Annotated in this window: 55 protein-coding genes (2 of these 55 cut by a window edge); 27 read left to right on the top strand and 28 right to left on the bottom strand. The window is 69.6% G+C overall.

Annotated features, from left to right (window positions below; translation table 11 throughout):
• The 3 genes from metE to aceA all read right to left on the bottom strand — a co-directional run.
• Window positions 1-17, bottom strand: partial view of a 5-methyltetrahydropteroyltriglutamate--homocysteine S-methyltransferase gene (metE, locus tag JOE46_RS22655; protein ID WP_097210199.1) — the 5' portion only. Its footprint begins 2,278 nt before the window's first position; 17 of the gene's 2,295 nt are visible here — the first part of the coding sequence; it begins with the start codon at window positions 15-17; its stop codon lies beyond the left edge, outside the window.
• A gap of 105 nt (window positions 18-122) precedes the next feature.
• Complete coding sequence (locus JOE46_RS22650; protein WP_077040593.1) at window positions 123-1,019, bottom strand: 3-hydroxybutyryl-CoA dehydrogenase; 897 nt, start codon at window positions 1,017-1,019, stop codon at window positions 123-125.
• A 99-nt stretch (window positions 1,020-1,118) separates the two neighbouring features.
• Complete coding sequence (gene aceA / locus JOE46_RS22645; RefSeq protein ID WP_097210198.1) at window positions 1,119-2,408, bottom strand: isocitrate lyase; 1,290 nt, start codon at window positions 2,406-2,408, stop codon at window positions 1,119-1,121.
• Window positions 2,409-2,849: 441 nt separating this feature from the next.
• Between aceA and JOE46_RS22640 the strand changes: the two genes are divergently transcribed.
• Window positions 2,850-3,764: an MBL fold metallo-hydrolase gene (locus JOE46_RS22640; protein WP_209928554.1), complete on the top strand. Its 915-nt coding sequence runs from the start codon at window positions 2,850-2,852 to the stop codon at window positions 3,762-3,764.
• Window positions 3,765-3,785: 21 nt separating this feature from the next.
• Here JOE46_RS22640 and JOE46_RS22635 read toward each other — a convergent pair whose 3' ends face one another.
• The 4 genes from JOE46_RS22635 to JOE46_RS22620 all read right to left on the bottom strand — a co-directional run bounded on the left by JOE46_RS22635 (window position 3,786) and on the right by JOE46_RS22620 (window position 8,077).
• Complete coding sequence (locus JOE46_RS22635) at window positions 3,786-4,502, bottom strand: enoyl-CoA hydratase/isomerase family protein (RefSeq protein WP_209928553.1); 717 nt, start codon at window positions 4,500-4,502, stop codon at window positions 3,786-3,788.
• 39 nt (window positions 4,503-4,541) lie between these two features.
• Window positions 4,542-5,726, bottom strand: a complete 1,185-nt coding sequence (locus JOE46_RS22630) for an MFS transporter (protein ID WP_209928551.1) — start codon at window positions 5,724-5,726, stop codon at window positions 4,542-4,544.
• Complete coding sequence (locus JOE46_RS22625; protein WP_097210194.1) at window positions 5,727-6,959, bottom strand: cytochrome P450; 1,233 nt, start codon at window positions 6,957-6,959, stop codon at window positions 5,727-5,729. It abuts the gene before it with no gap.
• A 440-nt stretch (window positions 6,960-7,399) separates the two neighbouring features.
• Complete coding sequence (locus JOE46_RS22620) at window positions 7,400-8,077, bottom strand: hypothetical protein (protein ID WP_245221147.1); 678 nt, start codon at window positions 8,075-8,077, stop codon at window positions 7,400-7,402.
• Window positions 8,078-8,191: 114 nt separating this feature from the next.
• Between JOE46_RS22620 and ramB the strand changes: the two genes are divergently transcribed.
• The 10 genes from ramB (at window position 8,192) to JOE46_RS22570 (ending at window position 18,833) form a co-directional block, all read left to right on the top strand.
• Complete coding sequence (gene ramB, locus JOE46_RS22615; RefSeq protein ID WP_097210193.1) at window positions 8,192-9,604, top strand: acetate metabolism transcriptional regulator RamB; 1,413 nt, start codon at window positions 8,192-8,194, stop codon at window positions 9,602-9,604.
• 331 nt (window positions 9,605-9,935) lie between these two features.
• Window positions 9,936-11,210: an urea ABC transporter substrate-binding protein gene (gene urtA / locus JOE46_RS22610; RefSeq protein WP_209928550.1), complete on the top strand. Its 1,275-nt coding sequence runs from the start codon at window positions 9,936-9,938 to the stop codon at window positions 11,208-11,210.
• Window positions 11,211-11,258: 48 nt separating this feature from the next.
• Complete coding sequence (gene urtB, locus JOE46_RS22605) at window positions 11,259-12,143, top strand: urea ABC transporter permease subunit UrtB (protein WP_097210191.1); 885 nt, start codon at window positions 11,259-11,261, stop codon at window positions 12,141-12,143.
• Window positions 12,140-13,240, top strand: coding sequence for an urea ABC transporter permease subunit UrtC (gene urtC, locus JOE46_RS22600; RefSeq protein WP_209928549.1), 1,101 nt, complete (start codon window positions 12,140-12,142; stop codon window positions 13,238-13,240). Before urtB ends, urtC begins: the two co-directional genes overlap by 4 nt.
• Window positions 13,237-14,058, top strand: coding sequence for an urea ABC transporter ATP-binding protein UrtD (gene urtD, locus JOE46_RS22595; RefSeq protein ID WP_209928548.1), 822 nt, complete (start codon window positions 13,237-13,239; stop codon window positions 14,056-14,058). The genes urtC and urtD overlap by 4 nt, the downstream gene beginning before the upstream one ends.
• The gene (gene urtE, locus JOE46_RS22590; RefSeq protein ID WP_097210188.1) at window positions 14,051-14,758 is read left to right on the top strand and encodes an urea ABC transporter ATP-binding subunit UrtE; all 708 of its coding nucleotides are present in this window, start codon (window positions 14,051-14,053) and stop codon (window positions 14,756-14,758) included. Before urtD ends, urtE begins: the two co-directional genes overlap by 8 nt.
• Window positions 14,759-14,760: 2 nt before the next feature.
• A complete protein-coding gene (locus JOE46_RS22585) occupies window positions 14,761-15,471 on the top strand; it encodes a GntR family transcriptional regulator (RefSeq protein WP_097210187.1) in 711 nt (236 codons plus the stop codon).
• A 161-nt stretch (window positions 15,472-15,632) separates the two neighbouring features.
• Window positions 15,633-16,514, top strand: coding sequence for an SDR family NAD(P)-dependent oxidoreductase (locus tag JOE46_RS22580; RefSeq protein ID WP_097210342.1), 882 nt, complete (start codon window positions 15,633-15,635; stop codon window positions 16,512-16,514).
• On the top strand, window positions 16,511-17,050 hold the full coding sequence (locus tag JOE46_RS22575) for a carboxymuconolactone decarboxylase family protein (protein WP_097210186.1): 540 nt from the start codon (window positions 16,511-16,513) through the stop codon (window positions 17,048-17,050). Before JOE46_RS22580 ends, JOE46_RS22575 begins: the two co-directional genes overlap by 4 nt.
• Window positions 17,051-17,216: 166 nt before the next feature.
• Entirely contained in the window at window positions 17,217-18,833 is a 1,617-nt protein-coding gene (locus JOE46_RS22570) for an MFS transporter (protein WP_209928546.1), read from the top strand.
• A 43-nt stretch (window positions 18,834-18,876) separates the two neighbouring features.
• Here JOE46_RS22570 and JOE46_RS22565 read toward each other — a convergent pair whose 3' ends face one another.
• A complete protein-coding gene (locus JOE46_RS22565; protein WP_209928544.1) occupies window positions 18,877-19,743 on the bottom strand; it encodes an SDR family oxidoreductase in 867 nt (288 codons plus the stop codon).
• Window positions 19,744-19,878: 135 nt separating this feature from the next.
• On the opposite strand from JOE46_RS22565, the gene JOE46_RS22560 reads away from it, so the two are divergent.
• Complete coding sequence (locus tag JOE46_RS22560; protein WP_077040576.1) at window positions 19,879-20,277, top strand: helix-turn-helix domain-containing protein; 399 nt, start codon at window positions 19,879-19,881, stop codon at window positions 20,275-20,277.
• A 71-nt stretch (window positions 20,278-20,348) separates the two neighbouring features.
• Here the strand turns inward: JOE46_RS22560 and lpdA are convergent, their stop codons facing one another.
• A complete protein-coding gene (lpdA, locus tag JOE46_RS22555; protein WP_077040575.1) occupies window positions 20,349-21,755 on the bottom strand; it encodes a dihydrolipoyl dehydrogenase in 1,407 nt (468 codons plus the stop codon).
• Between the two features lie 252 nt (window positions 21,756-22,007).
• On the opposite strand from lpdA, the gene JOE46_RS22550 reads away from it, so the two are divergent.
• Window positions 22,008-23,036, top strand: a complete 1,029-nt coding sequence (locus tag JOE46_RS22550; protein WP_209928542.1) for an alpha/beta hydrolase family protein — start codon at window positions 22,008-22,010, stop codon at window positions 23,034-23,036.
• A gap of 82 nt (window positions 23,037-23,118) precedes the next feature.
• Here JOE46_RS22550 and JOE46_RS22545 read toward each other — a convergent pair whose 3' ends face one another.
• Both JOE46_RS22545 and JOE46_RS22540 read right to left on the bottom strand, forming a co-directional pair.
• A complete protein-coding gene (locus JOE46_RS22545; protein WP_097210183.1) occupies window positions 23,119-24,750 on the bottom strand; it encodes an acyl-CoA dehydrogenase family protein in 1,632 nt (543 codons plus the stop codon).
• Window positions 24,747-25,493, bottom strand: a complete 747-nt coding sequence (locus JOE46_RS22540) for a PaaX family transcriptional regulator C-terminal domain-containing protein (protein WP_209928540.1) — start codon at window positions 25,491-25,493, stop codon at window positions 24,747-24,749. The genes JOE46_RS22545 and JOE46_RS22540 overlap by 4 nt, the downstream gene beginning before the upstream one ends.
• A gap of 136 nt (window positions 25,494-25,629) precedes the next feature.
• Between JOE46_RS22540 and JOE46_RS22535 the strand changes: the two genes are divergently transcribed.
• A complete protein-coding gene (locus JOE46_RS22535; protein ID WP_209928538.1) occupies window positions 25,630-27,660 on the top strand; it encodes a prolyl oligopeptidase family protein in 2,031 nt (676 codons plus the stop codon).
• Here the strand turns inward: JOE46_RS22535 and JOE46_RS22530 are convergent.
• From JOE46_RS22530 to ppk2, 3 genes are all read right to left on the bottom strand, one after another.
• On the bottom strand, window positions 27,629-30,034 hold the full coding sequence (locus JOE46_RS22530; RefSeq protein ID WP_209928536.1) for a serine/threonine-protein kinase: 2,406 nt from the start codon (window positions 30,032-30,034) through the stop codon (window positions 27,629-27,631). The genes JOE46_RS22535 and JOE46_RS22530 overlap by 32 nt on opposite strands.
• 131 nt (window positions 30,035-30,165) lie before the next feature.
• Window positions 30,166-30,999, bottom strand: a complete 834-nt coding sequence (locus JOE46_RS22525; RefSeq protein ID WP_097210340.1) for an alpha/beta fold hydrolase — start codon at window positions 30,997-30,999, stop codon at window positions 30,166-30,168.
• 167 nt (window positions 31,000-31,166) lie between these two features.
• Window positions 31,167-32,057: a polyphosphate kinase 2 gene (gene ppk2, locus JOE46_RS22520; RefSeq protein ID WP_097210179.1), complete on the bottom strand. Its 891-nt coding sequence runs from the start codon at window positions 32,055-32,057 to the stop codon at window positions 31,167-31,169.
• Between the two features lie 182 nt (window positions 32,058-32,239).
• Here ppk2 and JOE46_RS22515 point away from each other — a divergent pair, with 182 nt between their 5' ends.
• Window positions 32,240-32,677: a phage holin family protein gene (locus tag JOE46_RS22515; protein WP_097210178.1), complete on the top strand. Its 438-nt coding sequence runs from the start codon at window positions 32,240-32,242 to the stop codon at window positions 32,675-32,677.
• Between the two features lie 103 nt (window positions 32,678-32,780).
• Here the strand turns inward: JOE46_RS22515 and JOE46_RS22510 are convergent, their stop codons facing one another.
• From JOE46_RS22510 to JOE46_RS22470, 9 genes are all read right to left on the bottom strand, one after another.
• Complete coding sequence (locus tag JOE46_RS22510) at window positions 32,781-33,800, bottom strand: alpha/beta hydrolase family protein (RefSeq protein ID WP_097210177.1); 1,020 nt, start codon at window positions 33,798-33,800, stop codon at window positions 32,781-32,783.
• A 540-nt stretch (window positions 33,801-34,340) separates the two neighbouring features.
• A complete protein-coding gene (gene groL, locus JOE46_RS22505) occupies window positions 34,341-35,966 on the bottom strand; it encodes a chaperonin GroEL (protein ID WP_077040567.1) in 1,626 nt (541 codons plus the stop codon).
• 222 nt (window positions 35,967-36,188) lie between these two features.
• Window positions 36,189-36,689 (bottom strand): DUF6764 family protein, encoded by a 501-nt coding sequence (locus JOE46_RS22500; RefSeq protein WP_097210339.1) that lies wholly within the window; start codon window positions 36,687-36,689, stop codon window positions 36,189-36,191.
• Window positions 36,690-36,850: 161 nt separating this feature from the next.
• On the bottom strand, window positions 36,851-37,627 hold the full coding sequence (locus tag JOE46_RS22495; RefSeq protein WP_097210176.1) for an HAD-IIA family hydrolase: 777 nt from the start codon (window positions 37,625-37,627) through the stop codon (window positions 36,851-36,853).
• A gap of 3 nt (window positions 37,628-37,630) precedes the next feature.
• Window positions 37,631-38,407: a methyltransferase domain-containing protein gene (locus JOE46_RS22490; protein ID WP_097210175.1), complete on the bottom strand. Its 777-nt coding sequence runs from the start codon at window positions 38,405-38,407 to the stop codon at window positions 37,631-37,633.
• A 52-nt stretch (window positions 38,408-38,459) separates the two neighbouring features.
• Window positions 38,460-38,807: a UBP-type zinc finger domain-containing protein gene (locus JOE46_RS22485; RefSeq protein ID WP_097210174.1), complete on the bottom strand. Its 348-nt coding sequence runs from the start codon at window positions 38,805-38,807 to the stop codon at window positions 38,460-38,462.
• Window positions 38,808-38,863: 56 nt separating this feature from the next.
• Window positions 38,864-39,865 carry a DUF1648 domain-containing protein gene (locus JOE46_RS22480; protein WP_097210173.1) on the bottom strand — a complete coding sequence of 334 codons (1,002 nt, stop codon included), beginning with the start codon at window positions 39,863-39,865 and terminating at the stop codon, window positions 38,864-38,866.
• On the bottom strand, window positions 39,862-40,212 hold the full coding sequence (locus JOE46_RS22475) for a GntR family transcriptional regulator (protein WP_097210172.1): 351 nt from the start codon (window positions 40,210-40,212) through the stop codon (window positions 39,862-39,864). Before JOE46_RS22475 ends, JOE46_RS22480 begins: the two co-directional genes overlap by 4 nt.
• 118 nt (window positions 40,213-40,330) lie before the next feature.
• A complete protein-coding gene (locus tag JOE46_RS22470; protein ID WP_209929276.1) occupies window positions 40,331-40,489 on the bottom strand; it encodes a hypothetical protein in 159 nt (52 codons plus the stop codon).
• Between the two features lie 204 nt (window positions 40,490-40,693).
• Here JOE46_RS22470 and JOE46_RS22465 point away from each other — a divergent pair, with 204 nt between their 5' ends.
• Window positions 40,694-41,845, top strand: coding sequence for a sorbosone dehydrogenase family protein (locus JOE46_RS22465; RefSeq protein WP_374102908.1), 1,152 nt, complete (start codon window positions 40,694-40,696; stop codon window positions 41,843-41,845).
• A gap of 102 nt (window positions 41,846-41,947) precedes the next feature.
• Window positions 41,948-42,415 carry an SRPBCC family protein gene (locus JOE46_RS22460; protein WP_209928533.1) on the top strand — a complete coding sequence of 156 codons (468 nt, stop codon included), beginning with the start codon at window positions 41,948-41,950 and terminating at the stop codon, window positions 42,413-42,415.
• Between the two features lie 3 nt (window positions 42,416-42,418).
• Here the strand turns inward: JOE46_RS22460 and JOE46_RS22455 are convergent, their stop codons facing one another.
• Window positions 42,419-43,201 (bottom strand): ankyrin repeat domain-containing protein, encoded by a 783-nt coding sequence (locus JOE46_RS22455; protein ID WP_245221145.1) that lies wholly within the window; start codon window positions 43,199-43,201, stop codon window positions 42,419-42,421.
• A gap of 2 nt (window positions 43,202-43,203) precedes the next feature.
• The gene (locus JOE46_RS22450) at window positions 43,204-43,794 is read right to left on the bottom strand and encodes a heme-binding protein (RefSeq protein ID WP_209928531.1); all 591 of its coding nucleotides are present in this window, start codon (window positions 43,792-43,794) and stop codon (window positions 43,204-43,206) included.
• Window positions 43,795-44,013: 219 nt separating this feature from the next.
• Here JOE46_RS22450 and JOE46_RS22445 point away from each other — a divergent pair, with 219 nt between their 5' ends.
• The 8 genes from JOE46_RS22445 to JOE46_RS22410 all read left to right on the top strand — a co-directional run bounded on the left by JOE46_RS22445 (window position 44,014) and on the right by JOE46_RS22410 (window position 51,990).
• The gene (locus JOE46_RS22445) at window positions 44,014-45,204 is read left to right on the top strand and encodes a sensor histidine kinase (RefSeq protein WP_097210169.1); all 1,191 of its coding nucleotides are present in this window, start codon (window positions 44,014-44,016) and stop codon (window positions 45,202-45,204) included.
• Entirely contained in the window at window positions 45,201-45,827 is a 627-nt protein-coding gene (locus JOE46_RS22440) for a response regulator transcription factor (RefSeq protein ID WP_209928530.1), read from the top strand. The genes JOE46_RS22445 and JOE46_RS22440 overlap by 4 nt, the downstream gene beginning before the upstream one ends.
• 58 nt (window positions 45,828-45,885) lie before the next feature.
• Window positions 45,886-46,347: a hypothetical protein gene (locus tag JOE46_RS22435; RefSeq protein WP_209928528.1), complete on the top strand. Its 462-nt coding sequence runs from the start codon at window positions 45,886-45,888 to the stop codon at window positions 46,345-46,347.
• A 154-nt stretch (window positions 46,348-46,501) separates the two neighbouring features.
• Entirely contained in the window at window positions 46,502-47,215 is a 714-nt protein-coding gene (locus tag JOE46_RS22430; RefSeq protein ID WP_097210168.1) for a phosphatidylserine decarboxylase, read from the top strand.
• A gap of 59 nt (window positions 47,216-47,274) precedes the next feature.
• Entirely contained in the window at window positions 47,275-48,087 is an 813-nt protein-coding gene (locus tag JOE46_RS22425) for a phosphatidylcholine/phosphatidylserine synthase (RefSeq protein ID WP_097210335.1), read from the top strand.
• 165 nt (window positions 48,088-48,252) lie between these two features.
• Window positions 48,253-50,457 carry an AAA family ATPase gene (locus JOE46_RS22420; RefSeq protein ID WP_209928527.1) on the top strand — a complete coding sequence of 735 codons (2,205 nt, stop codon included), beginning with the start codon at window positions 48,253-48,255 and terminating at the stop codon, window positions 50,455-50,457.
• A 40-nt stretch (window positions 50,458-50,497) separates the two neighbouring features.
• Window positions 50,498-51,535: a DUF3089 domain-containing protein gene (locus JOE46_RS22415; RefSeq protein ID WP_209928526.1), complete on the top strand. Its 1,038-nt coding sequence runs from the start codon at window positions 50,498-50,500 to the stop codon at window positions 51,533-51,535.
• 83 nt (window positions 51,536-51,618) lie between these two features.
• Complete coding sequence (locus tag JOE46_RS22410; RefSeq protein WP_374102907.1) at window positions 51,619-51,990, top strand: DUF1801 domain-containing protein; 372 nt, start codon at window positions 51,619-51,621, stop codon at window positions 51,988-51,990.
• 91 nt (window positions 51,991-52,081) lie between these two features.
• Here JOE46_RS22410 and JOE46_RS22405 read toward each other — a convergent pair whose 3' ends face one another.
• Complete coding sequence (locus JOE46_RS22405) at window positions 52,082-52,834, bottom strand: isocitrate lyase/phosphoenolpyruvate mutase family protein (RefSeq protein ID WP_097210165.1); 753 nt, start codon at window positions 52,832-52,834, stop codon at window positions 52,082-52,084.
• A gap of 102 nt (window positions 52,835-52,936) precedes the next feature.
• On the opposite strand from JOE46_RS22405, the gene JOE46_RS22400 reads away from it, so the two are divergent.
• A complete protein-coding gene (locus tag JOE46_RS22400) occupies window positions 52,937-54,346 on the top strand; it encodes a hypothetical protein (protein ID WP_209928525.1) in 1,410 nt (469 codons plus the stop codon).
• A complete protein-coding gene (locus tag JOE46_RS22395; RefSeq protein ID WP_209928523.1) occupies window positions 54,343-55,644 on the top strand; it encodes a hypothetical protein in 1,302 nt (433 codons plus the stop codon). Before JOE46_RS22400 ends, JOE46_RS22395 begins: the two co-directional genes overlap by 4 nt.
• 107 nt (window positions 55,645-55,751) lie before the next feature.
• Here JOE46_RS22395 and JOE46_RS22390 read toward each other — a convergent pair whose 3' ends face one another.
• Entirely contained in the window at window positions 55,752-56,120 is a 369-nt protein-coding gene (locus JOE46_RS22390; protein WP_097210162.1) for a hypothetical protein, read from the bottom strand.
• Window positions 56,121-56,152: 32 nt separating this feature from the next.
• Window positions 56,153-56,268, bottom strand: partial view of a CorA family divalent cation transporter gene (locus JOE46_RS22385; protein WP_097210161.1) — the end only. It continues 244 nt past the right edge of the window; the window shows 116 of its 360 coding nt (coding positions 245-360); its start codon lies off the right edge, out of view; the stop codon is at window positions 56,153-56,155.

Raw genomic sequence — 56,268 nt, 5'->3', positions numbered from 1 at the left:
GCGGCGCTGTTGGACATCGTGTCGACCTCTCCCTCGATGCGCTTCGCGCCCGTGCGCGATCGGTACCCCGGCAGGGGTGAAAATCGCGCACGGGCGCCGAAGGTGCGTACTGGTGAAGCTGGCTAGCTTGCTTTCTTCGTGCTCCGACCGTTCTCGCCGTACTCATAGAAGCCCGCGCCGGACTTCTTGCCGACGAGACCGGCCTCGACCATGCGCAGCAGCAGCGGCGGCGCCGAGTACAGCGGCTCCTTGAACTCCTCGTACATCGAGTCCGCGATCGACTTGACGGTGTCGAGGCCGACCAGGTCCGTCAGGGCCAGCGGGCCCATCGGGTGGTTGCAGCCGAGCACCATCGCGCGGTCCACGTCGTCCTTGGTCGCGAAACCGGACTCGACCATCCGGATCGCCGACAGCAGGTACGGCACGAGCAGCGCGTTGACGACGAAGCCGGAGCGGTCGGCCGAACGGACGACCTGCTTGCCGAGGACCTCGCTGGCGAACTGCTCGGCCCGCTCGGAGACCGCGGCGCTGGTCTTGAGGGTGGTGACCAGCTCGACGAGCGGGAGCACGGGCACCGGGTTGAAGAAGTGCATGCCGATCACGCGCTCGGGCGCCTTGGTCGCGATGCCCAGCTTCATGATCGGGATGGAGGAGGTGTTGGACGCCAGCACCGCGTTCGGGTCGGTGACGACCTGGTCGAGCTCGGCGAAGATCGCGCTCTTGACCTTCTCGTCCTCGAGGACGGCCTCCACGACGAGCTGCCGGTCGGCGAAGTCGCCGAGATCGGAGGTGAAGCGCAGCCGCCAGGCGGCCTGCTCCCGCTCGCGCTCGGTGATCTTGCCGCTGCTCACACCGCGGTCCAGCGACCGCAGGATGCGGGCGCGGCCGGCAGCCGCGAGCTCGCGGGTCTGCTCGAACACCAGAACATCGACATGTGCGCGGGCGCACACCTCGGCGATTCCGGCGCCCATGATGCCTGCGCCGATCACGCCGACGCGCTGAATCTTTTCGCTGGTCACGTCAGCTCCTCATCGTCTAGTGGAGTCGTCCGCACCGCGGGGCCCGGGCTGTGGGCCCCGCGGTGGGTGGGACGGGTGGTGCAGGTGAAGCGGGGGTTCCTAGTGGAACTGGCCCTCTTCGGTGGAGCCCTTCAGCGCCGCGGTGGACGTGTTGGGGTCGACCGTGGTGGCGATCTTGTCGAAGTAGCCGGCGCCGACCTCACGCTGGTGCTTGATGGCGGTGAAGCCACGCTCCTCGGCGGCCTTGAACTCGCGCTCCTGCAGGTCGACGAAGGCGGTCATGCCCTCACGGGCGTAGCCGTGGGCCAGGTCGAACATGCCGTAGTTGAGCGAGTGGAAGCCGGCCAGGGTGATGAACTGGAACTTGAAGCCCATCGCGCCGAGCTCCTTCTGGAACTTCGCGATGGTCGCGTCGTCCAGGTGCTGCTTCCAGTTGAAGGACGGGGAGCAGTTGTAGGCCAGCAGCTGGTCCGGGAACTCGCTGCGGACGGCCTCGGAGAACTTCTTGGCGACCTCGAGGTCCGGCACGCCGGTCTCCATCCAGATGAGGTCGGAGTACGGCGCGTAGGCCTTGGCGCGAGCGATGCAGGGCTCGATGCCGTTCTTGATGCCGTAGAAGCCCTCGGCCGTGCGGGTGCCGTCGAGGAACGGGCGGTCACGCTCGTCCACGTCGGAGGTGAGCAGGGTGGCGGCCTCGGCGTCGGTACGCGCGATGACGACGGTGGGGACGTCCGCGACGTCGGCCGCGAGACGCGCCGAGGTCAGGGTGCGGATGTGCTGCTGGGTCGGGATGAGCACCTTGCCACCGAGGTGGCCGCACTTCTTCTCCGACGCGAGCTGGTCCTCCCAGTGCGAGCCGGCGACGCCGGACGCGATCATGGCCTTCTGCAGCTCGTAGACGTTCAGCGCGCCACCGAAGCCGGCCTCGCCGTCCGCGACGATCGGGGCGAGCCAGTTCTCGACGGAGGTGTCGCCCTCGACCTTGGCGATCTCGTCGGCGCGCAGCAGCGCGTTGTTGATGCGACGGACGACCTGCGGCACCGAGTTGGCCGGGTAGAGGCTCTGGTCCGGGTAGGTGTGACCCGAGAGGTTCGCGTCACCGGCGACCTGCCAGCCGGAGAGGTAGATGGCCTTGAGGCCGGCGCGCACCTGCTGCACTGCCTGGTTGCCGGTGAGGGCACCGAGGGAGTTGATGTAGTCCTCGTTGTTCACGAGGTCCCACAGGATCTCCGAGCCACGGCGGGCCAGGGTGGCCTCCTCGACGACGGAGCCCTGGAGCTTGACGACCTGCTCGGCCGTGTAGTTACGGGTGAGTCCCTTCCAGCGGGGATTGGTGTCCCAATCCTGCTGGATCTCAGCTGCGGTCTTCGGGGTGCCGGTGGTCGACATCGAGGCTCCACTCTCTTGTATCTGCTGGTCCGGTACGGATGTACTGCTTCACATCCTTGCCAGGCCCTTCGTATGTACTTAACGAGAGTGGCATACACAAAAACTGCCGTCTACCTGTTGCTAATGCCAATCTTGGCTAGGTTTTCAACCCGGGTTGCTAACTTTGCAAAGTTCATACCGGCCAAGCGAGCGCTTGGCTACCGGCAAGTAGGTTGGCGATCTACCGGCAAGTAGGTTCCGACCTGCGGATTGTTCGAGGCACGCGAACTGCCGCGGTCGCGCCGACATCCCGGCTCCGCGGAGGACCGCGCCGACGCCCGATCACGGTGGACCCGATCCGGCTGTGAGGGCAATCACGTCGCCCGAAGGTCGCCGAACGACTCGTTCCACCGTCGCGACGAGGTCCGCGACGGTGGCCACGCCTCCGGCTAACGTGCCGGCATGAGACTGCGGCTCGGACGCCCCGACATCAACCGGTACGCCGATCGATTCGATCTCACCCCGGCGACCGATGGGCTCGCGGTCACGTTTCTCGGCGTCGCGAGCCTGCTCCTCGACGACGGCTCGTCGGCGATCATGACCGACGGGTTCTTCACCAGGCCGGGCCTACCGAGGGTGTTACTGGGCAGGATCGCCCCCGACCCGGACCGGATCGACGCCGCACTCTCCATGGCGGCCGTCACCCGACTCGACGCGGTCATCCCGGTGCACACCCATTTCGACCACGCGCTGGACTCCGCGGCCGTCGCGGAGCGAACCGGCGGGCTGCTCGTCGGCGGCGAGTCCACCGCCTCGATCGGTCGTGGGCACGGGCTGCGGCCGGATCGCATCGCGGTCGTCGCCGACGGGGCCTGCCTGCGGCTCGGGGGCTTCGAGGTCGCCATGGTCGCGTCACATCACTGCCCGCCCGATCGCTTTCCCGGTGAGATCACCGAGCCGGTCGTTCCGCCGACCCGGGTGTCGGCGTACCGGTGTGGCGAGGCCTGGTCGATCGTCGTCGGCCACCCGGCCTCGGGGAGGTCGCTGCTCGTGCAGGGCAGCGCGGGGTACGTGCGTGGCGCGCTGGCAGGCAGGCGGGCCGAGGTGGCCTACCTCGGGGTGGGTCAGCTCGGCATCCAGCCGGAGGAGTACATCGAGGAGTACTGGCGGGAGACCGTCCGCGAGGTCGGCGCCAGGCGCGCAGTGCTGATCCACTGGGACGACTTCTCCCGGCCGCTGTCCGAACCGTTGCGCGCGCTCCCCTACGCGGGCGACGACCTCGACCGCACGATGACGGTGCTCACCAGGCTTGCCGACGCGGACGGCGTGGCGCTGAGCTTCCCGACCGTCTTCGCCCGCGAGAACCCCTGGGCCTGACCGCCGGCCACCGCTCGGTGGTCACCCTTGCGCCGTCACCGCCGCTTCCTGCGTCTCCAGGCTGGCCGACGGGGTGCGGAGGGCGGCCACGGCGCCCGCGTACAGCGAGCCCTTGATCTCGCCGAGCGTGCGCCCGCGGGTGTGCACCAGTCCCTGAGCACGGCCGACCGCCTTGGCGAGCACGTCGTCCCCGGCCGCGAGCTCGTCGACGAGTCCGTGGGCCAGCGCGTCGGTCCCGCCGTATCGGCGACCGCTCGTCAGCGCGGCGTGCACCGCCCGCGCAGGCAGCCGTGCGGTCAGCAATTCGAGGACCCCCGGCGTGTAGCTGATGCCGACCGTGATGCCCGGCAGACAGAAGAACCCGCGGTCACCGCGCATCACCTGATGGTCGTGCGCGGTGGCCAGGATCGCTCCACCGCCGAACGTGTGGCCCGGCATCGCGGCGACGGTCGCCATCGGAAAGGTCAACACCCGCGCGAAGAGCGCGTGCACACGATCCATGTACGAGTTGAGCTGCCCCAGGTTCTGCGCGACCCAGACGGTGTCGAGGCCGGTGGAATAGAACTTCCCGACCCCGGTGGTCACCAGGGCGGCCGGGCCCTGACTCGCCTCGACCTCGTCCAGCAGCGCCTCGGTCTCGTCGAGCCATCGCGGATTGAACGCGTTCTCCTCGTCCCGTTCACCCTCGGTTCCGAGGTAGAGGACGAACACGTCTCCCGAGCGCTCCATGTAAGGCATGGCGAGACGATAGCCCCCGATCGCGGACACCGCCTGACGTCAGACCGTGCTCCGTACCAGCAGAGCCTGCGCGGGCGCCGAAACCCGCATGACACCGACGGCCGTGATGGCCGCACTCGCCGCGGCCGCGAGCCCCGCGGTCACCGCCGGGCCGAGCGGCGCCTGCAGCGCGCCTGCGACCATGAAACCGATCGGCATGCATACATTGGCGAGGGTCGCACCCAGTCCGGCGACGCGTCCGAGCATCGCTTCGGGCACCTGGGTCGCCACGAGGACATCCGCCCAGACGCTGCCCAATCGAATCGCGGCGCCGACGAGGAGCGCCACCCCTGCCATGACCGCAAACGGCGGAAAGAGGCTCAGCGCCACCAGGCCGATGCAGATCGCCCCCTGCGCCAGCAACGCCGACTGCGCTGCGCGAGAGGGAATCCGCCGTCCCAGCAGCCTCGTTGCGACGATGCCGCCGAGCGCGAACAGGGCCATGAGATAACCCTGGGCGCCCGCGAACCATCGATCGCCCGACCCCGCGTTCACGATCAGGAGCCAGGCCGGGACCGGGAGCGCTGTTTGTGCCGCCGACACCAGGATCACGGTCCGCAGCCACTGGCTGTCCCTGATGAATCGGAAACCCGCGCGCGTGTCCTGGACCAGCCCCGCGGGGGCGTCGGTTCGCGTCGGACTCGGAGCGAGCGCACCTGCGGCAGTGGCACCCACCGCAACGGCCGCGACAAGAAGAAATGCCGACACGGTGGGTCCGGTGGCCGAGATGAGCAGAGCCGCGGCCGCGGGCGACACCACCTGCACGGTGAGGCTCAGCGAATGCCAGGTCGCCAGCTGACCGGCCCGATCGTCGCGTGGAACCGAAAGATAGACCGCGGTTGCCGCGGCAGGCTGCGACAGCCCGCTACACACGCCCAGCGCGATCATCACGAGCAGAATGTGCAGCCCGCCTGCGAGCGCGGGAAGTACGGCAATCAGCGCGCAACGACCGGCATAGGTCGAAAGAATGATCGCCCGTTTGTCGAGCCTGTCCGCCAACGTGCCTGCAATGATCCCCGCTCCTAGGATTCCGACGCATCGAGCGCCGAACGCCAACGCAAGGAGCGCCGCATCTCCCCCGGCCGAAACGACCAGCGCCGCCGTTGTCACCACGATGGCGGAATCTGCGACGGGGCCGGCGAGAAGGAAAGCGAACCCCAGCCTGGACCGGAGTTGTCCGCGCATTCACGTGCCTTCCGGGAGGTAAAACCTCATCGAGAATCCTTCGGGGGTGAGGGTTCTGCGCTCGTTCACCTTCAGTTCGGCGCCCGACAGCTGAATTCGCATCGTGGAATTTCGGACGATCTCACCCAACACGGTCGACATCTCCCGCTCCGCGAACTTCGCGCCAACACACCATCGCGGCCCACCGCCGAATGGTATGAACTCGCCGCGCTCCGGCGCGGCGTCGATCCACCGCTCGGGCCTGAAGTCGCCACCGGTCGACGCGAAGGTGGGCGATACCCGGTGGGTGACCCAGCTGGACACCATCACCACGCTTCCCGCCTTCATTTCCCAGTCCCCGAAAGGGATGTCCTCGGCCGCGTCACGGCCCAACATCCACGAGGGCGGCCACAGGCGGAGCGTCTCCGACACCACGCGCGTGAGCGCGCCTGCGCCGCCCTCACCCCGCAGCTGCTCCTGGAGGGCGCTCCGCGCCCCGAGCTCGACCATCCCCCACAGGATGGCCGACGCCGGCACGCCGTGCGCAGCAAGGAGTGTCGAAATAATCATCTGCACAACATCTTTGAGCGGGAGGTCTGCCTGTCTCAGGTCATCACACAATCCGTCCGATCCGGGCGCCAGCGCCAGTTTCGCCACCGCCGATTCGAGAGTGCGCAACGCCCTGCGGACCCGCAGATCGGACGGCCGCCAGCGCAACCATCGGGGGAGGACGAAGGGACTCGCCGTGATCGGGAAGAGCGCGTCGAGAAGTTCTTGTGCGAGAGCAGGAATCTCGTCAGCGTTTCGAGTTCCAAAGCAGTACCGGGTGATAGACGTGGACGTGAGGATCTGCAAGGTGTCGATCAGCTCTCGATCGCCGACCGCCCTGCCCAACCAACTCCCGACGATCGCGTTTGTGTCATGTGCGAGTTCGACCTGGTGGTCCTCGAGACGCTGGCGCGATGCCAACGCCGCGGAGGCCGCCTTGCGTGACTTCATCCACCGCTGCACCGATTCGGATCCGAGGTCGCCCGACACCTTGCTTCTGAGAAAATTCTGGGTCGACAAGAACTTGCGATTCGACCCGACGAGTACGTCGTGTACCTCACGATGACCCGACACGAGGAAAGTTCCCGGCCAGAGTTCGACTATCGGACCGAGCGCCGCGGCGTCGAGCAGAAAGGCCAGCCGCCCGCGATCGTACGTCTCCGCCAGCCCGGCTCGCGATGTACCGAGGATTGGTGGCCGTGCCATTTACATCTCCTAATGAAAGTGCGGGCGGTCAAATCGAATTCGACCGCCCGCACTGTTGACCATTGTCAGGACCATTCGTACATGCCCGGCGCTTTTCGCGGCACAAAGCCGACGAGAGCGGCGACGGTGAACTTGATTCGACGCATTTCCTTACCTCCTTTCCGTTCTCGAAGTGACATGAACAAGATTGAGCCATCGGCGCGGGGACCAGAAGACACCCAAGGTGTCGGATCTACCCACCCATCACCGGGCTAGTTCGGGCGCCTCGAGGGGTCGTTCGGTGAACTACGCGAGAATGGTCGGCGCTTCACCGCGAGTTCTGAAGGTAGAGAACGGAATCCGCGCACGGCAACGAGCCCGCGCGGCATCGGCGTCCGGGCGGGAGGGTCAGGGAAAGCGGGCGTGGGTGCGACCGAGTGGTCGCCGAGCGGAGGGGCGGACTACGGCGCCCTGTGCCCGAAGGTCAACGCCACGTCCCACGGCGCGACGCCCCAGGACTCGATGGCGGTCACCGCGAAGATCCCCGCGGCCTCGATGGTGTCCTCGGAGGTGGGCGAGGACACCGACGTTCCCGGCCTGCCGTCGTCAGGCACCTCCGGCCAGACCCCGGTGTCCCGCGGCACCGGCGCCGTCTCGATCACCGCCACCCGCTCCCCCTCGTCGTCGACGATCCCGAAGAAGCAGTACGGCTCGGGCGGCGCATCCCAGCCGCCGAGTTCCACCACCCAGTACTCGCCGCGCTCGACGGCGGACGCCGCGGCGGCGGCCAGGAACTGATCGAGGTCGGTCCAGGGGTTGCTCTCGGGGCGGACGGGGTCGCCCAGCCGGAACGCCCGGGTCTGAGCGTCCTCCTCGGATCCTGGGGACCCGTCCTGCACCAGCAGGGTGCCCGCCGCGGCGTCGAGGAGCACCGTCTCACGGAAGCGGTCGTCCGGCACGGAGGTACGAGCGATGAGCCCGCGCCCCAGCAGGTCACTGAGCCCGTCCGGGTCGTCGACGCTCCACAGCCTGGTCCCCTCCTCGGTCCACGTGCGCAGCAGCCCGCCCGAGACGGGGCTGAGCATCGCGGTGGCCAGGCCCGCCCCGACCTCGAGGCCTGCGGGCTGATCGTTCGTCATCGGCCCAGTGTCCCAGCGCGCCGCGTCGCCTCCTGCCCGGCGTGCCCCCTCGCGCGGAGCTAATCCTGCGAACCCATTGTTGCCAACCCCCGACACCCCTCGTAACCTGGAGAAATGGCGAAGACCTATGTCGGCGCGCGACTGCGTCAGCTACGCACCGAGCGGGCCATGAGCCAGGCCGCCCTGGCCCAGACGCTGGAGATCTCGGCGAGCTACCTCAACCAGATCGAGCACGACGTGCGGCCGCTCACCGTGCCCGTGCTGCTGCGGATCACCGAGGTCTTCGGGGTGGACACCACCTTCTTCTCCTCGCAGGACGACACCCGGCTGATCGCCGAGCTGCGGGAGGTCGCGCTCGACCAGGAGATGGGTATCGACTCGGATGCACAGGAGATCGCGGAGATGGTGTCCGCGCACCCGAGCCTGGCCAAGGCCATCGTGAACATGCACCGTCGCTACCGCAACACCACCGCGCAGCTGGCCGCGGCAACCGAGGACCGGTACAGCGACGGCAGCGGTAGCGGGTCGATCACGATGCCGCACGAGGAGGTGCGGGACTACTTCTATCAACGGCAGAACTACCTGCACGAGCTGGACACCGCCGCAGAGGAGCTCACCTCCCGGATGCGTTTCCACCGCGGCGACGTCGCAGGTGAGATCGCCAGGCGGCTCGAGAACGTCCACGACGTGCAGATCGTGCAGCGCATCGACCTCGGCGAGGGTGTGCTGCACCGCTACGACCCCGAGTCCCGCGTGCTGGAGATCTCCCCGCACCTGTCCGGCGGGCAGAAGGTGTTCAAGTTCGCCGCCGAGCTGGCCTACCTCGAGTGCGGGGATCTGCTGAACAAGATGGTCGACGAGGGGAACTTCACCTCGGAGTCGTCCCGATCGCTCGCCATCCTCGGGCTGGCCAACTACTTCGCCGCGGCAACCGTGCTGCCGTACACCCAGTTCCACGACATCGCCGAGGAATTCCGCTACGACATCGAGCGGTTGTCCGCCTTCTTCTCCCAGAGCTACGAGACCATCTGCCACCGGCTCTCCACCCTGCAGCGCCCGAAGCTCCGCGGCGTGCCGTTCTCCTTCGTCCGGGTCGACCGGGCGGGCAACATGTCGAAGCGGCAGTCCGCCACCGGCTTCCATTTCTCCTCCAGCGGCGGCACCTGCCCCCTGTGGAACGTGTACGAGACGTTCGGGTACCCCGGCAAGATCATGACCCAGATCGCGCAGATGCCGGACGGCCGCAGCTACCTGTGGGTGGCGCGGACCGTCGAGCGCAGAGCGGCCCGATACGGCCAGCCGGGCAAGACCTTTGCCATCGGCCTCGGCTGCGAGCTCCGGCACGCGCACCGCACCGTCTACGCGGATGGCCTCGACCTGGACAACCAGGCGGCTGCCACCCCGATCGGCGCCGGCTGCCGGGTGTGCGAGCGAATGAACTGCCCGCAGCGCGCCTTCCCCCCGCTCGGCAAGGAACTCGACATCAACGAGCACCGCAGCTCGGTGTCGCCGTACCTCATCCGCTGACTCCCGGCCAGCCCACCATCTCGACTGCCTCCCCTCACCGCCGCCGCCCGCCGAGTGTGCAGTTATCGACGCCGCACTCGGCCGATGCCCCGGAAACTGCACACTCGGTGACGGCCCGAGCCGGCGAAACCGCTGCTCGGGCAGACCTGTTCACCTGCCGGTAATCCGGGACACAAACAAGTCACGCAGTGACATTCAGGCGCAACAACGCGCCCATATCGTCTGCGCTCACACGAATACAGCCCTGTATACGCATCGCGGATACAGGGCGTGTTCGGTGTGCGGCGCGCGCTGTCCGGCGGCCGCCTCCCCGACGAAGGAAAGGCAGTACATGTCCGTTTCTCGTAGGACCACGATCTCCAAGCGCGCCCTCGTTGCCCCGGCGGCCCTGGCCGCGGTCGGCCTGGTGCTCAGCGCGTGCGGCAGCAAGGCGGGCGACGAGACCGCCGCGTCCGGCACCACCGAATCCTGTGTGAACACCTCCGGCGACACCATCAAGGTGGGCTCGCTGAACTCGCTGTCCGGCACCATGGCGATCTCGGAGGTCACCGTCCGTGACTCCATCGCACTCGCCGTCGAGGAGATCAACAACTCCGGTGGCGTGCTGGGCAAGAAGATCGAGATCGTCGCCGAGGACGGCGCCTCCGAGCCGACGGTCTTCGCGGAGAAGGCCGAGAAGCTGATCAGCAGTGACTGTGTCGCAGCGGTTTTCGGCGGCTGGACCTCCTCGAGCCGTAAGGCCATGCTGCCCGTGTTCGAGGACAAGAACTCGCTCCTCTACTACCCCGTCCAGTACGAGGGCCTCGAGGACTCCAAGAACATCTTCTACACCGGCGCCACCACCAACCAGCAGATCATCCCGGCCCTGGACTACCTGAAGGAAAAGGGCGTGAAGTCGCTCTACCTGGTCGGTAGCGACTACGTGTTCCCGCAGACCGCGAACCGCGAGATCAAGGCCTACGCCGCCGCCAACGGCATCGAGATCAAGGGCGAGGACTACACGCCGCTCGGCTCCACCGACTTCTCCACCATCGTCAACAAGGTCCGGTCCGCGGACGCCGACGCCGTGTTCAACACGCTCAACGGCGACTCCAACGTCGCCTTTTTCCGCGAGTACACCAACGCCGGCCTCAAGGCCGCCGACATGCCCGTGGTCTCGGTCTCCATCGCCGAGGAGGAGGTGGCCGGCATCGGCGCGCAGAACATCGCGGGCCAGCTCACCGCGTGGAACTACTACCAGACCATCGACAGCCCGGAGAACAAGAAGTTCGTCGACGCCTACAAGGCCAAGTACGGCGCCACCAAGCCCACCTCGGATCCGATGGAGGCGGCCTACACCTCCGTCTACCTGTGGAAGAACACGGTGGAGAAGGCCAACTCCTTCGCCGTCGAGGACATCCAGAACGCCGCTGACGGAGTCACTTTCAACGCTCCCGAGGGACTCGTGACGATCGACGGCGACAACCACCACATCACCAAGACCGCCCGCATCGGAGAGATCCGGCCCGACGGCCTCATCTACACCGTCTGGGACTCGGGCAGCCCGATCGCCCCCGACCCGTACCTGACCAGCTACTCCTGGGCCGAGAGCCTGGCCAGCAAGTAGCCGACCCGAGCAGCCGACGACAGAGAGTAGAGAGGACGGGCATTCGACATGGATGTCGTGATCGGACAGTTGTTCACCGGCCTGAGTATCGGGTCGATCCTGCTGCTGGCAGCGCTGGGACTGTCACTGACCTTTGGCCAGATGGGCGTCATCAACATGGCCCACGGTGAATTCATCATGGCCGGGTCGTACACCGCCTACGTTGTGCAACAGGTGTTCTCGACGGCAGGGTCGTCCCTGCTGATCTCTCTGCTCGTCGGTTTCTTCGTCGGAGGGGCCATGGGGGTGCTGCTCGAGGTGACCCTCGTGCAGCGGATGTACCACCGCCCGCTCGACACCCTGCTGGTGACGTTCGGCGTTGGCTTGATCCTGCAGCAGCTCGCCCGCGACATCTTCGGGGCACCCGCCGTCAACGTGGTCGCCCCGGAGTGGCTCTCCGGCGGTGTCGACATCCTCGGCGCCGTCGTCCCGAAGACCCGCATCTTCATCCTGGTGCTCGCCGTCGTCTGCGTCGCGGTGCTCTCCGTCGCACTCAAGACCACCCCGATGGGGCGCCGGATCCGGGCCGTCGTACAGAACCGCGACCTCGCCGAGACGAGCGGAATCTCCAGCCGCAGAACCGACATCACCACCTTCTTCATCGGCTCGGGCCTGGCGGGCGTCGCGGGTGTGGCGTTGACCCTGATCGGCTCGACCAGCTCCACGGTCGGCCAGTACTACCTCATCGACGCGTTCCTGGTCGTGGTGGTCGGCGGCCTCGGACAGATCAAGGGCGCGGTGATCGCGGCGTTCGCCCTCGGCATCCTCAACTCCTACATCGAGTACTCGACGACCGCCTCGATCGCGAAGGTCATCCTGTTCGTGATCATCGTCGTCTTCCTCCAGGTGCGCCCGCAGGGCCTGTTCGCCGTGAAGACAAGGAGTCTCGTATGACCGGCATGCTCACCCGCTGGCGGCCGCTCGCCGGATTCGGTCTCGCCGCTCTGGTGCTGTTCGGCCTCGCTCCGGCTGTGCTCAGCGACTTCCGGCTGAACCTGCTCGGCAAGTTCCTCTGCTTCGCCATCGTCGCCGTCGGGATCGGATTGGCCTGGGGCCGAGGCGGAATGCTCACCCTCGGCCAGGGCGTCTTCTTCGGACTCGGCGCCTACATGATGGCCATGCACCTCAAGATCGCGGACGCCGAGCTCAAGGGCAACGACGTGCCCGACTTCATGCAGATCGCCGGCATCAGCGAGCTGCCCGGCTACTGGACGCCGTTCACCTCGCCGTTCGTCACCATCCTCGCGATCCTCGTGGTGCCCGCACTGGTCGCCTTCGTGCTCGGCCTCGGCGTGTTCAAGCGCCGGGTCAAGGGCGCCTACTTCGCCATCCTGTCGCAGGCGCTCGCAGCCGCCTTCGCGATCCTGCTGGTCGGCCAGCAAACCATCGGAGGCAGCAACGGGCTCAACAGGTTCCGTACCTTCTTCGGCTTCAACCTCAACGACCCCACGAACAAGCGGATGTTGTTCTTCATCGCCGCCGGTGTGCTGCTCCTGGTCGTCGCGCTGACCCGGCAGCTGATGTACAGCCGCTACGGCGAACTGCTGGTCGCGGTCCGGGACCAGGAGGAGCGGGTCCGGTTCCTCGGCTACGACCCGGCGAACATCAAGGTCGTCGCGTACGTGGTCGCGGCCTTCTTCGCCGGCATCGCCGGGGCCCTGTTCGTCCCCATCGTCGGCATCATCTCCCCCGCCGACGTCGGTATCGTCCCCTCGATCGCGTTCCTCATCGGCGTCGCGATCGGCGGCCGCGCCACCCTGCTCGGTCCGGTGCTCGGCGCCATCGGCGTCGCATGGGCGCAGTCCACCCTGTCCGAGAACTTCCCCTCCGGCTGGATCTACGCCCAGGGCTTGCTGTTCATCGTGGTGGTCGGCTTCTTCCCCGCGGGCGTCGCCGGACTGATCGAGCTGATCCGGCGCCGAAAGCCGCGCGCCGACGCCCCCCGTGACGAGACCCCCGATGCCCTTCCCGAACTCGAGGTGGCCCGATGACCAACGCGACAGCTCCCGTGTTCGGCGGCAACGCCGGAATGTCCAGCCAGTACCTCGAGGTCCGGGACCTGCGGGTGACGTTCGACGGGTTCACCGCCGTCGACGGGGTGGACCTGACCCTGATGCAGGGCGACCTGCGCTTCCTCATCGGCCCCAACGGCGCGGGCAAGACCACCCTGGTCGACGCGATCACCGGCCTGGTGCCCGCGACCGGCTCGGTCGCCAAGTCGGGCGTGGAACTGATCGGCAAGAAGGTGCACAAGATCGCCCGGCTCGGCGTCGGCCGAACCTTCCAGACCGCAAGCGTTTTCGAGCAGCTCAGCGTCCTGCAGAACCTTGACATCGCAGCGGGCGCGGGTCGCTCCGCGCTGACCCTGCTCCGTCGCCGCGGCTCCGTCAGCCCGCAGATCGAGGAGGCGCTCGAGATCACCGGCCTCGGCCACCTGCGCGACAAGCCTGCGGGCATCCTCGCGCACGGGCAGAAGCAGTGGCTCGAGATCGGCATGCTGCTGGTGCAGAACGCCGACGTGCTGCTGCTCGACGAACCCGTCGCGGGTATGAGTCACGACGAACGCGAGGAGACCGGAAACCTGCTGCGGCGCATCGGCGGTGAGCGAACGGTTGTCGTCGTCGAGCACGACATGGACTTCATGCGCGCGTTCGCCACCTCCGTCACCGCGCTGCACGCGGGCAAGGTCCTCGCCGAGGGCACGGTGGAGGAGGTCCAGGCCGACCCGAAGGTGCAGCAGGTCTACCTCGGCACCGCCTCCGCCGCCGAGCCCGAGCCCACCGCCACGAAGGAGACCGAGAATGCTTGAGCTGAGGGACGTTCGCGCCGGCTACGGGCGCACCGAGGTCATCCACGGCGTGACCGTCGAGGTGCCGGCCGACGGGGTGGCCGCGGTGATGGGACACAACGGGGCAGGCAAGACCACCCTGCTCCGGTCCGCGGTCGGGCTGCTGAAGATCAACTCGGGCCAGGTGCTGTTCGACGGCGAGGACGTCAGCAAGCTGCGCCCCAGCGCAAGGGTGGCCCGAGGCCTGGCCTATGTCCCGCAGGGACAGCAGTCCTTCGGGCAGCTCACCACCGCGGAGAACCTGCAGGTCGTGGCCGACGGTCGCAAGCGGGGACGGGCGCTGATCGACGAATCACTCGACCTGTTTCCCGCCCTCAAGGGCCTGCTCACGCGGCGGGCCGGGCTGCTCTCCGGCGGCCAGCGCCAGCAGCTCGCGATCGCCCGCGCCCTGATCACCGAGCCCCGGATGCTCATCCTGGACGAACCGACCGAGGGCATCCAGCCGTCCGTGGTCGCCGAGATCGAGAGCACCATCGTCGAGCTCACCGGCCGTGGCGGTCTCGGTGTGCTGCTGGTGGAACAGCACATCGGCTTCGCCCTGCAGGCGGCGCAGAGCTACTACGTGCTCGAATCCGGACGGATCACCTCGACCGGCGAGGGCGGCCGCGGCGTCCGTTCGCCAGGCGCGGAGTCCGCAGTCCGCGCGGCGATGGCCATCTGACCATGGCCGCGAGATCGCGGGCGCGTCAGGAACATTCACACCTGGGAGAGCAGGTGTACCGGGCGCTCCGCGATGACCTGGTCTGTGGGCGGTTCAGCCCGCTCGACCGCCTGGGCGAGGAGCGCCTCGCCGAGCTGTACGGCGTCTCCCGCACCCCCGTGCGGGAGGCGCTGGCCAGGTTGCTGTCGGAGGAGCTCGTCGCCCGCGAGGACGGCGGGCTGTTCCCGTACCGGCCGAGGTTCGAGGACCTGCACGGGCTGTACGAGCTCCGGATGACCGTCGAGCTGAGGGGCATCGACCGGGTCATCGAGGACCGCAGGCTCGAACACGCGCAGGACATCCTGCGCGCCGAGCTCGAGCGCTGGATCCGGATGCGGGCGGAACCACCGGCGTCGGGCCCGGACTTCATCGCGAGCGACGAGGCCTTCCACACCGCGCTGCTGCGGGCCTCGGGCAATCCGGCACTGAGCGAGGCGCTCGACTCGGTGCACAGCAAACTGCGCCCGGTGCGCCGGCTGGACCCATGGACCCCCGAACGCGTCCGCGCCACCATCGACTCGCACCTGAAGATCGTGCGCGGCCTGCTCGCCGGGGACCTGGGGCCCGCGGCCGGGGAGCTGCACCTGCACCTGATCCGGTCCAGGGACCTGGTCGTCGAGCGCACCGGCCAGGCGGTGGCCAGCTCCGCGATGGCCCGCGCGATCCGCGAGTAGCCGCCCGCGAGCGTGCACCTACGGTCGCCCGCTCCCGGGCGATGCCCCGACACCTGCACACTCGGCGGGACCGGCCGGACCGCGAATGTCCGCCGCTCGCGGGGACGTCCGGTGTAGCGTTTTACTACCGTTGAGTAAGGACACAGAGGGTGTGGAACGCGATGGCAAGAAGTCTCGAGGAGGGGCTGGCTGGGCGCCGCGTCCTGATCACCGGCGCGGCAAGGAGCATCGGGGCCGCCCTCGCCAAGCGGCTGCACGCCCACGGCGCGAAGGTCGGCCTGCTGGGACTCGAGCGTGAACTGCTCGAGCAGGTGGCGACGGCATGCGGGAACGCGCCGTGGCGCTACTGCGACGTGCGCGACCACACCCAGGTCGACGCGGCCGTCGCCGGGATCGTCGACGAACTGGGCGGGCTCGACGTGGTGATCGCCAACGCCGGTGTGGGGGCGCAGCTGCCGATGCTCGGCGGCGACCCGGCCGTCATGCAGCGCATCGTCGACGTCAACCTGATGGGCACCTACTACACCCTGCGCGCGGCGGGCGAGCACATCGGACACCGCGACGGGTACGCGCTGATCATCACCTCCGGGGCCGTCGGGGCACAGCTCCCCCTGCTCGGGGCGTACAGCGCGACGGCGGCCGCGGCGGAGGCGCTCGGCAACACTCTGCGGGTGGAGATGCGCCACCTCGGTACCCGCGTCGGCGTCGGATATCTGGGTGAGATCGACACCGACATGATCTCGATCGGCTTCGACACGGCCGCCGCGGACAAGATCAAGTGGTCGGGCATGTTCACCGCGATGTCTCCGCTCGAGGTCGCGATCACCGCCTTCGAGAAGGGAATTGCCCGGCGCCGCAAGCGGATCTACGCGCCGGGCTGGGTCGGCGGGCTGCTGCACTGCCGGATGGCGGCGCAGCGGATCGTCGAGCTCCGGCCGCAGCCGCACATGGCGCAGGCGCTGGCCATCGCGCGGACCGAGCACACCAGGTACACCACCGCGCAACCCGAGCTGCCGCTCCGTCTCTCGGACAGCGCCCGGTGAGCGCGCGGATCACCCCGGGCCGGCTGCGCCAGCTCGGGCCGATCAACTGGGTGGTGTGGCGGGTGCTGTCGACGGTCTCGGGCACCCCTGACGCGCAGCTGTTCAGCACGCTCGGCCGCACCAAGGGCACCTTCCGGGGCTGGCTGCACTTCGGCGCGGGACTGATGCCGGGCGGCCGGATCTCCCGGCACGAGACCGAGCTGATCATCTTGCGCGTCGCGCACCTGCGCGGCTGCGACTACGAGATGGACCACCACATCCGGCTGGGCACGCGGGCCGGGGTGACCCCCGAGCTGCTCGACCGGGTGCTGGCCGGGCCGGAGGCACCCGGCTGGAGCAATCGGCAGCGGGCGATGCTGGCGGCGGTCGACACGCTGGTCGCCACGAAGGACCTCGACGACGCGCACTGGTCGGCGCTGGCCGCGCATCTCGACGAGCGCCGGATGATCGAGTTCCTCCTGCTGGTCGGCCAGTACGACATGCTCGCCACCACGATCGGCACGCTGCGCCTGGACCGGGACACCTTCCGCCGGTAGTCCCGCAGTGTTCACACCCGCGTGCCCAGGGCAAGCCCGGACGGCCCCGATGTGACGATGACAACCCGACCAGCCGTTTTCATTGACCGTCGATTGCGGCCGTCGGTAGCGTCCGGCCTCTTGGGCCGAGACGCGAGTCCGTGCCTCCTGACGGCGGGAATTCAGCATGTCCACTGGCACACGGGACCTCGACGACGACGTCGCGGGATCCGCGATCACCGACAACCCGAACCACGAACGGCGCTGGCTGGTGCTGTGCATCGTCGCGCTCGCGCAGCTCACCGTGGTCCTCGACGGCACCATCGTCTCGATCGCGCTGCCCGACGCCCAGGTCGAGCTGGGCATCAGCGACTCCGACCGCCAGTGGGTGGTCACGGCGTACGCGCTCGCGTTCGGCGCGCTGCTGCTGCTCGGCGGCCGCGTCGCCGACTACTGGGGGCGCAAGCGCTCGTTCATGGTCGGCATGGCCGGCTTCGCGATCGCGTCCGCGATCGGCGGCTTCGCCCAGAACGGAATGCAGCTGTTCACCGCCCGCGCCCTGCAGGGCGTGTTCGCGGCGCTGCTCGCCCCTGCCGCGCTGGCCATCCTCACCACCACCTTCATCGGCGAGAAGGAACGTGCCAAGGCCTTCGCCGTGTTCGGCGCGATCTCCGGCGGCGGCGCCGCCATCGGCCTGCTGCTCGGCGGCTTCCTCACCCAGTACGTCGACTGGCGCTGGTGCCTGCTGGTGAACATCCCCGTCGCGATCTTCGCGATCGCCGTCACCGCGCCGATCGTCCGGGAGACCAAGGCGCACGGCGATACCAGCTACGACATCCCCGGCACCGTGCTCATCGCGATCGGCCTCGGCTCCCTGGTCTACGGCTTCACCCAGGCGGAGAAGCACGGCTGGGCCTCCACGCAGACCGTCGGGTTCATCGGGCTCGGGTTGGCCGCGCTTGCGGCCTTCGTGCTGGTCGAGAAGCGCTCGAAGAACCCGTTGTTGCCGCTGTCGGTGCCGTGGCACCGCGACCGCGGCGCCGCGTTCATCGGCTCGATGCTGGTGGGTTCCGCGCTGCTCGGCGGCACCCTGTACCTGACCTTCTACCTCCAGATCGTGCTCGGCTTCAGCCCGGTGGCCGCCGGCTTCGGCTCGCTGCCGATGGCGATCTTCATCGTGATGGCCGCGGGCATCTCGGCCAACCTGAGCACCAAGATCGGGCCGAAGCCGCTGATGATCGCGGGTCCGCTGATCGCGGCGATCGGGCTGACGCTGCTGACGCAGATCGGGGTGGAGACCTCGTACTGGACTCACGTCTTCCCCGGGCTGGCGACCTTCGGGTTCGGCCTGGGCCTGCTGATGGTGCCGATGCAGAACCTGTCGCTGATCGGCGTCAAGGATCACGACGCCGGGGCGGCGAGCGCGCTGGCCAACGCCACCATCCAGATCGGCGGGGCGCTCGGCACCGCGCTGTTCACCACGATCTACGTCTCCGCGAAGTCCGCGTGGAGCGCCGCCAATGCCGCCCCGACCGCGCCCGCGGGCGTACCCGCGAGCGCGATCCCGGCGGACCTGGCCACGGCCGTGCCGCCGACCGCGGAGGAACTGGCGGTGCTGCCGGCCTCGGTGCAGGAGTTCATCGGCTCGCTCAAGGAATACGCGTTCACCGCGGAGGTCTCCGGCTACGCGCAGGTCTTCGGCTGGGCAGCTGCGCTGATCGCGGTGATCACGCCGCTGGTGGTCGTGCTGGTCCGCGCGAAGAAGGGCGATCTGCCCGACGAGGCGCCTGTCGGGATGCACTAGGCGGCTGCGCCGCCTGTGCGCGGTTGACGAGTGCAGGGACTCGTCAACCGCGCACGGGCGCGGAGCGCCTCAGCACCTCGGCGACCGGGGTGGACGAGCGGCCGATCAGCGTCTGCAGGTCGCCGCTGGTGGTGTCCAACGCCCCGGCCTTGATGCCTGCGTCCGAGTTCGCGAGCATCCCCGCGTAGACCGCGGGCAGGCCTGCGCTCTCGAGGACGGCACCGAACTGGTCCTCCGAGAGATCCTGGTAGACAACGGTCTTGCCGGCCGCGTCGGAGATCTTCGCGGCCAGCTCGGCGAGGGTCAGGCGCTCGTCGCCGCCGAGCTCGTACACCTTGCCTGCCTGGCCGTCCGCGAGCAGCACGACGGCCGCGGCCTCGGCATAGTCGGCCCTGGCGGCGGCCGCGACCCGGCCGTCGCCCGCGGCTCCGGCCAGCACCCCGCGCTCGATCGTGCCCGCGAGGTCGGTGGTGTAGTTCTCCCAGTACCAGCCGTTGCGGAGCAGGGCGTGCTCGATACCCGAGGCGGCGAGGACCTCCTCGGTGGCCTTATGCTCCTGCGCCAGGGTCAGCGCGCTGTTCGCGGCGTCGAGCACGGAGGTGTAGGCGACGAACGCCACGCCCGCGGTCTTGGCCGCCTCGATGACGTTGGTGTGCTGCGGTAGCCGCTGACCGACCTCGCTGCTCGAGATCAGCAGCAGCTTGTCGACACCGGCAAGCGCGCTCTCGAGAGCCGCCCGGTCCGTGTAGTCGGCCGCACGCACCTGCACGCCCTTCGCGGCGAGGTCGGCGGCCTTGCCCGGGTCGCGGACCACGGCGACCAGGTCGCCCGCGTCGGCTCCGCGCGCCAGCAGGGATTCGACGACGAGGCGGCCGAGGTGTCCGGTGGCGCCGGTGATGGCGATGGTCATGTGCACTCCTGGGTGTCGCGAGTCAGTTGAGTTGACGCTTCAAACAAACCGTCCGCGTCCATCATGCACTTATTTTCAGTAAGTGCAACCGATAGTGTTAGCGCTGCGGTATCGGTGGGTAGTAATCTGGCGTCCATGACCGCCCCCGACCTGCCGCGCCCTGCCGACGCGGACCCGAGCCTGGAATCCGACGTGTTCGCCCGTGGCTGCACCTCGCGCCCGGTTCTCCAGGACATCACCGGACGGTGGGGAACGCTCGCCCTGGCGGCCCTGGCCGAGGGCCCGTTCCGCTTCAGCGCGTTGCGGCGACGCGTGGACGGGGTCAGCGAGCGGATGCTCTCCCAGACGCTGCAGGCGCTCGAGCGGGACGGCCTGGTGCTCCGCGAGGTCCTCGGGACCATTCCCCCGAAGGTCGAGTACAGCCTCACCGACCTCGGCGCCGAGGTCGCGGCGCAGCTGACCAGCCTGATCCACCTGGTCGAAACCCGGATGCCGACGATCACCGAGGCGCAGGCGCACTACGACGCCCGCTGACCCGCTCCGGCCGAAACGACAGAGGGGGCGTCCGGCACACGGCCGGACGCCCCCTCTGGGTCGGAGCTGGGTCAGAAGTTGATCATGTGTCCCGCGAGGCCGTGGATGGCCTCCTGCAGGGCCTCGCTCAGCGTCGGGTGCGTGTGCACGTTGCGCGCGAGCTCGTTGACCGTCAGGTCCCACTTCTGGGCGAGGGTCAGCTCGGGCAGCAGCTCGGACACGTCTGGGCCGATCAGGTGGCCGCCGAGCAGCTCGCCGTACTTGGTGTCGGCGATGAGCTTGACAAAGCCGTTCGGGTCGGCCAGGCCGTGGGCCTTGCCGTTGGCGGTGAACGGGAAGGTCGCGACCTTGATGTCGTACCCCTCCGCCTTGGCCTGCTCCTCGGTGAGACCGAAGCTGGCCACCTGCGGCTGGCAGAACGTGGCGCGCGGCATCATCCGGTAGTCGCCCAGCTCGAGGGTCTCGGCGTTGCCGATCGTCTCGGCCGCGACCACACCCTGCGCCTCGGCGACGTGGGCGAGCTGCAGCTTCGCGGTGACGTCACCGATGGCGTAGATGCCGGGCACGTTGGTGCGCATCCGCTCGTCGATGGCGATGGCGCCGCGGTCGGTGAGCGCGACACCGGTGCTCTCGAGGCCGTAGCCGGTGACGTTCGGCGCGAAGCCGATCGCCTGCAGCACCTTGTCCACGACGACGGTCTCGACCTCGTCGCTGCCGTTCTTGGCCATGGTGACGGTGACGCCCGCCGCGCCGTTGTCGGTGACCGACTGCACGCCGGTCGAGGTCTTGATCTCGATGCCGTACTTCTTGTAGCGCTTCGCGATCTCCTTGGAGACGTCCGCGTCCTCCATCGGCAGTGCGCGGTCGAGAAACTCGACGATCGTCACCTTCACGCCGTAGTTGTGCAGGACGTAGGCGAACTCCATGCCGATCGCGCCCGCGCCGACGATGAGGATCGAGCCGGGCAGCTCGCTGGTGAGGATCTGCTCCTCGTAGGTCACCACGTTCGCGCTGACGGCGGTGCCGGGCAGCATCCGGGTGGTGGTGCCGGTCGCGATGATGACGTTGTCGAACGTGACGGTCTCGGTGGTCCCGTCGGACTTGGCCACCGAGATGGTCTTGGCGTCGGTGAAGGTGCCGCGACCGTCGTACTCGGTGATCTTGTTCTTCTTCATCAGGAAGTGCACGCCCTTGACGCGGCCGTCCGCGACCGAGCGGCTCCGCGTGAAGGCGGCCCCGAAGTCGAAGCTCACATCTCCCGAGATGCCAAAGGTCTTGGCCTCGTTGTGGAAGATGTGGGCGAGTTCCGCGTTGCGGAGCAGCGCCTTGGAGGGGATGCAGCCCACGTTCAGGCAGACACCGCCCCAGTACTTCTCTTCGATGATGGCGGTTTTCAGTCCGAGTTGTGCCGCGCGGATAGCAGCGACGTACCCACCGGGACCGGCCCCGAGAACAACGACGTCATAGTGTGAGGTCACGATTGCCCAGGGTAGACCCGCGACGATTCGCTGTCCCGCCATGGTCTGGTTACCCATCGGTAGCAGGCCGGGAATCCCCCCGAGATCCGCCCTACCTGCGAATTCACTCGGCGCGGTGGCTGGCGACCTGACCCCTCGGGTAAAAAGGAGATGGCCCCGTCCGACGTGGCCAGGTGAACGACGTCCGATTTACCCGAATCGCGTAACGCCCGAGTTCGGTGAACCGACGAATCAACAGTGAAGGTTTCTCGCATGCGTCCTCAGACATCCCGCCGCGGCCGCCTCGTCGCGGCGGCGATCGCGCTCACCGTGTTGCCGATGCTGGTGAGCCCGGCCCTCGCACCCGCGGCGCCGGCCACCGCGCAGTCGGAGTCCGGATCGAAGCTCGAGCGGATCGAGAAGAACTCCGACCGCAAGGTGACCGCATACGTGTACTCGGCGGCGATGGACCAGGTGATCCCGGTCGAGGTGATCACCCCCGCCGACACCAGCGCGCCCCGCCCGAGCCTGTACCTGCTCAACGGCGCGGGCGGCGGCGAGGACCGCGCCACCTGGCAGAAGCAGACCGACGTGATGAGCTTCTTCGCCGACAAGAACGTCAACGTGGTCACCCCGATCGGCGGTGCCTTCAGCTACTACACCGACTGGCAGAAGGACGACCCGAAGCTGGGTCGCAACAAGTGGCAGACCTTCCTGACCAAGGAACTGCCGCCGATCATCGACGACGCCTTCGACACCACCGGCGTCAACTCGATCGCGGGCATCTCGATGGCGGGCACCTCGGTGCTCAACCTCGCGATCGCGGCCCCGCACCTGTACAAGAGCGTCGGCGCCTTCAGCGGCTGCGCGGAGACCAGCACCGACGCTGGCAAGTTCTACGTCCGCACGGTCGTCGAGTCCCGCGGCGGCGCCGAGGCCACCAACATGTGGGGCCCGTACGACGGCCCGGGCTGGGCCGAGAACGACCCGGTCGTCAACGCCGAGAAGCTGCGCGGCATCAAGCTATTCGTCTCCTCGTCGAGCGGCCTGCCCGGCGACCACGACAACCTGGCGAACCCCGCCGTCAACGGCAGGGTCGACACGCTGGCCAACCAGGTGATCGTCGGCGGCATGATCGAGGCCGCGGTCAACCAGTGCACGCACAACCTCCAGGGCAGGCTGGGCCAGCTGGGCATCCCGGCGACCTTCGACTTCCGCCCCGCGGGCACCCACTCCTGGGGTTACTGGCAGGACGACCTGCACGAGTCGTGGCAGATGCTCGCCGAGTCCATCGGCCTGTGACGCCCCGCGCCTGACCGAGAAAGGGCCCCGCACCGTGTGGTGCGGGGCCCTTTTCATGCGCTACGCGGCGCGCAGCTGCGGACTACGCGGGGGTGGGGACGACGCGCTCGATGATCGGCGCGAGGTCGAGGCCGGTGGGCAGGGTGCCGTAGACCGTGCCCCAGTCGCCGGCGAGGCGGGTGGCGAGGAAGGCATCGGCGACCGCCGGATTGCCCGACCGGACCAGCAGCGAGCCCTGCAGCGCCAGTGCCAGCCGGCCGACCACGACGCGGGAGCGGTACTCGAGGTCGGTGAGGTCGGTGAACTGCGCCTTCAGTGCGGCGACGTAGGCGTCGTACCGGGGGTCCGCCCCGGCCGCGGCGTCGAGCTCGTCGAAGAACACCCCGAGGACCTCGGGCTGCTTGGCCAGGGCGCGCAGGGTGTCCAGGGCGGCGACGTTGCCGCTGCCCTCCCAGATCGATCCGAGGGGGGCCTCGCGGTAGAGCCGCGGCATCCCGGACTCCTCGATGAAACCGTTGCCGCCCAGGCATTCCAACGCCTCCGCGGCGTGGCCCGGACCGCGCTTGCAGACGTAGTACTTCGACACGGCCAGGCCGAGGCGGCGCAGCAGTGCGGCACGCTGGTCGCCCCGGAGTGCGGCATCGGTCTGCGAGGCCAGCCACAGCGCGACCGTGGTGGACGCCTCCGCCTCGACGGCGAGGTCGGCGATCACGTTGCGCATCAACGGCTTGTCGATCAGCAGGCCACCGAACGCGCTGCGATGCGCGGCGTGGTGGGCGGCCTGCCCCACCGCCTCGCGCATCAGTGCCGCGGCGCCGAGCGTGCAGTCCAGGCGGGTCATGTTGACCATCTCGATGATGGTCCGCACCCCACGCCCCTCCTCGCCGAGCCGCCACCCGATGGCGTTGTCGTACTCGACCTCGCTGCTGGCGTTGGACCGGTTGCCCAGCTTGTCCTTGAGTCGTTGCAGCGCAATGGTGTTCATGCTGCCGTCCGGCAGCACCCGCGGCAGCACGAAGCAGGTCAGCCCGCCCGGCGCCTGCGCGAGGGTGAGCAGGATGTCCGACATCGGCGCCGAGGTGAACCACTTGTGCCCGACGATCCGGTAGCTGCCGTCCTGATGCGGAGTGGCGGTGGTGGTGTTGGCCCGGACGTCCGAGCCGCCCTGCTTCTCGGTCATCGACATGCCGGCGATCAGACCCCGCTTGAGCGCGGTCGGGGCGACGGACGGGTCGTACTGGTCGTTGGCGAGCAGCGGCTCGAACTCGGATGACAGCTTCTCGTCCGCCCGAAGCGCCGGGACGGCGGCATAGGTCATCGAGATGGGGCAGCCGTGTCCGGCGTCGGTCACCTGCCAGGCGGTGAACTTCGCGGCCCGGATCAGGTGTGCGTTGTCGCGCTTGTCGCGCCACGGTGCGCCGTGCAGACCGAACCCGATCGCGTGCCGCATCAGGTCGTGATAGGCCGGGTCGTAGTCGACCCGGTCGACCCGGTTTCCGTAGCGGTCGTGCGTGCGCAGGATCGGCGGGTGCGCCTCGGCGCGGTCGCCGAGTTCCTTGGCGTACGCGCTGCCCGCGAGGGTGCCGACCTCGTGGACCTCGGCAAGCGCGTCGGCGGCGCCCGCGGCGGTCAGGATCTCGTCGAACAGCGGGTGCCCGGCGGTGTCGTAATCCACCAGCGGCGGAACCTGGTTGGTCACCTCGTGTGTCTTCACAGCTTGCCCCTCACTTCCTCGCGCATGGCCAGTTCGGCGAACTGGGTGCGGTAATCGTCATAGGCCCAACGCAATTCGTCGGCGGGCCAGTTCTCGGGGAGCAGCTCGTCTGGCAGTGCCGGGTCGGTGCGCAGGTGCCGCACGGCCGCGGCCGCGGCCATGAACCGCTCCTGGGACTGCCCCGGCACCGACAGGGCGCCGAGGATGAGCCCGGCCTCGGCAGACCAGGCGTCGAGGTCCCACAGTTGCCCGATCAAGGCGCCGGGATCCTCGGGGACCGCGGCGAACCGGTGCACCTCGTCGAGCCGCGGCAGGTCGTGCCCGGTCAGGTTGGCCGGTCGCATCCACACCCCTTCCCGCAGCTCGGCGTACCGATGCTCGGCGAGGGTGGTGCGCAGCATGCCGCGCGCCCCGGCCTCCCGGCCGGACACCACGACGACCACCATGTCCCAGCGGCCGTCGAACGGGACCCGCCTCGGGTTGACCAGCGCCTCCTGCAGGGCCTGCCGCTCCAGGTGTCTGGCCCCGAGCAGGTACATCGAGTCCTTCGTGACCAGGTCGCCCGCCGCCACCATCCGCGACAGCGCGGCGCGCATGGTCGACGGCGCGACGCCGAACATCTCCCCGGTGCGGGTGATCTCGCGCGCCGACATCCGGGCCGGACGCATGCCGAGGAGCAGGCTCAGCGCCACCGACCGCGCGGTCATCGGCGGCGTGAGCTCGACGAGCGTGCGGACCGGCATGGGACCTCCTCGCTGCTGTTGCAGAATCACAACAGCTGTCTCAAATGTGTAGCACTCCGAGGGGCGGATGGGAACCCCCGCCGACGCGCGGTCCCCTCCTGCGCGCGGATCCGCACGTCAGGGGTATCAATGAACAATGGCTTCCGACCTGCACGACCCCTACCTCTGGCTCGAAGACGTCACCGCCGAGCCCGCACTGGACTGGGTACGCGAGCGCAACGGCCGCACCACCGGCGAGTTCACCGAGAACGCCGGGTTCGAGGACCTGCAGACGCGGATCCGGGCGGTGTTCGACACCGATGCCCGCATCCCGTACGTCCGGCTCCGCGGCGAATACCTCTACAACTTCTGGCGCGACTCCGAGCACGTTCGCGGCCTCTGGCGACGGACGACGATGGACGAGTACCGCACCGACGCCCCGAACTGGGACCTGCTGGTCGACGTCGACGAGCTCGCCGAACGCGACGGCGAGAACTGGGTGTGGTCCGGCGCGCGGGTGCTGCGCCCCGGCCAGGAGCGCGCACTGATCAGCCTGTCGCGGGGCGGCGCCGACGCCACGGTGACCCGCGAGTTCGATCTGGAACGACGCTGCTTCGTCGAACCGTCCGAAGGCGGCTTCTTCCTGCCCGAGGCCAAGACCGACATCGGCTGGATCGACGTGGACACGGTGTACGTCGGCACCGACCTCGGGCCGGGCACGCTCACCGATTCCGGCTACCCGCGGATCGCCAAGCGCTGGACCCGCGGCACCGACATCGCCGAGGCCGTCACCGTGTTCGAGGGCGAGCAGACCGACGTCGCGGTGTCCGCCTGGTACGACCGCACCCCCGGGTTCGAGCGCAGCTTCGTCGAGCAGTCCATCGACTTCTACAACTCCCGGCGCTTCCAGCTGATGGGCGACGGCACCCTGGTGCGGATCGAGACGCCCGAGGACGCAGGCCTCTCCGTGCATCGGGAATGGCTGCTGATCCGCACCAGGTCCGCCTGGTCCGTCGCCGGGCACGAGCACCCGGCCGGCACCCTGCTGGCCGCCCGGTACGAGGACTATCTCGCCGGATCTCGGGACCTGACGGTGCTTTTCGCGCCCGACGCCCACACCTCGCTCGAGCAGTACGTGTGGACCCGCAACCACCTGCTGCTGGTGACGCTGTCCGACGTGCAGACCCGGCTGCGGGTGCGGACACCGGGACCCGCCGGCTGGACGGACGTGCCGCTCGAGGGGGTCTCCGAGCTCACCACCACCGACATCCTGGACGTGGATCCGGTCGAGGGCGACGAGTTCTTCCTCAACTCGAGCGGGTACCTCACGCCCGCGACGCTGCTGCACGGCATGGTCGGCGAGCAGATCGAGGTGCTCAAGCAGTCGCCCTCGTTCTTCGACGCGGATTCGCTCGCGGTCGCCCAGCACTTCGCGGTGTCCGAGGACGGCACCCGGATCCCCTACTTCGTGGTGCGCGGGAAGGACGCCGAACCCGGACCGACGCTGCTGTACGGCTACGGCGGTTTCGAGAACTCGATGACGCCTGCGTACAGCGGCTCGACCGGCCTGGCCTGGCTGGAGCGGGGCGGCACCTATGTGGTCGCCAACATCCGCGGCGGCGGCGAGTACGGGCCCGAGTGGCACACGCAGGCGCTGAAGGCCGGGCGGCACAAGGTGTTCGAGGACTTCGCCGCCGTCGCGCGGGACCTCGTCGAACGCGGGATCACCACGCCCGCCCAGCTGGGCGCCCAGGGCGGCAGCAACGGCGGGCTGCTGATGGGTGTGATGCTCACCCGCTACCCGGAACTGTTCGGTGCCATCGTCTGCCAGGTTCCGTTGCTGGACATGCGCCGCTATCACCTGCTGCTGGCGGGCGCGTCCTGGATGGCCGAGTACGGCGACCCCGACGACCCGGCCGAATGGGAGTACATCTCCCGATACTCGCCGTACCAGAACACCGACTCGGAGGCGGCGTATCCGCCGGTCCTGATCGCGACGTCGACGCGTGACGACCGGGTGCATCCCGGCCACGCCAGGAAGATGGCCGCGCGACTCGAGGAGCAGGGGCACCGGACCTGGTACTACGAGAACATCGAGGGCGGGCACGGCGGCGCCTCCGACAACGCCCAGCTGGCGTTCAAGACGGCGCTGACGTTCACGTTCCTCGGGTCACAACTGGGGCTCTGATCGTGCGCTCATGCCGGGGCGTCTGGACAGACTCCGGGGCCTCGATCTCGGCGGCATAGCCGCGGGCGCCGCCCAGCGACACCACCCGGGTCAGCGCCCGCAGGTCGCCCTCGACCCACCGGAACAGTTGGTACACACCGATGAACGCGATGATGCCGCCGATGCACAGCGCGCGGACTGTGGCGTTGACCGTGTTGCCGGGCTCGGCCCCGACGAAGCTGAGCCCGGCGACGCCCACCAGTGGAACCGATGCGGCCACCGCGACGTAACGGGTGGTGATCCGGCCGAGCGCCCGCAGGTCGCGACCGTCGGCGCTGCCGATCTCCCCGTGCGACAACAGGATCGGGTACACACAGCGCACCGCGTAGAAGGTGAGGATGAAGAACGGGTACGCGACGGCCACCGCACCGCAGACCGCGAGCGAGGCGATCAGGTGCGAATAGGCCTGCGACGGAATACCACCCGCCGCGGCCTGCAGGACGATCGGGTAGCCGACCCCGGCGACCACCCAGAGCACGAAGGCGACCACGACGGCCCGGTGCCCCAGATTCAGGGTCGCGGTGCGCACCCTGGCCAGGATCTCGGGGGCGTACCGCTGCCCCCGCCGTAGACCGCGCGGGACGATCAGCGCGAGCCGGCACCAGTAGAGGATGAGGAACGCGCCGAGGGGGAAGGCCAGGCCGCCCACGATCAGGTGGACCTGTTCGAGATGGTCCTGGGCCTCCGGCGAGAGCTCGGAGATGATCAGCGCCTTGTTGTAGTAGTAGTTGTAGCCCGCGGCCAGCAGGTTCGGGATGCCGATCGCGGCCAGCAGGATCGGGAGCGACCACCGCGACAGCGTCGACCGCCAGCTCCCTGGACGCGGATCGACGAGGTCGCGGGCGTGTGGATCCAGGCACAGCGCGAACTGGCGTGCCAACTTACGGCCGCTCGACCAGCGGTCGGCGGGATCGAAGGCCAGGGACGTCATCAGCACCCGGCGCAGGGCGGCCGGGCAGTCGGCCGGGAGCCGGGCCCTGGCGTCCGGATCGACCCCGCCGCGCCGGATCGCGAGCACCTCGCCCGGCGACACTTGCGATCCGCCCGCAGGGGCGTCCGCGAACGGGCGGACCCCGGTCAGCAGCTCCCACAGCATCACCCCGAGCGCGTAGATGTCGCTGCGGGTGTCGATCGGCGGCGCGCTCGCGGCCGATTCCGGGGACACCGCGGCCAGCTGCTCCGGCGCCATGTACGCGACAGATCCGCCGACGAAGCCGGACCGGCCGGCCGGGTCGGTGCTGTCGCTGGAGCTGACGTTGAAGTCGGCGAGCTTCGGGACGCCCTCGACGCTCAGCAGCACGTTGGCCGGCTTGATGTCGCGGTGCAGCACGCCGTGGGCGCACGCGTACTCGAGCGCGTCGGCCAGCCGCAGCCCGATCCACGCCACGGTCTCCGGCCACGAGAGCTCCGCGATCTCGGCGCGCACGCTGGACTCGCTCGGCCCGATCTCTCCCTTGCCCGCGAGGACCTTGTCGATCGAATCGAGCAGGAGCTGACCGCTCCGTCGCTCGGGCGGGGTCGCGCGGACGAGTTTGACCACATCCAGCAGCGTGCCACCGGACACGTACTCCATGACCAGCACCCGCAACTGCCGGTCCTCGAACAGCCTCTGGTCGAAGACCCGGACGATGTACGGGTGGTCGAGCTGGGCGAGGGTCTGTGGCTCGCTGCCGACGTTGCGGGAGATCTTCAGCGCCGCGGGGCGCAGCATGGACAGCTGCCGGGCCAGGAACACCCGGGCGAACGCACCGTGCCCGAGCTCCGCGATCAGTTCGAAGTCGTCCAGCTGCTGCCCGACCGCGAACTCGGCGTTCTCGGGCAGGTCGATCGGGACGGGCGCACCGCGGCGTCCCGGCAGATCGTGCTCGCGCAGCCATTCGAACCGGTCGGCCTGCTGCGGGAAGCCGCGCAGGTACTCCTCCGGCTCGACGCTCGCCCCGCTGGCGCGGCGCACCCGATACTCCTCGTACACGAGCTCGGGCGGCAGCGGCTCCGCGAGCAGCTCGGGGAACTCCCGGCAGTAGTCGGCGATTCGTTTCGGCTGGCCACCGCGCAACCACCGGTACTCGAGATCGACCATGATCAGGTCGATCAGCGCCGCACGCCGGATCGCGGCCGCGTTCGGCAGGTAGTCCGACAGGTCGGACGGGGACCGGGTCGACTCCCAGTCGGCGACCAGGCGCCGCACGCCGGTGTCGACGACCAGCCCCGCTTCCGGGCGGGTGCCGGTCGAGTCGGAGACGGCCGAGCTCACGTACACGGCGGTGCCGGGGGCCTCCTCGGTCAGCGGCCCGCTTGCGATCGTCGCGTCACTCGGGGGAACGGGTTCATCCATGGCGGATCGGTTCCGAGCCGACCGCACGGTGCGGGCGGGTCGTGGTGATCACATCCAGGGTATCCCCGCCGAGTGTGCAGCTACGGGTACATCGCCCGGGCGAGACGGACCGTAGGTGCACACTCGGCGGGTCAGGCGCGGTCGTGCAGCCACTCCACGATGCGGCCGACGGTGCTGTCCGGACTGCGGATCCAGCCGTTGTGACCCAGCGGCTCCGGCTGATGCCAGGTGGTGAGGTCCGCTTTCGGCATCTTCGCGACCAGGTTCTTGATCGCCTGCCGCGGTGCCAGGTCGTCGTCCTCCATGGAGATCGACAGCACCGGCAGGGTCAGCCGGCCGATCCGCTCCTCGTAGTCGATGTCGGCTCCGGTCGGCTCGATGGTGCCGGTGCGCGCGAACCTGGACCAGTCCCCGATCAGCACCTTCGACTGCCTGCCGAACCCGCCGACGTCCAACCGGTCCCCCGGCCAGAACCCGGCGACGTTCGCCGTCACCGACATCGCCGCCGTTCCGGCCAGCAGCGCCGCGCCGCGCACCACCCCGTGGCCGCGGTGATACGGCGAACCCGACGCCACCAGGATCAGCCCGCCGAGCTTTCCCCTGGCCCTGGCCGCGTACATCACCCCCAGCTGCCCGCCCATGCTGTGCCCGAGCAGGTACGGGGTGCTGTCCGGGAACCGCTCCCGCACGACCTCGAAGGTGGCCGGATAGTCGACGGACGCCAGTTCCTGATACCCGTAGCTGCTGTCCGCGCCCGGCCGGGGCCTGCTGTCGCCCTGCCCGCGGAGCTCACCGACCGCCGCGTTGAATCCGTGTGCGACCAGCGCCTCGGCGACCGGATCGTAGAACCCGCCCGGCACGCCGAGCCCAGGGAAGATCACCACCACCGGCGCCGCCTCCCGGCCTGCGAACAGCCGTACCGCGATGGTGGTGCCGTCGGGCATCTGAATCGGAATGGTGTCCACGGTTCCCATACTCTCTCGCCGCGGCGCCTGCCGACAGGATTCGGACATCGCAACCGCTGATCCACTTGTCAGCTGCCCACATTCGGGGTCTGCCATCCCGAGGAGCTCAGCGAGTTCCTCGCGCCGGAGTTCACCCGTGGTGGGACCTCCCGCCGGGCTCGGGCCGGTCAGTCCCCCAAGGAGTCTCGCGCCCGGCAGACGATGCGCGGATCCGGGGTTCCGACCACCTCGTCGTCCCGGTTCTCGTAGTCGAAGCGGCTGAGCACGTGCCGCATCGCGTTGATCCGGGCGCGCTTCTTGTCGTTGCTCTTCACGACGGTCCACGGCGCGATGTCGGTGTCGGTGAACCTGATCATCTGCTCCTTGGCAGCCGTGTACGACTCCCACTTGTCCAGCGACGCAAGGTCCATCGGGGAGAGCTTCCACTGCCGGACCGGGTCCACCTGCCTGATCGCGAACCGGGTGCGCTGCTCGTTCCTGGACACCGAGAACCACAGCTTGGTGAGGCTGATCCCCTCGTCGACGAGCATCTGCTCGAAGAGCGGGGCCTGCCGCAGGAAACGCGCGTGCTGGTCGTCGTTGCAGAAGCCCATCACCCGCTCGACGCCCGCGCGGTTGTACCAGGAGCGGTCGAAGAGGACGAGCTCCCCGGCCGCGGGCAGGTGCTCGACGTATCGCTGGAAGTACCACTGGCCCTGCTCGCGGGCGGAGGGCTTCTCGAGGGCCACCACCCTCGCGCCGCGGGGGTTCAGGTGCTCCGTGAACCGCTTGATGGTGCCGCCCTTGCCGGCCGCGTCCCGACCCTCGAACACGATCACGTGCCTGCGGCCGGTCGCCTTGGACCAGTTCTGCAATTTGAGCAGCTCGATCTGCAGCAGCCTCTTCGCCATCTCGTACTCGGCGCGCTCCATCCGCTCCGCGTACGGGTACCCCTCGCGCCAGGTGTCGACGGCCCGCCCGTCCGCCGCGTTGACCAGGATCGGGTCGTCGTCATCGTCGTCCCGGACCGCGAACGCGGAGGTGTCGGCGAGATCCACTGGGTGGTCGAATTCGGTCATCCGCGGACGGTAACCGCCGCGCTCGTCGGCGCGGTGTCGCCCAGATGAACGCTTGCACCGCATCTCGGCGCGCTCCGCGATTCCACCTGATCCAATAACGGACGCATAACGTCGATGCATCAATCAATTGAGTCGGCAACGAAAGCCCGATCGCGCCCGTCGCCGACGCTCATCCTGGCGACATGACCACCTCGAGTCCGACCCCAACCAAGCTCTGGGTTCCCCGCATCCTGACCGCACTGGTCGCGAACGGTGTCGTGCTGTGGATCGCCGATCTGGTACTCGGCCCGTTCCACATCACCTATCCCCTGTGGTTCATCGTCGGCACGATCCTGTTCACGTTGGCCACGCTGTTCGTCAAGCCGCTCATCACCCGCCTGCTGAGCACCGTGCCGGGCCTGCGCGCCTACACCTGGGTCGTCAACCTGGTCGCGACGTACCTCGTCCTGCTCATCGTGGTGCTGCTGACGAACGACTTCCAGATCCGGGGCTTCTGGACCTGGGTGTGGGCGACGCTGATCATCTGGATCGGCTCGGTGGTCTACGACGAATTCGACGACAAGCTCGAGTCGACCATGAGTTCGGGCCTGCACAGGGCCTCCGGTAACCAGGTCGACTGATCACCTCGTCGGGGGCAGACCCCGCCCCCGACGACAAGACGGCGCCGACCCCGCGTACTCCGCGGGATCGGCGCCGTCACTGTCGCATGAGCTGTCGGGTCTGCTACAGACCGATCGACGCGGCCAGCATCGGCCACGACTTGTGCAGGTCGTCCTGCCAGTAGCCCCACGAGTGGGTGCCGTTCGGCCGGAAGTCGACGACGGCCGGGATGCCGAGCTCACCGAGCCGCTTGGACAGGTTGTTGGTGCAGACCAGGGTCGCGCCCTCGATCACGCCGCCGAGCAGCGCCTGGTTCGCCAGACCGGAGATGCCACCGGTCTCCTCCAGGTTGTCGTGCGCTCCGGGCAGTCCGTTGCCGGAGGAGATGTACAGCTGGGTCCCGCGCAGCTTCTCCGCATTGACGACCGGGTCGTTCGCCACCCAGGCCGCGTCGTTCTTCGCGCCCCACATGTTCTCGACCTTGGCGCCGCCCCGCGACTCGACGACCATCTTGATGTAGGCCCGGCCCATGTCGGTGCTGGTCTCGGCACACCCGCTGTAGGAAGCGACGCTCTTGTAGAGACCCGGGGCTGCGATCGCCAGGTTGAGCACCGAGGTGCCGGTCATGGAGATGGCCGCCATCGAGTTCACACCGTTGGCCTTGAACTCGGAGTCGATCAGCCCCGGCAGTTCCTTGGTCAGGAAGGTCGCCCACTTGTTCCGGCCGAGCTTCGGGTCGTCCTTCTGCCAGTCGGTGTAGTAGCTGAAGGCGCCACCGACCGGGGTCACCACGTTCACGTTCTTGTCCGCGAAGAACGTCGCGACGTCCGTGCGACGCTGCCAGGTGGCGGAATCCTCGCCGCCGCCCGCGCCGTTGAGCAGGTACAGGGTCGGCCGCGGCACGCTGCTGTCCATCGGGCGCTGAACCTTGACCGGGATGGTCTTGCCCATCGAGGCCGAGTACACGTACGCGGTCACCTGACGCCCACTGCCCTCGACCCGCTCGATCTTCGAGCCGGACTGCTCGCCCGAGGGTGCGGCGGTCGCGAGTCCGCCCGCGCCGATCAGGGGAAGGATCATCAGGGCCGCAGCGGCTGCTGCCAGCCGCGCCTTGCGGGCGCCGGATCGACGAAGGTTGCTCATGTGTGCTGCACCTGACTGTCTATGGGCCGAGATCGGTGGGTGTTCGGTACTTCTCTACAGAACGGGGGTCCACGCGCAGGTACGCATGGACCCTCGGCTTGCTGCGGGTGATCTTACGCAGGCACAGCGCCTGCGTTGTCAGCGATCCCGCGCCGACAGTCTCACCCGGAAGGCGTACGACTGTCCCCGGAATCGCAAAACTGACCCCACGGCAGACAGCGGCCGGGCTCCACACGGGAGCCCGGCCGCCATCCAGGGGGATCAGCTGAACTGGCTCAGCAGCTGGTAGAGCTCGAAGAGCGAGATGATGGTGCTGATGGAACCCATGTGATCCTCCAAGAATTGACCTACCGCAGAAACTGCGTGTGACCCCTCGCCACAGGAAACGAACTTAGTGGACCGAGCGTCCGTAACGGTGACCTACGTTGGTCGCTCCGGTGAACACCGTGTTTCCGCAGGTGACCCCGCCCACGAGCGAGGCCCGGGCCACCCTGATCGGGTGACCCGGGCCTCGCCGGGTGGAACTGGTGTGGCTGTGGACTAGAAGTCCATGCCGCCCATGCCGCCGGTCGGATCGCCAACGGGCGCTCCGGCCTTCTCCGGCTTGTCGGCGACAACGGCCTCGGTGGTGAGGAACAGGGCCGCGATCGAGGCTGCGTTCTGCAGCGCCGAGCGGGTGACCTTGACCGGGTCGTTGATGCCGGCTTCGAGCAGGTCGCCGTACTCGTTGGTCGCGGCGTTCAGGCCGTGGCCGGCGGGCAGGTTGCGAACCTTCTCCGCGACGACGCCGGGCTCGAGGCCGGCGTTGAACGCGATCTGCTTGAGCGGGGCCTCGAGGGCGACACGAACGATGTTCGCGCCGGTGGCCTCGTCACCTTCGAGCTTCAGGTCGTCCAGCGCGGGGGCGGACTGCAGCAGGGCCACGCCACCACCGGCAACGATGCCCTCCTCGACGGCGGCCTTGGCGTTGCGCACGGCATCTTCGATGCGGTGCTTGCGCTCCTTGAGCTCGACCTCGGTCGCGGCGCCGGCCTTGATGACGGCGACGCCACCGGCCAGCTTGGCCAGGCGCTCCTGCAGCTTCTCGCGGTCGTAGTCCGAATCCGAGGACTCGATCTCGGCGCGGATCTGGTTGACGCGACCGGCGATGGCGTCGGCGTCGCCTGCACCCTCGACGATGGTGGTCTCGTCCTTGCTGACGACGACCTTGCGGGCGCGGCCGAGCAGCTCGAGTCCGGCGGTCTCCAGGGAGAGGCCGACCTCTTCGCTGATGACCTCGCCACCGGTGAGGATGGCGATGTCGGCGAGCTGCGCCTTGCGACGGTCACCGAAGCCGGGGGCCTTGACGGCGACCGACTTGAAGGTGCCACGGATCTTGTTGACCACCAGGGTGGACAGGGCCTCGCCCTCGACGTCCTCCGCGATGATGACCAGCGGCTTGCCGGACTGGATGACCTTCTCCAGCAGCGGCAGCAGGTCCTTGACCGTGGAGATCTTGGAGCTCACGAGCAGGATGTAGGCGTCCTCGAGGACCGCTTCCTGACGCTCGGCGTCGGTCGCGAAGTACAGCGAGATGAAGCCCTTGTCGAAGCGCATGCCCTCGGTGAGCTCGAGCTGCAGGCCGAAGGTGTTGGACTCCTCGACCGTGATGACGCCTTCCTTGCCGACCTTGTCCATGGCCTCGGCGATGAGCTCACCGATGGACGGGTCGCCAGCCGAGATACCGGCGGTGGCAGCGATCTGCTCCTTGGTCTCGACCTCCTTGGCGGTGTCGAGCAGGCGGGCGGTGACGGCCTCGACGGCCTTCTCGATGCCGCGCTTGAGACCGAGCGGGTTGGCGCCGGCCGCGACGTTGCGGAGGCCCTCACGAACGAGAGCCTGGGCGAGCACGGTGGCGGTGGTGGTTCCGTCGCCGGCGACGTCGTCGGTCTTCTTGGCGACCTCCTTGACCAGCTCTGCGCCGATCTTCTCGTAGGGGTCCTCGAGCTCGATCTCCTTGGCGATGGACACACCATCGTTGGTGATCGTGGGGGCGCCCCACTTCTTCTCCAGGACGACGTTGCGACCCTTGGGTCCCAGCGTCACCTTGACTGCGTCGGCGAGGCTGTTCAGGCCACGCTCGAGGCCGCGACGTGCCTCTTCGTCGAACGCGATGATCTTGGCCATTGCGAAGTGATCCTCCGGATTGGGGTGACACACCAGGCGACCGCTCGTCGGGTCGCCTCATGACGCATTTACGCCTACGGCCAGGCTCGGCGCCCGCGACGGACGACCAGGGGTGTCGATGGGATCCCGATCTCACCGTCCCGACCTGGCACTCGCATGACGCGAGTGCCAAGTGCCTTTTTAGCACTCAGGTGTGGCGAGTGCAAGGTCGGGACGGCTCGGTCAGCGCATCGCGCAGACGGCGCCGGTGTTCAGATTCACGGCGAAGGACAGCGGGCCGACGCACTTGACGCCGGACGCCTCCGCGGTCGCTCCCGAGCCCCAGCCCGCCACCGAGATGGTGGTGTGGCCGTTCGAGGCGTTCGAGTGCGAGATGCCGCCGCCGATGGCGTACGCATGCGCGGCGCCCGCGTCGCGCGAGGAACTGAGCGCGACACCGAAGCCGGTCGCGACGCTGTTCGCGGATCCACCGTTGGCCACGCTCACCGCGGTGCCGCTGTCCATCGCGGTCGCCCCGGCGTTCCCGACGGTCGCGGTGGCGCCGCAGCTCGCGTCACCGATGACCCTGATGTCGTTGGCCGAGGGCGGGGAGACGCAGCCGACCTGCGCGGCGGAGGCGATGCCGGAGCCGGCGACCGCCATGCCTCCCGCGATCGCGATGCCGACCGCCAAACTCGCGCCCGCGCGGGTGATCGAAGGGATGAGGGCGTGGACGCGGGGCATGAGCTGAATCGACACGGAACTCCTCGAAAGCAGAACGAACAGATACCGACGCGACGGTACCGAAGACTTGCCCGACAACGACCGGATCGACATATCTCGATTCGGCACCGGTTTCCTGGGCTCGAGCCGGGTGGCGACGGCCGCGGCCCCGGACGCCTCGATCACATCTCGGCGAGTAGGCCGGGAAGGTCCGCGACCGAGTCGAGCACATGCCCTGGAGCGGCCTCGGCCGCCTCGAGGACGCACTGGCGGAACTTGCCGGTACGGACCAGCACCCCGACGAATCCGGCGCGCTGCGCCGCCAGCACGTCGTTCTGGAGATCGTCGCCGATCATCACCGTCCGCTCGGGCCTGCTCCCCATCAGCCCGGCGGCCGCCAGGAACCCGGCCGGAGAGGGCTTGCCGATGACGGTGATCCGCGCGTTTCCCGCCGCCTCCAGTCCCGGCAGGTAGGCCCCGGTGTCGATGCGGATGCCCTCCGCGGTGGCCCAGGTCAGTCCGCCCTGCATCGCGACCACCGGCACCCCGTCGAGCATCAGCTCCACCACCCGGCTCAGCGCGGCGTGGTCGAACTCGGGCCCGGCCCCGCCGAGGACCACCACCTCCGGCCGCTCGGCGTCGAACTCGATGTCCGTCATGTCCCCGGCGATGTCGCCGTGGTTGATCAGCAGGCAGCGCTCCCCCGGGTGCGTCGAGCGAAGGTGCTCGGCGGTGAGCGCGGCGGCCGTGACGATCTCGTCCGCGTCCACCGCCATGCCGCAGTCGCACAGCGCCGCCGCGATCTCGGCCCGCGTCCTGGAGGTGGTGTTGGTCAGGAAGGCGCGCGCGATCCCGCGCTCGCGCACAGTTACGAGGGCTTCCGCGGCGCCCGCGATCGGCTGCCAGGAGGTGACCAACACCCCGTCGATGTCGAACAGCACGCCCTCGACCGCGGGCACGGTTCACGCCCCCGGCTTCTGCGCGACCACGAAGGTCCGGAGGAAGGGGAAAACGGTCCCGAACGGGCCACGCGGATACACCTGCCGCAGGCGGGACCCGTACTCCGCCTCGAAGTCCGCCGTCTCGGCGGCGGACAGCCGATCGAGGACCGGCCGCAATCCGGTGCCGCGCACCCACTCCAGCACGGGATCGGGCCCCGGCAGCAGGTGTTGATACTCGGTCCGCCAGACCGCGACCCGCAGTCCCGCACCCAGCAGCAGCTCGAGATACTCGGCCGGTTCGGCCACCGGGCCGTCGTGTCGCAGCACCCCGCCGAGTCGGTCGCGCCACGGCGGCGACTCGGCGAGCTCGCGCATCAACCGGTGCGAGGGCGAGCCGAAGTTCGCGGGCACCTGGAAGGCGAGCCAGCCGCCGGGCTCGAGCTCGGCCGCCCACCCCGCGAGCAACTCGCGGTGCGACGGCACCCATTGCAGCAGCGCGTTGCTCACCAGCACGTCGACCCCCGCGGCGGAGAAGTCCTCCGCGCCGCCAAGCGCGAACTCGACGCGTCCGGGGCGGCGGCCACCGAGGGCCTCGGCGATCATCTCCAGCGAGGAGTCGATGCCGAGCACCTCGGCGGTCGGCCACCGCTCGGCCAGCGTCGCGGTCAGCGTGCCCGGCCCACAGCCGAGGTCGACGACCCGGCGGGGGCCGACGGCCCCGACCTGCCCGACCAGATCGAAGAACGGCCTGCGACGCTCCGCCCCGAACAGCGAGTACTGCGCCGGATCCCACTGCATCGCACCCGCGGGCGGCGGCGAGGCCCCTCGGTCCGGATCGGTTCGGCCGGCGCTAATGGACGTGGTCCTGCCAGTCCGCGGGCACCCGGCCCGCCGGGCCCGGCACCGGCTGGTCGACCGGGTGGTGCCGCGGCGGGGCCAGCTCGGGTCCGTCGTACATCTGCTCGGTCTGGAAGTTCCAGAACCAGTCCTCGCCCGGCTCGAAGCTCTGGATGAACGGGTGCCCGGTCGCCGCCGCGTGCGCGGTCGCGTGCTGCCCGGGCGAGGTGTCGCAGCACCCGACGTGCCCGCATTGGGCACATCGGCGCAGGTGCACCCACCAACCTCCGCCCGCGTCGCAGTCGACGCAGCCCGGCCCGCTCGGTGCGACGTCCGGATCGATCCCGGCAATCTCGGTCATCGTGATCCTCCCGTGCGTGCGACGGTTCGGTCCCTGGGGTCGAGTATGCCGCGAAGTCAGCGCGGCGTGCGCCCCTTGGCGGCGAGCGCGTTGAGGACCGCCGCGGCCTGCTCGGCGCCGTCGACGGTGACGGTGAACCGCGAACCGTCACCGCGCGTGATGCGCAGCGCGGGCCCGGGCCGGACGATGAGCCCGGTGCCGTCGGGGCCCACCCGGTAGCCGAAACCGCCGAACCTGTTCAGGATCCCGACGGCGACGACGTCGGCCTCCGCGATCTCGTCGAGCGGGATGCGGGTCGGCCTGCCGGTGATCGGCGTCCGGGCCGTCAGCCCGGTGGCGTCGACCGTGACCCGAACCGGCGCCAGCACCAGGGCCATCAGCGCGGCCGAGACCGCGGCGACCACCAGCACCAGCACGAACGAGCTCGATCCGAAGGCGACCAGCCCGAGCACCACCGCGACGGGGAGCACGCCGACCACGGCGGCCAACCAGGGCGGCATCGCTGCCGACCCGGACCAGGCGACCTTCTCGCTGTCCGCCAGCGCGATGCGTGGCGCGTCCTCGCGGGGCGGTCGCTGCGCGGTGGCGGGTCCCGGCGAGGGCGACGCCGCGTACCCGATCGCGGCCGCGGCCAGGCCCGCCGCCACGGGCAGCACCATCCACCAGCCGCTCAACGAGGCCTCGGCGGCATCCGCCAGGCCGCGCTGCGGTGCGAGCAGCGCGACCGGGAGGGCCGCGACGAAGGCCCCGGTGCCCGACCCCACGGCGGCGCCGACCCGAGCCGACCGCAGGTCCCGCCGGGTCAGCAGGAGCAGCAGCAGGCACAAACCGAGCGCGAACGCGAGGCCGATCAGCGGAGACCACCGCGCGGCGCCCGTCGAGCCGAACCCGTCCGCCGCGCCACCCGGGCCGAAGTGCACGGCCACCGGGTCCGGCAGCTCGGCGAACCACGCCCGGATCAGGGCAACCGCGCCCACCGCGGTGAGCGCGGGCGGCAGCACGGTGGCGGCGAGGGCCCGGAGCCAGCCGACCCTGGGGAATGAGTTCGAGGCGGTCATTGCATCTCCTTTTTGACGAGTGCGGTGAGTTCGGTGGCGCCCATGCCGATCCGACGGGCCTCCGCAACGAGGTCGCGGAGCGCCTCCTGCAGCCGGCCGCGGGTGGTCGCGTCGGCCGTGACCACCGCGCCGCGACCGCGCCGCAGTTCGATCAGGCCCTCGTCGCGCAGCAGCTGGTAGCCCCGCAGCACGGTGTGGACATTGAGATCGAGCGAGGCCGCCAGGTCGCGGGCCACCGGGAGTCGCTCGCCCGGTGCCGCCTCGCCGACGGCGATGGCCCTGCGCACGCTCGAGGCGACCTGTTCGTAGAGCGGTTCCGCCGCGGTCTGGTCGATTCGTATCAGCACGCTTTGATTATATTGTTCTAGTTCCAATAGAACAACTTGGCCAGGCGAGAGTGCACCTACGTGCGCGTTCACCGGGAAGGGGTGGCGGAAACTGCACACTCGCCGCCGGCGCCGTGGGTCAGAACAGACCGCGCTCGATGTCCTCGATCTCGCCGTCGGTCAGCAATCGCTCGAGCTGTTCACCCGGCCACGACTTGGGACGACCCTTCATCCGGGCCGATTCGAGGATCGGGACGGATTCATGTCGTACGTGCTGGAGAACGACTGGGATCTTCACGACGGATCACTCCGGTGTCTGCGTGGTTCAAGTACTGCGTGGATACCAATTTCATCGTCAATCATCCCCCCGGCATTACAGCGAAATCCACCCCTGAGGGGCGCTCATTTGCCGCGCTCGGCCCCCGCCGCGCCCTACGGGAGGGTCCGGCGGCGGCGATATCCTGGAACCAGCTCCTATCACCGGAAGATCCGGAGGTGGCCCGTGCGCGATCGATACGCCGCGCTGGCCCTCGCCCTGCTCCTCGCCGGCTGCGCGAGCGCCACCGACACGAGCTCCCCCGAGACCTCCGCCGCCCGCAGCGTGGTCGCGTCCGCCCCGCCCACCGTCGAGGTGACCGAGCTCCTGACCGGGCTGAACAAACCGTGGGATGTCGCGGTCGCGCCGGACGGCACCCTCCTGACCGGGCAGCGCGGCGGCGGCTTCGTAGCGCGGCGGCCCGACGGCTCGGTCACCAGGCCGACCGCCGACCTTTCCGATCTCTACGTCTCCGGGGAGACCGGCCTGATGGGCATCGCGCTCGATCCCGGGTTCGCGAGCAACCGCCGGGTGTTCACCTGCCAGGGGCACCGGACCGACGGGCCGATCGACGTCCGATTGCTGTCCTGGACCGTGGATCCGGAATGGACCGCGCTGACCAGGACGGGCGTGGTGCTCTCCGGCCTGCCCAGCACGGGCGGGCGGCACGCGGGCTGCCGGATCCTCCCCGCACCCGACGGCAGCCTGTTCGTCGGCACCGGTGACGCCACCATCCCCACGGCCCCGCAGGACCCGCACTCGCTGGGCGGCAAGGTGCTGCACATCGACACCGACGGATCCCCGGCGGCGGGGAACCCCGATCCGGCCAGCCCCGTCTACACCCTCGGCCACCGCAACGTGCAGGGACTGAGCTTCCGCCCCGGCAGCGGGCAGCTGTACTCGGTGGAGCAGGGAACCCACCGCGACGACGAGGTGAACGCACTGGTGCCCGCGGGCAACTACGGCTGGCGGCCCGACCTCGAACCCGGCCGGTACATCGAGGCCGTGCCGATGACCGACCCCGACAGGGTCCCCGGCGCGCGCGGGGCGGTGTGGAGCTCGGGCACCCCCACCCTCGCCACGGCCAGCGGATCGTTTCTCCTCGGCCCCGGCTGGGGCGACTGGTCGGGCGCGCTCGCGGTCGGGACGCAGCAGGGCGAGAAGGTCCTGCTACTGGGGCTCACCCCGGACGGTCTCGGCGTCGAGCGGCAGGCCTCTCTCCTCGAAGGTCGGTACGGCCGGATCCGCACGGTCAGCGGACAGCCCGACGGGACGCTGCTGGTCACCACCGACAACGGCCGCGACGACGTGGTGCTCCGGCTGACTCCGCGCCCCTGACCCCGAGCCATGCCAAGATCGGGCCTTGACGAACGCCAGCGATCCGGCAAGATATCCGTAACGGTGCGTAGCACTAATCCTCGTAGAACCGGAGAAAGCCCAGTGACGAACACCCTCGAAGCGAGCATCGAGATCGCCGCTCCCCCCGCCGCGGTGTGGGCCGTGGTCTCGGACCTCAAGCGGATGGGCGAGTGGAGCCCACAGTGCAGGCGGATGCACGTCTTCGGCGAGGTCACCCACGGCACCAAGACGTTCAACCTGAACAAGAAGGGCCTGTTGGTCTGGCCCACCACCTCGAAGGTGGTCCGCTTCGAGCCGAACAAGACGATCGCCTGGCGGGTCGTGGAGAACCACACCATCTGGACCTACGCGCTCGAGGCCACCGATACCGGCACCCGCCTCACCGAGCGTCGCGAGGCGCCGACCGGCACCACCAAGATCTCGTCCTTCCTCATCGACAAGATGATGGGCGGCACCGCCGACTTCGAGATCGACATGGTCGCAGGCATGAACACCACCCTCGCCCGGATCAAGTCGACCGTGGAAGCGGCGACCACCGCACGGGCCTGACCTTCAGCGTTCTTCCCCTAGCAGCGCCGCGACCGCTCGTTGGTCGCGGCGTTTCGCGTTCTCCAGGGCCGTCCGGCCGTCCGAGTCCTCGATCGAGGGGTCGGCGCCCGCCGCGAGCAGCTGCCCGATCACGTCGAGGTAGCGGGCCGATCCGTCGCCGTAGACGACCGCCTCCTGCAGTGCGGTCCAGCCCGGTTCGTTGACGTGATTCACCGGCACGCCCGCCCCGATCAGCATCCGGACCGTCGAGACGTGTCCGTGCTCGGCCGCCGGGATCAGCGCGGTGCCGCCGAACCGGTTGGTGGCGGACACGTCCGCGCCGTGCGCCAACGTCAACGCCAGGATCTCGTCGTACCCCTCGGCCCCGGCGTACAGGAACGCCGAGTCCTCCATGTCGTCCTTCGCGTTCACGTCCGCGCCCGCCGCCACCAGCACCCGGGCCGTGTTCACCGAGTTCGACTTCGCCGCGGCCACCAGCGGGGTCCGGCCGCCGTCCCCGCCGGCCTCCAACGCCGCGCCACCCTGGAGCGCCGCACGGGCCGCGTCCGCATCATCCGCCCGGACCGCCGCGAACAGCGACCCCTCCAGCTCCGGGGTCGAGGCGGGCCTGATCTCGGGCGACGGCGCGGGCGCGGGTTCCGACGCGGGGACCTGGGTGGTGGCAGGCCGGGCGCCGACCGCCTGCTCCTGGCCGCCGCAGGCGGCACACGCGACCACCGCCGCGGCCAGGACGACGACGGCCGACGCGCGCCTCATGTGGGCGTTCACCGCTACCGCAGCGCTCATGCCTACTGCAACGATGTGGCGATGGCGTCGAGACCGGCCGCGGCGCAGGCCTGATCGGCCATGCCGTCCGGGGCCCCGCCAACGCCGATGCCGGCGATGGACGCGTTGCCCGCCTTCACGGAGACGCCGCCCGGCAGGAACAGGGTGCCGTCCAGGTCCGCGACGGTGGCGCCGTCACCCTTGGCGCGACCGGCCAGATCGCTGGTATTGGCACCGAAAGCCGCTGCCGTGTAGCCCTTCTGGCGGGCCGCCTCGACGGTGTGCTGTGCCGCGTTGTCGCCGCGCAGCATCGCCTGCACGTTGCCGTTGCGATCGACCACGGCCACGGTGACGAAGCCGAGCCCGTCTGCCTGGCACTTCGCGAGCGCGGCCTGCGCGGCCGCGCCTGCGGTCCCGACGGTCAACCGGTTCGCGGTCGCCGTGCCCTTCGTGGCCTGGTCGCCCGCGGCAGGCGCCGCGACCGCGGCGGTGGTGACCGGGGCGGCCGACGCCGCCTTCTCGTCGATCCCGCTGCCGCAGGCCGCGGTGGCGAGGACCGCCGCCAGCGGGACGGTGACGGCGAGGGCCTTGGGCAGTCGGCGGGAGAGGTTCATCATGGTTGGCCTTTCGGTGGCGAGGTGACCGACCGTGCGCGTGTCTCACCCCGATGGGGGTACCGATCGCGCACAGTCGGGCTGACGGATTCCAGCCTCGCCGCCGCGCCAACCCGCCCGCATCGGGCCGATGTCTGCCTCCCGATCAGCCGTCCGGGGACGCGGAGATCATCCGAATGGCCGATCCGGCGGCGGCGCCCGCTCCGTAGGATCGACCCGATGTCCAGTCCTGTCACCGCCCGCGGCGACCAGGTCCCGGCCGACCGGGACTCCCACGGACCGCTCGACGTCGCGATCCACGTCTCGTTCTACGTGCTGCTGGCGACCTCGACCGCCCGATACCTGACCTATCACGGCGTCAGCGGCCGGTTCGTCATCGTCGCGGCCCTGATCGTCGCGCTGGCCGCGCTCTACACCGTGACCGTGGCCCTGTCCCGCCGGGCGGGCGTCTGGCAGCCCTGGGTGTGGCCGGTGCTGACCACCTGGGCGGTGCTGGTGTGGCTGGCGCCGAGCTTCGCATGGTGCGCGTTCCCGATGTTCTTCCTCTGCACCCGCGCGTTCTTGAGCAGGACGGCGTACTTGATCGTCGCGGGGCTCGCCGTGGTCACCAGCGTCGCCTTCTTCAACTTCAGCGGCCGCACCGAGTGGGCCGTGCTGATCGGACCGATCTGCACCGGCGCCCTCGTGGTGATCGCGTACGGCCAGATCGAGCGGGACAGCCGGGAACGGGTTCGGCTGCTCGAACAGGTCGCCGAGGCGAAGTCGCGGCTCGCCGAAACCGAGCGCGCGGCGGGCGTGCTGTCCGAGCGCGAACGGCTCGCCCGCGAGATCCACGACACCGTCACCCAGGGCCTGACCAGCAGCCTGCTGCACCTCGAGGCCGCGGACCTGGCCTGGGACCAGCCGCACTCACCCGCGCGCGAGGAGGTACGGACCGCGACCGCGTCGCTGCGCGAGAACCTCGCCGAGACCAGGAACCTGGTGCACTACCTCGCCTCCCCCAATCTCGAGACGCAGAGCCTGGACGCGGCCCTGCTCAGCGCCGCGCGCGGGCACTTCCCTGCGGCTCAGCTGCGGGTGGTCGGCGTGCCGGCCGCGCTGCCTGCCGAGGTCGGCCACGCGCTGCTGCGGATCACCCAGAGCGCGGTGTCGAACGTGTCAAGGCACGCGGACGCGCAGACTCTGGGGGTGACCCTGACCTACCTGCCCGGCGCCGTCGCCCTCGATGTGTTCGACGACGGTCGCGGCTTCGCGGCCGATGCCGTCGGCGACCATTCCACGGCAGGCGGGTTCGGCCTCCGCGCGATGCGGCAACGGGTGCAGGCACTCGGCGGCACGCTCATCGTGGAGAGCGCCCCCGGCGAGGGCACCGTCGTCGCCGCCCAGATCCCCTACGGAGGCGAGCGATGACAGCGACGACCGTGATGCTGGTCGACGACCACCTGGTGGTGCGGGCTGGGCTGCGGGCCCTGCTGGACTCGCAGCCCGACATCGAGGTGATCGGCGAGGCCGATTCCGGCGAGCAGGGCGTGGACATGGCCGCGGCGCTCGCCCCGCGGCTGGTGATGATGGACCTCGCGCTCGGCGCGGGCATCGACGGTGTCGAGGCGATCCGCCGGATCCGCGCCGCCTGCCCCACGCTGCCTGTGTTGGTGTTCACCACCTACGACACCGACGCCGACGTGGTCAGGGCCATCGACGCCGGCGCCATCGGTTATCTGCTCAAGGACTCGGCGCCGCAGGAGATCTTCGCCGCCATCCGTGGGGCGGTCGCGGGCCAGAGCGTGCTGTCGCCCCCGGTGGCATCGCGGTTGCTGCAGCAGATGCGACGCCCCGACGAGGCGCTCACGGCACGCGAGGCCGAACTGCTCACCCTGCTCGCCGAGGGCCTGACCAACAAGGAACTCGGCAAACGGCTGTTCATCAGCGAGGCCACCGTCAAGACGCACCTCGCGCACATCTACGCCAAGCTCGGGGTGGACACCAGGGCGGCGGCGGTCTCGGTCGCGTTGCGCCGCGACGGGATTCGCTGACGGCCCGCTGTCGGTGGCCCGGCCTACCGTCGTGCTCTCACCCGACGGAAGGCAGACGATGAGCGAAGCGGACCCGATCATGACCGGCATCATGGCCGCGCAGGAACTGGCGAACGGCGGTGATCGGGCGGGCGCCCGCGCGGCGTTCGCGACGTTGTGGGAACGGACCGGGCCCGACGGGGATCCGCTGCACGCCGTCACGATCGCCCACTACATGGCCGACGTGCAGGACGAGCCGGCGGACGAGCTCGACTGGGACCTGCGCGCGCTCGAGGCGGCGGATTCCCTCACCGACGAGCGCGCCCAGCGACACCACTCGTCGCTGCATGTGGCGGGCTTCTATCCGTCGCTGCACCTGAACCTCGCCGCCGACTACGCCAAGCTGGGCGAGGACGACCGGGCGCGGGCGCACCTCGAGCTCGCGGAGGCGTGCGTCTCCACGCTGTCGGACGACGGCTACGGCGCGACCGTCCGTGGCGGCATCGCCCGGCTGAGGGAACGGCTCTCACAGGCCGGGTGAGACAACCGGCGGCGGGCTCGTTCACCCAGCTCAGCGGCGGCCGGGTCCCCCTTCCTTGCCCGTCTCGGCTAGCCTGTGGGTGCCCGAGCCCGGCCTCGAAGCCGCCCGGGCGCACGTTCTCGCCGGACAGCAAGACGAACAGTAAGAGGAGCCCGTGGCCCGCCGCCCCATCCCGATTGGCACCCCGCAAACCACCGGTATCGCGCACGTCGCGGAACTGGTCCGCAACACGGTTCCGCCGCTGCATCCGGCCGGGATCCCGTTCGTCGTGGCGCCGCTGACGGTCGCGCTGCTCGGACGCAACCGCAAGTGGGTCCGCCGCGCGGGTCTCGCGGCCGCGGGCGCCAGCGCCGCCTTCTTCCGCCACCCCCACCGGGTGCCGCCGAACCGCGCGAACGTCGTGGTCTCCCCCGCCGACGGCGAGGTCGCCCTCGTCGACACCGCCGTCCCGCCCGCCGAGCTGAACATGGGCGACGCCCCGGTCCCCCGGGTGAGCATCTTCCTGTCCGTGCTGGACGTGCACGTGCAGCGCAGCCCCGTCGCGGGCGAGGTGCTCGCCGTGGTCCACAAGCCGGGCAAGTTCCTCTCCGCCGACCTCGCCGAGGCCAGTGACGCCAACGAGCGCAACTCGATGCTGCTGCGTACCGAGGCCGGTCACGAGATCGCCGTCGTCCAGATCGCCGGACTGTTGGCCCGGCGCATCGTGTGCGACGCCAACGTCGGCGACCGGCTCCCGATCGGCGACACCTACGGCCTGATCCGGTTCGGGTCCCGGGTGGACACCTACTTCCCCAAGGGCACCACCTTGATGGTGGAGCGGGGACAGCGCGCCATCGGCGCCGAGACCGTCCTCGCCCTGCTCCCGTGAACACACCGAAGCGCACCGTCGCCGCGGCGGTGACGGCCAGGAGGACGGCGGCGTCCGGGCTGTTCCTGCTGCCGAGCACCATCACGATCCTGGCGCTGTGCGGCGGCCTGTCCGCGGTCAAGTTCGCCCTCGACGGCAAGCTCGGCATCGCCCTCGCCATGATCGGTGCGGCCGCGGTGCTGGACTCGCTGGACGGCCGGATCGCCCGACTACTCGACGCCACCAGCAAGATCGGCGCCGAGCTCGACTCGCTGTCCGACGCCATCTCGTTCGGCGTCGCCCCGGCGCTGGTGCTGTACGTGACGCTGCTCGACGCGGGCAGCGCCGGCTGGATCATCGCGCTCGTCTACGCGGTGAGCATCGTGCTGCGGCTGGCCCGCTTCAACACCCTTCTCGACGACGACTCGGCGCCCGCCTACGCGAGCGAGTTCTTCGTCGGTGTGCCCGCCCCGGCGGGCGCGCTGATCGCGCTGACCCCCCTCGCGGCCTTCGTGCAGTGGGGCGAGGGCTGGTGGTCGTCCTTCTACGTGGTCGCCATCTGGACCATCCTGTCCGCCGCGCTGATCGTCAGCCGGGTACCCACCCTCGCGATGAAGACCTTCGCCGTGCCGAAGCGGATGGCCGCGGCGCTGCTGGTGGTCGTCGCACTGGTGGCGGCCGCCCTGGTCACCTACCCGTTCGTCCTGATGATCGTGCTGGTCTTCGCCTACCTCGTGCACATCCCGTTCGCGGTTCGCTCCAAGCGGTGGGTCGCCGCGCGCCCCGAGGTGTGGGACGTCAAACCGGCCGAGCGCCGGGCGATCCGGCGGGCGCCGACGGGCGACGGCGGCCGGGTCTCCGCCGCGCGCCTCGGACTGCGACGCCCCCGGTAGCCCGGCCGCGTCGTCGGCGTCACCAACGCCGACGACGCACCCTTTTTCGCCAGATCGCACAGCCGTTGCACCCCCAACCGCTGTGCGATCTCGTCATTTCCGGCGCGAACCTGTCGGTACCTGCGCGGAATCCGGCAGACCCGGCCGCGCACTAGGCTGGTCCACGTGAACTCTCCGGAACTCGCGCTCACCGCCCGGTTGAACACCTCCGCCTCCGACGCCCGCCGCGGCGTGGTGCGACTGCACCCCGAGGCGCTGGCCGCGCTGGGGCTGCGCGAGTGGGACGGCATCGCCGTGATCGGCGCCAGGCGGACCGCCGCCGTGGTCGCGCTGGCGCCCGCCACCACCCCGACGGGCACCGCGCTGCTCGACGACGTCACCCTCTCCAACGCCGGGCTCAAAGAGAATGCGCGCGTGGTGCTCTCACCCGTGACGGTGTACGGCGCCAGGTCCGTCACCGTCACCGGGTCGGCCCTCGCGGCTGCGTCGATCCCCGACACCACGCTGCGACAGGCACTGCTCGGCAAGGTGCTCACCGTCGGCGACACGGTCTCGCTGCTCCCCCGCGACCTCGGGCCCGGCACCAGCACCGCGGGCGCGACGCAATCGCTGGCGCGCACCTTCGGTGTCGCCTGGACCTCGGAACTGCTCACCGTGACGAGTGTCGACCCCACGGGACCGGTGAGCGTGCAACCCAATTCGGCGGTCAGCTGGGGCATCGGTGTCGCGGTACCCGGCGCGGGCGCGGTGCCGTCCGTCGAGACGCCCGCCGCACTGGCCGCCGCACCTGCGCCCGCACCCGTTCCGCTGGCCGACCTGGTCGGCGTCGACGCCCAGGCCGCCAAGCTCAGCGAGTGGCTGAAGCTGGCGCTGGACGAGCCGGAATTGCTGCACACGCTCGGGGCGTCGCCGCATCTCGGCGTGCTCATCACCGGGCCCGGCGGGGTGGGCAAGGCGACGCTGGCGCGGGCTGTTCTCGCCGAGCGCACCGTGGTCGCGCTGGACGGCCCGGGGATCGGCGCGCTCGATTCGGCCACCCGGCTGCAGCGGGTGTCGGACGCGGTTGCCCGCCTCACCGGCGCCGCGGCCGGGGAGCCGCACGAGCGCGGGGTGCTGCTCATCACCGACATCGACGCGCTGCTGCCCGCCGAGCCGGAACCGGTCTCCACGCTCATCCTCGACGAGTTGCGGCGCGCGGTGGACACCCCGGGCTGCGCGTTCGTCGCGACCACCGCACATCCCGATTCGCTCGACGACCGGGTCCGCGGCCAGGACCTGTGCGACCGCGAACTCACCGTTGCGCTCCCCGACGGCCGGCTGCGCAGGGCGCTGCTCGAGCTGATGCTGCGCAAGGTCCCGACCACCGACCTCAAGCTCGATGAGATCGCCGCGCGGGCACCGGGTTTCGTCGCCTCCGACCTCGCCGCCCTGGTCCGGGAGGCGGCACTGCGGGCCGCGGCGCGGGCCAGCAGCAGCGGAGAGGACCCGAACCTGATGCAGGAGGACCTGGTCGGCGCCCTCGACGTGATCCGCCCGCTGTCGCGGTCGGGCACCGAGGAGTTGGCGATCGGCAGCGTCACCCTCCACGACGTCGGGGACATGGTCGAGACGAAGCAGGCCCTCACCGAGGCGGTGTTGTGGCCGCTGCAGCACCCGGATTCCTTTGCCCGCCTCGGGGTGGACCCGCCGCGCGGGGTGCTGCTGTACGGCCCGCCCGGGTGCGGCAAGACCTTCGTGGTCCGCGCCCTCGCCAGCTCCGGCCAGCTCAGCGTGCACGCGGTCAAGGGTGCCGAGCTGATGGACAAGTGGGTGGGCGCATCGGAGAAGGCGGTGCGTGAGCTGTTCCAGCGGGCCCGCGACTCGGCCCCCTCGCTGATCTTCCTCGACGAGGTGGACGCGCTGGCCCCGCGCCGCGGACAGAGCTCCGACTCCGGCGTCACCGACCGGGTGGTGGCGTCGCTGCTCACCGAACTCGACGGTGTCGAACCGCTGCGCGACGTGGTGGTGCTCGCCGCGACCAACCGGCCGGACCTGATCGACCCGGCGCTGCTGCGCCCCGGCCGGATCGAGCGGCTGGTCTTCGTGCCGCCGCCGGACGCCGAGGCGCGCAAGCAGATCCTGAAGACCGCCGGGAAGTCGATCCCGCTCGAGGCGGACGTCGACCTCGATGCGCTGGCCGAGGCTCTCGACGGGTATTCGGCGGCGGACTGCGCGGCGCTGCTGCGGGAGGCGGCGCTGGCCGCCATGCGTCGCAGCGTAGACGCGGCGGACGTGACCGCGGCGGACGTCGCCGCGGCCAGGAAGGCGGTTCGCCCGTCCCTGGACCCCGAGCAGGTGGCACACCTAGCGGCGTACGCCGAGAATCGCTGAGGCTACCGGCCGGGTGGCCACGGGACTAGCATCCGTGAGCATGCCGAGCCGCCGCCCGTTCCGCCCGCTCGCCCGCGCCTGCACCACCCTGCTTCTGCTCGTCGGAGCCTTCGCGATCGCGGCTCCGCACGCCTCGGCCGCACCGCCGCAGGAGTCGGCGACCACCTGGCTGTGCAGGCCCGGCCAGACCGACGACCCGTGTGGCGGACGATCAGGCGCGCCGATCGACTGCTTCTACGTGTATCCCACCGCGTCGCTCCAACAGTCCGTGAACGCGAACCTCGACGCCTCACCCGAGCTGCGCACGGTCGCCCGCACGCAGGCAGAGCCGTTCGGTGAGAAGTGCAACGTGTGGGCTCCGGTGTACCGCCAGGTCACCCTGCGCGCGCTGTTCACCGGGACGGCCGAGGAGCGCAGCGCCGCGCTCGATGTCGCGTACGACGACGTGGAAAGGGCGTGGGACGACTACCTGGCCCATCACAACAACGGCCGCGGGGTGGTGCTGATCGGCCATTCGCAGGGCACCCGGATGCTGCGGATGCTGATCCACAATCGCATCGACGGGAAACCCGTCCAGCCACAGCTGGTCTCGGCACTGCTGCTCGGCGGTGACGTGCTGGTCCGCAAGGGCGCGACCGTGGGCGGCGACTTCGACTCGGTGCCCGCCTGCACCGACCCCGCCCAGACCGGGTGCGTCATCGCCTATTCGGCGTTCTCGCGGACACCGCCGCCCGACACCCGCTACGGACTCTCGCCGCGTAACGCGGGGACGTCGGGCACCCGCGCGAATCTGCCGTTCGGCCCCGAATACGAGGTGCTGTGCACCAATCCGGCCTCGCTGCACGACAACGCCGAGGCCCCGATCCGCGGCGTCGTCGCCGGGCGCGAGGTGGATGCCTTCCGCGCCCGGTGCACCGGGGGCGACGGACCACACGTGCTGATGGTCGAGGGCCGAGGCGCCGCCCTGCTGCCCGCACTCCCGACGGAGAACTGGGGTCTGCACCTGCTCGACGCAAACCTCGCGCAGCGGGACCTGGTCGACCTCGTCGGCGCCAAGAGCGCTGTCTACACGCGCTGACGCGCTGCGCGTCGCGATGCACTCGCGGTGGTCCGCGTGGATACTCGAGTAACCGGCGACGACACCAACCATGAAGAGAGCGAATGGCACCCATGGAGAATCCGTCTCAGCTGATAGATGCGAGGATCGAGGAGCTCGGTGACTGGCGGGGCGAAATGCTCGCTCACATCCGAACTCTCATCAAGAAGGCCGACCCGGATGTGGTCGAGGAATGGAAGTGGCGCGGAGTCCCGGTCTGGTACCACGCCGGAATGATCTGCACCGGTGAGACATACAAGAAGATCGTCAAGGTCACCTTCGCCAAGGGAGCCTCACTGGACGACCCGTCGGGCCTGTTCAACACCGGCCTCGACGGCAACACCAGGCGGGCCATCGACATCCATGAGGGCGACACGATCGACGACAAGGCGTTCATCGCGCTCATTCACGAAGCCGTGGCACTGAACACGGCCTAGGCCGGCGAACACCGGGCGTCGGACAGGTGCTCGCGTACCTGTCCGACGCCCGGTGTCGTTGACGGGATCACCCCGCGGAGAAAGACGCGCGCTAGATCCAGCGGGCGAGGAGCTGGTTGGCCCGCACCGCCAGCGCGGCCTGCAGCAGCGGGCCGAAGCTGACCCGGCCGACCCCGAGGGAGGCGTAGCTCGCCTTCTCGCCGCGCACCGGATCGGCGATCGCGTTGACAGGCAACGGCAGCTCCGAGGTCAGCCGCTGGTACACCTCGTCGCTGTGGAACCCGACCGGGTACAGCGAGTCCGCGCCCGCCTCCGCGGCCAGCTTCAGCCGCGCGATCGCGCGCTCGACGCGATCGGACTCGTCGCCGACCTGCTTGATGAACAGGTCGGTACGGGCGTTCACCACGATGTGCACCCCGGCGGCGTCCGCCGCCCGGCGCAGCCCACCGACGAAGTCCGCGTGCTCCTGCGCCTCGCGCAGCCTGCCGCCCTCGCTGTGCACAGTGTCCTCGATGTTGAGCCCGACGGCGCCCACCTCGATCAACCCGGCGATCAACCGTTCAGGGGTCTGCCCGTAGCCGGACTCGATGTCGACCGAGACCGGGACGTCGACGGAGGCGGTGATCTGCGCGACGCGGGTCAGCAACTCCTCGAAGCTCATGCCCTCGTTGTCGGGCTTGCCGATCGAGTCCGCCACGGGGTGGCTTCCCACCGTCAGCGCCGCAAACCCGCCCTCTGCGGCCAGGTTTGCCGACCAGGCGTCCCACACCGTAGGCAGGATCACCGGATTGCCGGGCTGATGCAGCTGCAGCAGGGTGGTCGCCTTGTCGTTGATCGAAGTCATGCGCGCTCCTCGCGTCGTAGTCGGTCGTCACGATCCTGGCATGCGGGGACCCCGATCGCCCGGTTGCCGCCGCGGCGGGGCGCGGTCGGTTAGCGTCGAAAAATGCCCGTCGAACCCCGTGAAGTCCTCTCGGCCCTGACCGCCCTGTTCGGCGGGGTGCTGGCCGCGTTCGTACTGACCAATCCCCCGGGCGGCGGCTGGGCGGTCTACACGTCCGATCGCGAACTGAGCCGCTGGGTCTCCAGCCAGCCGACCGGGGTCGCGGTGGGAGCCGTCGTCGCGGTGCTCGCGTACGCCCTGCTGCAGCGCAACGGATCCCGGCGGATCGCTTGGATCGCCATGGCCGGTGCCGCGGTCGTGATCCTCGGCGCGCGGCTCGTCGTCCCTGGAGTCGGCGGCATCGACGCGCTGATCGCCCTGCATTACGTCAAGACGGTGGCCGCGGGCGTGATCCTCGGCGCAGCGGTGGCGACGGTGTGGGGGCGGCGGGCCGGGCAGCTCGCGCTGACGCTCGGCGTGCTCGCCACCTTCCTCACCGCCCGCGCCTTCGAGCTGGTGTTCCCGGCGCAGACCACCTCCACCATTGGCGAACCGTCCTGGTGGCTGCTCGGACCGACGCTGGCGCTGGCCGTGGTGGCAGCAGCAGTTGCCGACGGCTCCACCCGGATCCAACGCGCGACCGGGCGCGAACTGCGCCTCGCGGTCACGGCCGCGGCGTCGATCGCGCTGGCCAACCGGGCCCTGCTGTACTGGATCGACCGGCAGGACTACACGTCTCGGGTCAGCTCGTGGATCGTCATCGGGCTCTCCATGGTGTTGGTCCTGGTGCTCACCTGGTTCGCCGCGCAGACGATTGATCCCTCCGACGGCCGATTCCTGTTGGCCGCGACGGGCGTCGCGGCGGCGGCGATGCCGGTGCTGGTGGACCTCGGTGGGCCGTTCCCCGACGTCGAGCACTGGCAGGCGATCCTCGTCGGCGCGGTCGCAGTCGCGGTCGGCCTGCGCGTGTCGATGACGTGGCGGTCGACGATCGGCGGCCTGTTCGTGGTCGCCCTGATCCCGATGGTCGGTGCGATCTGGCCCGATCTCGGACAGGACGGCCCGATGCTGCTGGTGCGGCTGGCCGTGCTCGGCGTCGGTGCGGGACTGTCATTCGGGTCGTCGCTGCCCGGCACGGCGGCCTTCGCCGCGGTCGGGCTGGGGATCCCGTTCGTGTCCATGGTCTTTCACTCAGCGGCAACGGTCTACAGCGGTGAGGTCGCGTACGGCGGTTCGATTGATGGCGCGTATGTGCCCCTCACTGGCGATCCCATGAACAATCCACTCGAGTCCATGCCGGAGATGAGGCGGGAGCCGACATTCACCGGCGGCAGTTTCGTCGACATCTTCGACATCCCGGCCTACGACGACCGGGTCGCGGGTATCGCCCTGCTGATCGCGGTGCTGGCCTGCGCGGTCGGCATCCGTACGCTGGCCCGGCCGACGGCCACCACCGAGCCGGAACCCGCGTGAGCAGGCGCTGGGTCGCCGTCCTCGACACCACCGCAGCGTTTCTCGTTGCCGCTACCGCCGGTTGGGCCCTTGTCGCGCCGGTGGCCGAGCAGTCCGGCATCGCCGGGAGCGAGAGCCAGCTCCGACTGGTTCTGACCAGTCGGCCGCTAGCCGCCACCCTGGGCGTGGTGCTCGCGGTCGCGGTCGCGGGGGCCATGGCACGCCGCGGCTCCCGAGCAGGCGCCTATCTGGTTGCGGTCTCCGGACTCACGGTGCTGGGCCTCGGCGCCCTCGTGAATGTCCATGTACATCAGCTGGAGTCGGGGATAGCGCTGATCTATCTGGCGGGAATCGGCTCCGGGCTGGCGATGGGCGGCGCAGCCGCCGTGGCGGCGGGTACTCGGTATCCGACTGTCGCGCTCGGCGCGGGCGCGTTCGCGGCATTCATGCTCGCCTACCCAGCCGCGCATCCGACGGTGGAGTCCAGTTCATTCGGCTGGACGGCCTACAGCCTCCCCATCAGCGAGGCAGCCATGTTCACCGATCCACCGTGGTGGCTGTTGCTGCCCGCGCTCGGGTGCTGCGTGGCGGGCGCCGTGCTCGCGAGGGGTTCCGCGACAGAGCCTGCGGGCTCGTCGCGAAATCCGCTCTACGCGGTCGCGATCGTCGTCGTCGCCGGGCTGACGAGCAACGCCGTCCTCGGCGAGCACCGCAGCGACTGGTCCGTCGCGGCTCCGATGCTCGCGCTGCTGCTGGTGGCGATCGTCATCGCCGCGTTTCTGCTCGATGGCCGTGACGGGGTGTTCCTGCTGACCGCCACCGCAGTGCTTGCCGCGTCCGCACCCCTCCTGGTGGCGACCGGCCCCGACCCGATCTGGATCGCGATCCTCCTGACGCTGCTCCTCGCGGGCGCCGCCGTCGGAAGTCGCTGGGCGAAACCGACTCTCGGGCTCGTATTGCTCGCGGTCAACGCCGCGGCCGGGCTGGCCGGACTGAACGACGCCTGGGCAGTCGAGGGGATCCGGTACCTCGCGCTGGCGCCGATCGCCGGCTATGCGCTCGCCTCGGCCGTGCCCCGGCGCGCGGCGTCAATCCCGGTGGGCCTGTCCGTCCTGTTCGTCCCGAGCGCGCTGACCATCGCAGGACAGGGCACGGGCAACTGGCACTGGGACACGCTGTCCGTGTTCGATGATCTTCCGCGTGGGGTATTCGAGCCCACGCCGCCCGACCCCTTCGCGCTCAGCCTCGCGATGACGCTGGTGATCCTCGCCTGCGCCGAGGCCGCCCACCGGCTCCGGCAGCGGGACCAATCCTCCTAGCGGGGGCCATGCCGCGACGACTTCCGCATGTATGACGAGCGAAAGCCGTTGTCGTGCCACCGCATGCTCCCCGCCGATAGCGGGGAGCATGCGGTGAACTCACTCCGTCAGACCTTCATCCAGCCCCTGCGCCGCATCACGACGTACAGGGTGGCGCAGATGATCGCCAGCACGCCGAGGAAGACGGGCCATCCGTACAGCCACCTGGTTTCAGGCATCCCGCCGAAGTCGCTGAAGTTCGCGGCGTAGATCCCGCCGAACGAGATGGGCACGAGGCCCACCGCGAGCCACCCGGAGACCACCCGCTGACGCCTGGTCTCCACGACCAGGTCCACCGACTTACGGTGCAGCCGAGAGAGCCCCGCCCGGTAGTCGCGGACACCCGCGAGAAAGGCGTGCAGTTCCTCGGTCCTGCGCTGTTCCAGGTCGCGGGCGCTCAGCCCGCGCAGACTGGCCGGGATGTGTTGCGTGGCCATGTGTTTCCTCCCTTCCGTGCTCGACAGCCGGCTCACAGCCAGCCCTTGCGGCGCATCCCGAAGTAGGTGGCCAGCGCGCTGGTCGCCAGCACGCAGAGGAAGATCGGCCAGCCGTAGTAGAACTTGAGCTCGGGCATGTGCTCGAAGT

It is taken from the genome of Rhodococcus sp. PvR099 (assembly GCF_017833315.1).
Taxonomy (GTDB): Bacteria; Actinomycetota; Actinomycetes; order Mycobacteriales; family Mycobacteriaceae; genus Rhodococcus_G; species Rhodococcus_G oryzae.
Note: the sequence above shows the minus strand (reverse complement) of the source record. Positions and strands in the feature narration are given on the sequence as shown.

What these genes read in the sequence shown, in the direction of transcription:
- JOE46_RS22445 (WP_097210169.1), top strand. Translation starts at nt 44,014, where the DNA reads ATGTCCAGTCCTGTCACCGCCCGCGGCGACCAGGTCCCGGCCGACCGG.
- JOE46_RS22560 (WP_077040576.1), top strand. Translation starts at nt 19,879, where the DNA reads ATGACCGCCCCCGACCTGCCGCGCCCTGCCGACGCGGACCCGAGCCTG.
- JOE46_RS22550 (WP_209928542.1), top strand. Translation starts at nt 22,008, where the DNA reads ATGCGTCCTCAGACATCCCGCCGCGGCCGCCTCGTCGCGGCGGCGATC.
- JOE46_RS22565 (WP_209928544.1), bottom strand. Translation starts at nt 19,743, where the DNA reads ATGACCATCGCCATCACCGGCGCCACCGGACACCTCGGCCGCCTCGTC.
- JOE46_RS22535 (WP_209928538.1), top strand. Translation starts at nt 25,630, where the DNA reads ATGGCTTCCGACCTGCACGACCCCTACCTCTGGCTCGAAGACGTCACC.
- ramB (WP_097210193.1), top strand. Translation starts at nt 8,192, where the DNA reads ATGGCGAAGACCTATGTCGGCGCGCGACTGCGTCAGCTACGCACCGAG.
- JOE46_RS22620 (WP_245221147.1), bottom strand. Translation starts at nt 8,077, where the DNA reads ATGACGAACGATCAGCCCGCAGGCCTCGAGGTCGGGGCGGGCCTGGCC.
- urtD (WP_209928548.1), top strand. Translation starts at nt 13,237, where the DNA reads ATGACCAACGCGACAGCTCCCGTGTTCGGCGGCAACGCCGGAATGTCC.
- JOE46_RS22405 (WP_097210165.1), bottom strand. Translation starts at nt 52,834, where the DNA reads ATGACTTCGATCAACGACAAGGCGACCACCCTGCTGCAGCTGCATCAG.
- JOE46_RS22410 (WP_374102907.1), top strand. Translation starts at nt 51,619, where the DNA reads ATGGCACCCATGGAGAATCCGTCTCAGCTGATAGATGCGAGGATCGAG.
- JOE46_RS22585 (WP_097210187.1), top strand. Translation starts at nt 14,761, where the DNA reads ATGGCCGCGAGATCGCGGGCGCGTCAGGAACATTCACACCTGGGAGAG.
- JOE46_RS22455 (WP_245221145.1), bottom strand. Translation starts at nt 43,201, where the DNA reads ATGAGCGCTGCGGTAGCGGTGAACGCCCACATGAGGCGCGCGTCGGCC.
- groL (WP_077040567.1), bottom strand. Translation starts at nt 35,966, where the DNA reads ATGGCCAAGATCATCGCGTTCGACGAAGAGGCACGTCGCGGCCTCGAG.
- JOE46_RS22570 (WP_209928546.1), top strand. Translation starts at nt 17,217, where the DNA reads ATGTCCACTGGCACACGGGACCTCGACGACGACGTCGCGGGATCCGCG.
- JOE46_RS22435 (WP_209928528.1), top strand. Translation starts at nt 45,886, where the DNA reads ATGAGCGAAGCGGACCCGATCATGACCGGCATCATGGCCGCGCAGGAA.
- JOE46_RS22530 (WP_209928536.1), bottom strand. Translation starts at nt 30,034, where the DNA reads ATGGATGAACCCGTTCCCCCGAGTGACGCGACGATCGCAAGCGGGCCG.
- JOE46_RS22490 (WP_097210175.1), bottom strand. Translation starts at nt 38,407, where the DNA reads ATGCAGTGGGATCCGGCGCAGTACTCGCTGTTCGGGGCGGAGCGTCGC.
- JOE46_RS22415 (WP_209928526.1), top strand. Translation starts at nt 50,498, where the DNA reads ATGCCGAGCCGCCGCCCGTTCCGCCCGCTCGCCCGCGCCTGCACCACC.
- JOE46_RS22440 (WP_209928530.1), top strand. Translation starts at nt 45,201, where the DNA reads ATGACAGCGACGACCGTGATGCTGGTCGACGACCACCTGGTGGTGCGG.
- JOE46_RS22640 (WP_209928554.1), top strand. Translation starts at nt 2,850, where the DNA reads ATGAGACTGCGGCTCGGACGCCCCGACATCAACCGGTACGCCGATCGA.
- ppk2 (WP_097210179.1), bottom strand. Translation starts at nt 32,057, where the DNA reads ATGACCGAATTCGACCACCCAGTGGATCTCGCCGACACCTCCGCGTTC.
- JOE46_RS22580 (WP_097210342.1), top strand. Translation starts at nt 15,633, where the DNA reads ATGGCAAGAAGTCTCGAGGAGGGGCTGGCTGGGCGCCGCGTCCTGATC.
- JOE46_RS22500 (WP_097210339.1), bottom strand. Translation starts at nt 36,689, where the DNA reads ATGCCCCGCGTCCACGCCCTCATCCCTTCGATCACCCGCGCGGGCGCG.
- JOE46_RS22450 (WP_209928531.1), bottom strand. Translation starts at nt 43,794, where the DNA reads ATGAACCTCTCCCGCCGACTGCCCAAGGCCCTCGCCGTCACCGTCCCG.
- urtE (WP_097210188.1), top strand. Translation starts at nt 14,051, where the DNA reads ATGCTTGAGCTGAGGGACGTTCGCGCCGGCTACGGGCGCACCGAGGTC.
- JOE46_RS22635 (WP_209928553.1), bottom strand. Translation starts at nt 4,502, where the DNA reads ATGCCTTACATGGAGCGCTCGGGAGACGTGTTCGTCCTCTACCTCGGA.
- JOE46_RS22480 (WP_097210173.1), bottom strand. Translation starts at nt 39,865, where the DNA reads ATGACCGCCTCGAACTCATTCCCCAGGGTCGGCTGGCTCCGGGCCCTC.
- JOE46_RS22630 (WP_209928551.1), bottom strand. Translation starts at nt 5,726, where the DNA reads ATGCGCGGACAACTCCGGTCCAGGCTGGGGTTCGCTTTCCTTCTCGCC.
- JOE46_RS22390 (WP_097210162.1), bottom strand. Translation starts at nt 56,120, where the DNA reads ATGGCCACGCAACACATCCCGGCCAGTCTGCGCGGGCTGAGCGCCCGC.
- JOE46_RS22625 (WP_097210194.1), bottom strand. Translation starts at nt 6,959, where the DNA reads ATGGCACGGCCACCAATCCTCGGTACATCGCGAGCCGGGCTGGCGGAG.
- urtC (WP_209928549.1), top strand. Translation starts at nt 12,140, where the DNA reads ATGACCGGCATGCTCACCCGCTGGCGGCCGCTCGCCGGATTCGGTCTC.
- JOE46_RS22510 (WP_097210177.1), bottom strand. Translation starts at nt 33,800, where the DNA reads ATGAGCAACCTTCGTCGATCCGGCGCCCGCAAGGCGCGGCTGGCAGCA.
- aceA (WP_097210198.1), bottom strand. Translation starts at nt 2,408, where the DNA reads ATGTCGACCACCGGCACCCCGAAGACCGCAGCTGAGATCCAGCAGGAT.
- urtB (WP_097210191.1), top strand. Translation starts at nt 11,259, where the DNA reads ATGGATGTCGTGATCGGACAGTTGTTCACCGGCCTGAGTATCGGGTCG.
- JOE46_RS22540 (WP_209928540.1), bottom strand. Translation starts at nt 25,493, where the DNA reads ATGCCGGTCCGCACGCTCGTCGAGCTCACGCCGCCGATGACCGCGCGG.
- JOE46_RS22515 (WP_097210178.1), top strand. Translation starts at nt 32,240, where the DNA reads ATGACCACCTCGAGTCCGACCCCAACCAAGCTCTGGGTTCCCCGCATC.
- JOE46_RS22400 (WP_209928525.1), top strand. Translation starts at nt 52,937, where the DNA reads ATGCCCGTCGAACCCCGTGAAGTCCTCTCGGCCCTGACCGCCCTGTTC.
- urtA (WP_209928550.1), top strand. Translation starts at nt 9,936, where the DNA reads ATGTCCGTTTCTCGTAGGACCACGATCTCCAAGCGCGCCCTCGTTGCC.
- JOE46_RS22485 (WP_097210174.1), bottom strand. Translation starts at nt 38,807, where the DNA reads ATGACCGAGATTGCCGGGATCGATCCGGACGTCGCACCGAGCGGGCCG.